41 protein-coding genes and 1 pseudogene (1 of these 42 running past the window's edge) are annotated in these 57,671 nt (G+C 75.2%); 25 read left to right on the top strand and 17 right to left on the bottom strand.

Features of this window, described 5'->3' with window-relative positions; genetic code table 11:
* Positions 1-41: 41 nt before the first annotated feature.
* The 7 genes from IE106_RS05480 to IE106_RS05450 all read left to right on the top strand — a co-directional run bounded on the left by IE106_RS05480 (position 42) and on the right by IE106_RS05450 (position 11,205).
* Positions 42-1,736, top strand: a complete 1,695-nt coding sequence (locus IE106_RS05480) for an extracellular solute-binding protein (protein WP_189530386.1) — start codon at positions 42-44, stop codon at positions 1,734-1,736.
* 25 nt (positions 1,737-1,761) lie between these two features.
* Positions 1,762-2,853 carry an ABC transporter permease gene (locus tag IE106_RS05475; protein WP_373295905.1) on the top strand — a complete coding sequence of 364 codons (1,092 nt, stop codon included), beginning with the start codon at positions 1,762-1,764 and terminating at the stop codon, positions 2,851-2,853.
* Complete coding sequence (locus IE106_RS05470) at positions 2,853-3,767, top strand: carbohydrate ABC transporter permease (RefSeq protein WP_189530384.1); 915 nt, start codon at positions 2,853-2,855, stop codon at positions 3,765-3,767. The genes IE106_RS05475 and IE106_RS05470 overlap by 1 nt, the downstream gene beginning before the upstream one ends.
* A 128-nt stretch (positions 3,768-3,895) precedes the next feature.
* Positions 3,896-6,121, top strand: a complete 2,226-nt coding sequence (locus IE106_RS05465) for a sialidase family protein (protein WP_189530382.1) — start codon at positions 3,896-3,898, stop codon at positions 6,119-6,121.
* Positions 6,121-8,097 carry a beta-galactosidase gene (locus tag IE106_RS05460; RefSeq protein WP_189530381.1) on the top strand — a complete coding sequence of 659 codons (1,977 nt, stop codon included), beginning with the start codon at positions 6,121-6,123 and terminating at the stop codon, positions 8,095-8,097. The genes IE106_RS05465 and IE106_RS05460 overlap by 1 nt, the downstream gene beginning before the upstream one ends.
* A 143-nt stretch (positions 8,098-8,240) precedes the next feature.
* Positions 8,241-10,448, top strand: a complete 2,208-nt coding sequence (locus IE106_RS05455; RefSeq protein ID WP_229840139.1) for a glycosyl hydrolase family 95 catalytic domain-containing protein — start codon at positions 8,241-8,243, stop codon at positions 10,446-10,448.
* A 28-nt stretch (positions 10,449-10,476) separates the two neighbouring features.
* On the top strand, positions 10,477-11,205 hold the full coding sequence (locus tag IE106_RS05450) for a glycoside hydrolase family 12 protein (RefSeq protein ID WP_189530377.1): 729 nt from the start codon (positions 10,477-10,479) through the stop codon (positions 11,203-11,205).
* A 288-nt stretch (positions 11,206-11,493) separates the two neighbouring features.
* Here the strand turns inward: IE106_RS05450 and IE106_RS05445 are convergent, their stop codons facing one another.
* On the bottom strand, positions 11,494-12,054 hold the full coding sequence (locus tag IE106_RS05445) for an SMI1/KNR4 family protein (protein WP_229840064.1): 561 nt from the start codon (positions 12,052-12,054) through the stop codon (positions 11,494-11,496).
* A 284-nt stretch (positions 12,055-12,338) separates the two neighbouring features.
* Here IE106_RS05445 and IE106_RS05440 point away from each other — a divergent pair, with 284 nt between their 5' ends.
* Positions 12,339-13,103: a tyrosine-protein phosphatase gene (locus tag IE106_RS05440; RefSeq protein WP_189530375.1), complete on the top strand. Its 765-nt coding sequence runs from the start codon at positions 12,339-12,341 to the stop codon at positions 13,101-13,103.
* Here the strand turns inward: IE106_RS05440 and IE106_RS05435 are convergent.
* Together IE106_RS05435 and IE106_RS05430 are read right to left on the bottom strand one after the other, a co-directional pair.
* A complete protein-coding gene (locus tag IE106_RS05435) occupies positions 13,090-14,121 on the bottom strand; it encodes a LacI family DNA-binding transcriptional regulator (RefSeq protein ID WP_189530373.1) in 1,032 nt (343 codons plus the stop codon). The genes IE106_RS05440 and IE106_RS05435 overlap by 14 nt on opposite strands.
* Before the next feature lie 239 nt (positions 14,122-14,360).
* Positions 14,361-16,907 carry an alpha-L-arabinofuranosidase family protein gene (locus IE106_RS05430; protein WP_189530371.1) on the bottom strand — a complete coding sequence of 849 codons (2,547 nt, stop codon included), beginning with the start codon at positions 16,905-16,907 and terminating at the stop codon, positions 14,361-14,363.
* 456 nt (positions 16,908-17,363) lie between these two features.
* Between IE106_RS05430 and IE106_RS05425 the strand changes: the two genes are divergently transcribed.
* Positions 17,364-19,436 carry a SpoIIE family protein phosphatase gene (locus IE106_RS05425; RefSeq protein ID WP_229840062.1) on the top strand — a complete coding sequence of 691 codons (2,073 nt, stop codon included), beginning with the start codon at positions 17,364-17,366 and terminating at the stop codon, positions 19,434-19,436.
* Between the two features lie 422 nt (positions 19,437-19,858).
* Here the strand turns inward: IE106_RS05425 and IE106_RS05420 are convergent, their stop codons facing one another.
* Positions 19,859-20,908 carry a TrmB family transcriptional regulator sugar-binding domain-containing protein gene (locus tag IE106_RS05420; protein WP_189530367.1) on the bottom strand — a complete coding sequence of 350 codons (1,050 nt, stop codon included), beginning with the start codon at positions 20,906-20,908 and terminating at the stop codon, positions 19,859-19,861.
* A gap of 188 nt (positions 20,909-21,096) precedes the next feature.
* Between IE106_RS05420 and IE106_RS05415 the strand changes: the two genes are divergently transcribed.
* Entirely contained in the window at positions 21,097-21,921 is an 825-nt protein-coding gene (locus IE106_RS05415) for an MmyB family transcriptional regulator (RefSeq protein ID WP_189530366.1), read from the top strand.
* A 160-nt stretch (positions 21,922-22,081) separates the two neighbouring features.
* Entirely contained in the window at positions 22,082-23,065 is a 984-nt protein-coding gene (locus IE106_RS05410) for a glutathione S-transferase family protein (protein ID WP_189530364.1), read from the top strand.
* A 109-nt stretch (positions 23,066-23,174) separates the two neighbouring features.
* Here IE106_RS05410 and IE106_RS05405 read toward each other — a convergent pair whose 3' ends face one another.
* Positions 23,175-24,566, bottom strand: coding sequence for an NADP-dependent succinic semialdehyde dehydrogenase (locus IE106_RS05405; protein WP_189530362.1), 1,392 nt, complete (start codon positions 24,564-24,566; stop codon positions 23,175-23,177).
* An 83-nt stretch (positions 24,567-24,649) separates the two neighbouring features.
* On the opposite strand from IE106_RS05405, the gene IE106_RS05400 reads away from it, so the two are divergent.
* Positions 24,650-25,690 carry a YihY/virulence factor BrkB family protein gene (locus tag IE106_RS05400; RefSeq protein ID WP_189530359.1) on the top strand — a complete coding sequence of 347 codons (1,041 nt, stop codon included), beginning with the start codon at positions 24,650-24,652 and terminating at the stop codon, positions 25,688-25,690.
* A gap of 34 nt (positions 25,691-25,724) precedes the next feature.
* Here the strand turns inward: IE106_RS05400 and IE106_RS05395 are convergent, their stop codons facing one another.
* Positions 25,725-26,612, bottom strand: a complete 888-nt coding sequence (locus IE106_RS05395; RefSeq protein WP_189530357.1) for an SDR family oxidoreductase — start codon at positions 26,610-26,612, stop codon at positions 25,725-25,727.
* A gap of 108 nt (positions 26,613-26,720) precedes the next feature.
* Here IE106_RS05395 and IE106_RS05390 point away from each other — a divergent pair, with 108 nt between their 5' ends.
* Genes IE106_RS05390 through IE106_RS05380 form a run of 3 tightly spaced genes read left to right on the top strand, consistent with a single transcriptional unit; the run spans position 26,721 to position 31,283 of the window.
* Entirely contained in the window at positions 26,721-29,279 is a 2,559-nt protein-coding gene (locus IE106_RS05390; RefSeq protein ID WP_189530356.1) for an FHA domain-containing protein, read from the top strand.
* 7 nt (positions 29,280-29,286) lie between these two features.
* Complete coding sequence (locus tag IE106_RS30145; protein WP_229840059.1) at positions 29,287-30,246, top strand: SH3 domain-containing protein; 960 nt, start codon at positions 29,287-29,289, stop codon at positions 30,244-30,246.
* Positions 30,243-31,283, top strand: coding sequence for a serine/threonine-protein kinase (locus tag IE106_RS05380; protein ID WP_189530354.1), 1,041 nt, complete (start codon positions 30,243-30,245; stop codon positions 31,281-31,283). Before IE106_RS30145 ends, IE106_RS05380 begins: the two co-directional genes overlap by 4 nt.
* A 94-nt stretch (positions 31,284-31,377) precedes the next feature.
* On the opposite strand, the gene nadE is transcribed toward IE106_RS05380, so the two are convergent.
* From nadE to IE106_RS05360, 4 genes are all read right to left on the bottom strand, one after another.
* A complete protein-coding gene (gene nadE, locus IE106_RS05375; protein ID WP_308427857.1) occupies positions 31,378-32,208 on the bottom strand; it encodes an NAD(+) synthase in 831 nt (276 codons plus the stop codon).
* Positions 32,209-32,324: 116 nt separating this feature from the next.
* The gene (locus IE106_RS05370; RefSeq protein WP_189530352.1) at positions 32,325-32,834 is read right to left on the bottom strand and encodes a hypothetical protein; all 510 of its coding nucleotides are present in this window, start codon (positions 32,832-32,834) and stop codon (positions 32,325-32,327) included.
* A complete protein-coding gene (locus tag IE106_RS05365) occupies positions 32,831-33,910 on the bottom strand; it encodes a DNA polymerase III subunit beta family protein (RefSeq protein ID WP_189531155.1) in 1,080 nt (359 codons plus the stop codon). Before IE106_RS05365 ends, IE106_RS05370 begins: the two co-directional genes overlap by 4 nt.
* A 239-nt stretch (positions 33,911-34,149) precedes the next feature.
* A complete protein-coding gene (locus IE106_RS05360; RefSeq protein ID WP_229840057.1) occupies positions 34,150-35,460 on the bottom strand; it encodes a streptophobe family protein in 1,311 nt (436 codons plus the stop codon).
* A 93-nt stretch (positions 35,461-35,553) separates the two neighbouring features.
* On the opposite strand from IE106_RS05360, the gene IE106_RS05355 reads away from it, so the two are divergent.
* From IE106_RS05355 to IE106_RS05350, 3 genes and pseudogenes are all read left to right on the top strand, one after another.
* Entirely contained in the window at positions 35,554-36,837 is a 1,284-nt protein-coding gene (locus IE106_RS05355; protein WP_189530350.1) for a DUF6777 domain-containing protein, read from the top strand.
* A gap of 139 nt (positions 36,838-36,976) precedes the next feature.
* Positions 36,977-37,195: pseudogene (locus tag IE106_RS30915) on the top strand (rhamnogalacturonan lyase family protein); the annotation flags it as partial.
* A 37-nt stretch (positions 37,196-37,232) separates the two neighbouring features.
* Complete coding sequence (locus IE106_RS05350; protein ID WP_189530348.1) at positions 37,233-37,730, top strand: rhamnogalacturonan lyase family protein; 498 nt, start codon at positions 37,233-37,235, stop codon at positions 37,728-37,730.
* Here the strand turns inward: IE106_RS05350 and IE106_RS05345 are convergent.
* From IE106_RS05345 to IE106_RS05325, 5 genes are all read right to left on the bottom strand, one after another.
* The gene (locus IE106_RS05345) at positions 37,666-41,490 is read right to left on the bottom strand and encodes a hypothetical protein (RefSeq protein ID WP_189530346.1); all 3,825 of its coding nucleotides are present in this window, start codon (positions 41,488-41,490) and stop codon (positions 37,666-37,668) included. The two genes, IE106_RS05350 and IE106_RS05345, sit on opposite strands and share 65 nt — an antisense overlap.
* 179 nt (positions 41,491-41,669) lie before the next feature.
* The gene (locus IE106_RS05340; RefSeq protein WP_189530344.1) at positions 41,670-42,701 is read right to left on the bottom strand and encodes a LacI family DNA-binding transcriptional regulator; all 1,032 of its coding nucleotides are present in this window, start codon (positions 42,699-42,701) and stop codon (positions 41,670-41,672) included.
* Entirely contained in the window at positions 42,698-43,624 is a 927-nt protein-coding gene (locus IE106_RS05335; protein ID WP_189530342.1) for a carbohydrate ABC transporter permease, read from the bottom strand. Before IE106_RS05335 ends, IE106_RS05340 begins: the two co-directional genes overlap by 4 nt.
* The gene (locus IE106_RS05330) at positions 43,621-44,580 is read right to left on the bottom strand and encodes a carbohydrate ABC transporter permease (RefSeq protein ID WP_189530340.1); all 960 of its coding nucleotides are present in this window, start codon (positions 44,578-44,580) and stop codon (positions 43,621-43,623) included. Before IE106_RS05330 ends, IE106_RS05335 begins: the two co-directional genes overlap by 4 nt.
* The gene (locus tag IE106_RS05325) at positions 44,577-45,902 is read right to left on the bottom strand and encodes an ABC transporter substrate-binding protein (protein ID WP_189530337.1); all 1,326 of its coding nucleotides are present in this window, start codon (positions 45,900-45,902) and stop codon (positions 44,577-44,579) included. The genes IE106_RS05330 and IE106_RS05325 overlap by 4 nt, the downstream gene beginning before the upstream one ends.
* Before the next feature lie 184 nt (positions 45,903-46,086).
* Here IE106_RS05325 and IE106_RS05320 point away from each other — a divergent pair, with 184 nt between their 5' ends.
* From IE106_RS05320 to IE106_RS05310, 3 genes are all read left to right on the top strand, one after another.
* A complete protein-coding gene (locus tag IE106_RS05320) occupies positions 46,087-48,117 on the top strand; it encodes a beta-galactosidase (protein WP_189530336.1) in 2,031 nt (676 codons plus the stop codon).
* A gap of 112 nt (positions 48,118-48,229) precedes the next feature.
* On the top strand, positions 48,230-49,792 hold the full coding sequence (locus IE106_RS05315; RefSeq protein WP_189530333.1) for a glycoside hydrolase family 53 protein: 1,563 nt from the start codon (positions 48,230-48,232) through the stop codon (positions 49,790-49,792).
* Between the two features lie 68 nt (positions 49,793-49,860).
* Positions 49,861-50,076, top strand: a complete 216-nt coding sequence (locus IE106_RS05310) for a hypothetical protein (protein ID WP_189531236.1) — start codon at positions 49,861-49,863, stop codon at positions 50,074-50,076.
* Between the two features lie 160 nt (positions 50,077-50,236).
* Here IE106_RS05310 and IE106_RS05305 read toward each other — a convergent pair whose 3' ends face one another.
* Together IE106_RS05305 and IE106_RS05300 are read right to left on the bottom strand one after the other, a co-directional pair.
* A complete protein-coding gene (locus IE106_RS05305; RefSeq protein ID WP_189530331.1) occupies positions 50,237-53,119 on the bottom strand; it encodes a helix-turn-helix transcriptional regulator in 2,883 nt (960 codons plus the stop codon).
* 206 nt (positions 53,120-53,325) lie between these two features.
* On the bottom strand, positions 53,326-55,125 hold the full coding sequence (locus tag IE106_RS05300; protein WP_189531152.1) for a S8 family peptidase: 1,800 nt from the start codon (positions 55,123-55,125) through the stop codon (positions 53,326-53,328).
* A 939-nt stretch (positions 55,126-56,064) separates the two neighbouring features.
* Between IE106_RS05300 and IE106_RS05295 the strand changes: the two genes are divergently transcribed.
* The 4 genes in view from IE106_RS05295 to IE106_RS05280 are tightly spaced (at most 49 nt apart) and all read left to right on the top strand, a layout consistent with a single transcriptional unit that may run on beyond the window.
* Positions 56,065-56,559, top strand: coding sequence for a DUF2617 family protein (locus IE106_RS05295; RefSeq protein WP_189530329.1), 495 nt, complete (start codon positions 56,065-56,067; stop codon positions 56,557-56,559).
* The gene (locus tag IE106_RS05290) at positions 56,556-56,963 is read left to right on the top strand and encodes a DUF4247 domain-containing protein (RefSeq protein ID WP_189530326.1); all 408 of its coding nucleotides are present in this window, start codon (positions 56,556-56,558) and stop codon (positions 56,961-56,963) included. The genes IE106_RS05295 and IE106_RS05290 overlap by 4 nt, the downstream gene beginning before the upstream one ends.
* A gap of 49 nt (positions 56,964-57,012) precedes the next feature.
* The gene (locus IE106_RS05285; protein ID WP_189530324.1) at positions 57,013-57,450 is read left to right on the top strand and encodes a DUF350 domain-containing protein; all 438 of its coding nucleotides are present in this window, start codon (positions 57,013-57,015) and stop codon (positions 57,448-57,450) included.
* A 10-nt stretch (positions 57,451-57,460) separates the two neighbouring features.
* Positions 57,461-57,671: the start of a polyamine aminopropyltransferase gene (locus IE106_RS05280; RefSeq protein WP_189530322.1), read on the top strand. It continues 1,397 nt past the right edge of the window; 211 of the gene's 1,608 nt are visible here — the first part of the coding sequence; it begins with the start codon at positions 57,461-57,463; the stop codon falls past the right edge of the window.

Below are 57,671 nucleotides of genomic sequence, written 5' to 3'. Positions count from 1 at the left end.
ACGCCGCCGGGTGTCCTGGCGCGCCACGAAGGGTTGACGCAATGACGCCGAACTCCCCCTCCCCCCGCTCCTCCGGCCCCAGCCGGAGGAGCTTCCTGTCCTCGACGGCGGTCGTCGCCGCCGCGGTGGCGGGCGGGGCGCCCCTGCTCGCCGCCTGCGGCGGGGACGGGCAGAGCGAGCGGAAGGACGGCGCCACCTCGGGCAAGGACGCCGCCAGGATCCTCCCGACGTACGTGCCGCAGGACATCGTCAAGCCCGACATCCCGGCGAAGAACGGGTCCTCCGCCGGGTTCACCACCGCCATCGCGACGGCGCGGCTGAAGGCCTCCGTGCCCCGGAAGCTCGGCAAGGGCGGCACCGTCAAGGTCATGGCGCCGCTGTGGGGTTCACCGCCGAAGAGCGACAACCCCTGGTACCGGGCGATGGACGAGGCCATCGGCGTGCGGACGCAGTGGCAGAACCAGGACGGCAACACCTACGACGAGAAGCTCGGCGCCGTACTGGCCTCCAGCGAGATACCGGACGTCGTGGTCGTGCCGGGCTGGAACCTCACCGGCAAGATCCCCAGCGCGGTCAACGCCAAGTTCGCCGACCTCGGCCCGTACCTCTCGGGCGACAAGGTCAAGGAGTACCCGAACCTGGCGGCCGTCCCCACCGACGCCTGGCAGCGGTCCATCTTCGGCGGCGCGCTGCGCGGCGTCCCGATGCCCGCCTCCTACGTCATCAACATCGTGCCGTACTACCGGCGGGACGTCTTCGAGCAGCGCGGCTACCAGGTGCCCAGGAGCGCCGACGAGTTCCTGGGCTGGGCGAAGGAGGCCACCAGCGCCAAGGCGAAGGTGTGGGCCTGCGACGACATGAAGTGGACCGCGTTCAACGCCTTCGGGGTCTTCCCCGGAAGCGACAAGGCGCTGTGGTGGGACATGGTCGACGGCAAGCTCGTCAACCGGGTCGAGACCGAGGAGTACCTCGAGGCCCTGGAGTGGGTCCGGAAGCTGTACGCGGCGAACGTCGTGCACCCCGACGCCAAGGCGCAGAACCAGGGCGACTCCGGCAACCGGTTCACGGCCGGCCAGGTCCTCGTCTACAACAACGACCTGTCTCACTGGTACGTGAAGAGCATCGAACAGGCCACGCAGAACCCCGACTTCGCGATGGCCGGCATGGACGTCTTCGGCCACGACGGGTCGGCGCCGAGGCTCTACGCCCAGCAGCCGGCGAACATCTTCGCCTTCGTCAGCAAGCAGGCGTCCGAGGCGGTCGTCCGGGACTTCCTGGCCGTCGCCAACTTCTGCGCGGCGCCGTACGGCACGAAGGAGCGCCTGCTCACCGACTACGGCGTCGAGGGCACCCACCACACGGTGCAGAAGGGCATGCCGGTCAAGAACGACACCGGCCACCTCCAGGTGACGGGCGCGTTCGACCTGCTCGGCGACCCGGCCTCCTACCTCGCGCACCCCGACCGCCCCGACATCGTCAAGGCGCAGGTCGAGTGGCAGCAGCGGATGGGCGCCTTCACGAAGAAGACCGCCTTCTACGGGCTGACGGTCACCGAGCCCAACCGCTGGACCAACCTCGCGGACGACTTCGAGCAGTTGGAGGACGACGTCGTGCGCGGCCGCAAGAAGGTGAGCGACGTCCAGCAGGCCGTGTCGGAGTGGCGGAGCAAGGGCGGCGACCAGTTGCGCGACTGGTACCGCAAGCTCCTGGACGACGCGGGCTCCGCCGCGAACTGACACGCCGACGCGCGAGGAGAGAACCGTGTCGCAGCACAGCACGGTCCCGGGCGCCCAGCCCACCCGGGACGGCGCCGCACCGGCAGGGGCGCCGTCCCGCGGCCCCGGGAGCGGCCCCGCCGGGACGGCGGGAGCCGGGGCCCCGCCGGGGAGGCGCCGCGCCGCCGGGAAGGCGGCCGGCAAGGAGGGGAGGGTGAGCCTGCGGACCAGGTTCCGGCGGGACCGGACGCTCGTCCTGATGACGCTCCCGGCCCTGCTGCTGGTCCTGGTCTTCACCTACGTCCCCGTGCTGGGCAACGTGGTCGCCTTCCAGGACTACGACCCGTACCTCAGCGAGAACGGCTTCGTCGCCATGCTGGAGAGCCCGTGGATCGGGCTCGAGAACTTCGAGCGGATCTTCTCCGACTCGGCGTTCTGGCGGGCGGTGGAGAACACCCTGGTGCTGTTCCTCCTCCAGCTGGTGCTGTTCTTCCCGGTGCCGATCGTGCTGGCGCTGCTGATCAACAGCATCGTCCGGCCGCGGGTGCGGGCGGTCGCCCAGGCGATCATGTACCTGCCGCACTTCTTCTCCTGGGTCCTGGTCATCACCGTCTTCCAGCAGATCTTCGGCGGCGCCGGCATCATCGCGCAGACGCTGCGCGAGCACGGCGTCGAGGGCTTCGACCTGATGACCGACCCGGGGATCTTCAAGTTCCTGGTGACCTCCGAGGGCATCTGGAAGGACGCCGGCTGGGGCATCATCGTGTTCCTCGCCGCGCTGTCCGCGGTCAGCCAGGACCTGTACGAGGCGGCCGCGATGGACGGCGCCGGGCGGTGGCGGCGGATGTGGCACGTGACGCTGCCCGCGCTGCGCCCGGTGATCGCCCTGCTGCTGGTGCTGCGCGTCGGCGACGCGCTGACGGTGGGCTTCGAGCAGCTGCTGCTGCAACGGGACGCGGTCGGCCCGGACGCGGCGGAGGTGCTGGACACGTACGTGTGGTGGAACGGCATCCGCAACCAGGACTTCGGCTACGCCGCCGCCGCGGGCCTCGTCAAGGGTGTCGTCGGGCTGGGACTGGTCCTCGCGGCGAACAAGGTCGCCCATCTCATGGGCGAGCAGGGGGTGTACAAGAAGTGATGCCGTCACTGCGCAGGGGATGGGCGGCCCCGCCCCGCCCCGTGTGGGAGGAGGAGCCCCGCAGGGCGGGGCTCGCCGCCAAGGGGATCGTGCTCGCCGGGGCGTGCCTGGCGATCCTGTTCCCGCTGTGGATCGTGATCGTCACCAGCCTGTCGTCCCGTCAGGCGATCACCGAGGCCGGCGGCCTCGTCGTCATCCCGAAGGACATCACCTTCGTCGCGTACCAGGAGCTGTTGGGCGGCGGCCAGGTGCAGCGGGCCGCGCTGGTCAGCGTGGGCGTGACCGTGGTCGGCACGCTGTTCAGCATGGCCGTGTCGGTGCTGTGCGCCTACGGGCTGTCGCGGTCCGGGTCGACGGGGCACCGCTGGATCCTGATGACGCTGCTGGCGACGATGTTCTTCGGCGCCGGGCTGATCCCGACGTACCTGCTGGTGCAGGCGCTGGGCCTGACCGACACGTACCTGGCGCTGATCCTGCCGAGCGCGGTGAGCGTCTTCAACATCCTGGTGCTGCGGGCGTTCTTCATGAACATCTCGCAGGAGCTGATCGACAGCGCGCGCATCGACGGCGCCGGCGACTTCCGGATCCTGTGGCAGATCGTCATGCCGCTGTCCCGCGCGGTGATCGCGGTGATCGCGCTGTTCTACGCCGTCGGGTACTGGAGCGCGTGGTTCAACGCCTCCATCTACCTCACCGACCAGGACATGATGCCGCTGCAGAACGTCATGATCCAGATCGTGCAGAAGCAGGAGCCCCCGACCGGTCTGGCCCAGATGATCAGGACCAACCAGCTGTCGCCGCTCTCCGTGCAGATGGCCGTCATGGTGATGGCGCTGGTCCCGGTCGCGATCGCCTCGCCGTTCGTCCAGAAGCACTTCAAGAAGGGGATGCTGACCGGCGCGGTGAAGGGCTGAGCCGCGCCCGCCCCGCCGCCCCTCCCCCCGTACCGACGCCCGCCGGGACGTGACCACCCCCCGTCCCGGCAGGCGTCACCCCGCCCGGGTCCCCCCCATCCGTCGACCTCCAGAGATCGAGGCCTGTCATGTGTCCCTCCCCGCTGAGCCGGCGGTCCGTCCTCGGCGGCGGCGCCACCGCGGCGCTCGCCGCCGTCTCCGCCGTCTCCGCCGCCGCCCACGCCGCCCCGGCCCCGGCCGCGGCCCCGAACGCCGCCCCCGCGGCGGGCACGACGGCCGGCGCGGCGCCCTACCGCTGGCGGACGGCCGTCATCGGCGGCACCGGCTTCGTCACGGGCGTGCTGTTCCACCCGAGGGCGCGGGGCCTGGCCTACGCCCGTACGGACATCGGCGGCGCCTACCGGTGGGACGACCGCACGGCCCGCTGGACGCCGCTCACCGACCACCTGGGCTGGGACGACTGGAACCTGCTGGGCGTCGAGGCGATGGCCGTCGACCCCGCCCACCCGGACCGGCTGTACCTGGCGCTCGGCACGTACACCCAGCCGTGGTCCGGCAACGGCGCGGTGCTGCGCTCCGACGACCGGGGCGCCACCTGGGCCCGCACCGACCTGGACGTGAAGCTGGGCGCCAACGAGGACGGCCGGGGCACCGGCGAGCGCCTGCTGGTCGACCCCCGCGACCCCGCCACCCTGTGGCTGGGCACCCGCCACGACGGCCTGCTGGTCTCCCGCGACCGGGGCGCCACCTGGGCCGCGGCGCCCTTCCCCGCGACGCCCTCCGGGACGGGCCAGGGCGTGACGCTGCTGGTCGCCGCGGGGCGGACGGTGTACGCGGGCTGGGGCGACGGCGACGGCGCCCTGTACCGCACGACGGCCGGCGGCGGCTGGGAGGCGGTGCCGGGCCGGCCGGGCGGCGCCTCGGCGAAGGTGCCGATCCGCGCCGCGTACGACGCCGGGACCCGCGCCCTGTACGTCACCTACGCGGACGCCCCGGGCCCCAACGGCCAGTCCGACGGCTCCGTGCACCGGCTCGACACGGTCACCGGCGCGTGGACCGACGTCACCCCGGTCCGGCCGGGCCCCGGCGACACCTTCGGGTACGGCGGCGCGGCGACCGACCCGCGCCGCCCCGGCACGGTCGTCGTGTCCACCAACAACCGCTGGGGCCCGGTCGACACGCTGTTCCGGTCGACGGACGGCGGCGCGACCTGGACGTCCCTGAAGGACTCCGCCGTCCTCGACGTGTCCGAGACGCCGTACCTGAGGTGGGGCGGGGAGGAGCCCAAGTTCGGCTGGTGGATCCAGGCGCTGGCGCTCGACCCGTTCGACTCGCGGCACCTCGTGTTCGGCACGGGCGCGACGCTGTACGCCACGCGGGACCTGCGCCGCTGGGCGCCGCAGATCCGCGGCCTGGAGGAGAGCTCCGTCCGCCAGCTCGTGTCGCCCCCCGCCGGGCGGGCGCACCTCCTGAGCGGGCTCGGCGACATCGGGGTGATGTACCACGAGCGGCTCACGGCCTCCCCGTCGCGGGGCATGGCCGCGAACCCGGTGTTCGGGACGGCGACCGGCCTGTCGCTGGCGCCGCTGCGGCCGGAGTACGTGGTGCGCGCCGGCTGGGGCGACCACGGCAACGGCGCGTACTCGACGGACGGCGGCCGGACGTGGACGCCGTTCGCCGCCCAGCCCGCCGTCGCCGGGGAGGCCCCCGGCCCCCTCGTCACCGGCGCCGACGGCGGCGTGCTGCTGTGGTCGTTCGTCCACTGGGACGGCACCCGCCACGCCGCCCACCGCTCCACCGACGGCGGCGCCCACTGGACGGAGGTCGCCACCTTCCCCGAGGGCGCCGCCCCGGTCGCCGACCCGGTCGACCCGAAGCGCTTCTACGCGTACGACACCACCGCCGGCACCGTGTACACCAGCACCGACGGCGGCGCCACCTTCACCGCCGGCGCGACCGGACTGCCCTCGGGGGACGTCCAGTTCAGGATCGCCGCGGCCCCGGGCCGCAGCGGCGACCTGTGGCTCTCCGCCAAGGGCGAGGGCCTGTTCAGGTCCACGGACGGGGGGCGCGCCTTCACCCGGGTGACGAGCTGCCGGGCGTCGTACGCGCTCGGCTTCGGCAAGGCGGCGCCCGGCGGGGACGGTTACCCGGCGGTCTTCCAGACCGGGTCCGTGGAGGACCTCACCGGCGTGTACCGGTCGGACGACGCCGGGCGCAGCTGGGTGCGGATCAACGACGACGCCCACCAGTGGGGCTGGACGGGTGAGGTGATCACCGGCGACCCGCGGATCCACGGCCGGGTCTACCTCGGCACGAACGGCCGCGGCGTCCAGTACGGGGACCCGGTCTGATGCCCGCCCTCGACGACGTCACCCGGGGCCGGATCCTCTTCGGCGGCGACTACAACCCGGAGCAGTGGCCCGAGGAGACCTGGGCCGAGGACATGCGGCTGATGAAGGACGCCGGCGTCAACTCGGTGACGGTCGGGGTGTTCTCCTGGGCGCGCATCGAACCGCGCCCCGGCGTGCGCGACTTCGGCTGGCTGGACCGGCTGGCGGACCTGGCCCACGCGCACGGCATCGGCGTGGTGCTGGCCACGCCGACCGCGGCGCCACCGCCGTGGATGGGCGCCCGGCACCCCGAGACGCTGCCCCGCGACGAGAGCGGGCAGACCGTGTGGTGGGGCTCCCGCCAGCAGTTCTGCCCCAGCTCGCCCACCTACCGGGCCTACGCGGCGGCGATCACGGAGGACCTCGCCGCCCGCTACGCCGGGCACCCGGCGCTGACGATGTGGCACATCAACAACGAGTACTGCACGCACTGCTGGTGCGACGAGACGGCCCGGCACTTCCGCCGCTGGCTGGCCGCCCGGTACGGCACGGTCGAGGCGCTCAACGAGGCGTGGGGCACGGCGTTCTGGTCGCAGCGGTACGACACGTGGGACGAGGTCATCCCGCCGCGCCGCGCCCAGTACCTCCGCAACCCGGCGCACCTGCTGGACTTCCGGCGGTTCACCTCGGACGCGCTGCTGGAGTGCTACACGGCGGAGCGGGACATCGTCGCCCGGCACACCCCGCACGTCCCGGTCACGACGAACTTCATGCCGCTGTGGTCGGGGCAGGACGCCTGGGCGTGGGCCGCGCGGGAGGACGTCGTCTCCGTCGACGTCTACCCGGACCCGAAGGACCCGCTCGGCGGCCAGTACAACGCCCTGGTCGGGGACATGACCCGGTCGCAGGCGGGCGGCGGGCCGTGGATGGTGATGGAGCAGGCCGCCGGCACGGTGAACTGGCGGGACGTCAACCACCCCAAGCCGGAGGGGCTGAACCGGCTGCTGTCCCTGCAGGCCGTGGCGCACGGCGCGGACGGCGTCTGCTACTTCCAGTGGCGGCAGTCCCGGCAGGGCGCGGAGAAGTTCCACTCCGGGATGGTGCCCCACGCCGGCGAGCACGGCCGCACCTTCCGGGAGGTCAAGCGGATCGGCGCCGAACTCGCCGTGCTCGGCCCCCGGGTGGCGGGCACGCGGGTGGCGGCGGAGGTGGCGGTGCTGCACGACTGGCACACCTGGTGGGCCACGCAGCAGGAGGGGCGGCTCTCCCGGGAGGTCGAGTACCCGGAGCTGCTCAGGGCGTGGCACCGGGCGCTGTGGGAGGAGGGCCTGACCGCGGCGTTCGCCCACCCGGAGCACGACCTGGGCGGCTACCGGATGGTGGTGGTGCCGCAGCTGTACCTGCTGTCGGACGCGGCGGTGGACAACCTCGTGGCGTACGTGGCGGGCGGCGGCACGCTGGTGTCCGGGTTCCTGACCGGGGTCGCCGACGAGGACGACCGGATCCGGCCGGGCGGCATGGACGAGCGGCTGCGCGCCCTGTTCGGGATCGGCGTCCTCCACGAGTGGTGGCCGCTGGACCGGGGCGAGACGGTCGCGTGCGACGGCTTCGCGGGCACGCTGTGGTCGGAGGAGCTGGAGGTGGCGGACGCCGAGGTCGTGTCCGCGTACCGGGGCGGGGAGCTGGCGGGCCTGCCGGCGGTGCTGCGCCGGGGCCGCGCCTGGTACGTGTCGACCCTGCCGGAGCCGGCCGGGCTGCGGGGGCTGCTGGGGCGGGCCGCCGCCGGCGCGGGCGTGCGGCCGGTGCTGGAGGGGCTGCCGGCCGGCGTGGAGGCGGTGCGCCGCGGTGGGCTGCTGTTCGTCCTGAACCACGGGCGCGCGCCGGTCGGGGTGGCCGTGCCGGGGGCGTACCGGGACGTGCTGTCGGGGGCGGCGGTGGCCGGGTCGCTGGCGCTGGAGCGGTACGGGGTGGCGGTGCTGCGGGAGGAGGCGCCGTGACGGCCGACGTGACCCCCGCCGGCCTGCCCGCCGGTCCGCCGGCCGCCGTGTCCGCGGGTCCGGCCGCCGTGCCCGCCGACCCGGCCGCCGGTCCGTCGGCCGGTCCGTCGGCCGGTCCGTCGGCCGGTCCGTCGGCCGGTCCGGTGCACGGGACGTGGGAGCCTGAGCCGGCGGCGCGGTGGGAGGACGCGTTCCTGAGCGGCAACGGCCGCCACGGCACTCTCGTGTTCGGTGACCCGGACGATGACCGGGTCATCGTCACCCATCACACGCTGGTCCGCCCCGTGCCGGCCGCGGACACGCTGCCGCCCCGGCTGGCGGAGGAGCTCCCCGGGCTGCAGGACCGGCTGCTGGCCGGGGACACGACGGCGGCCGAGGGGTTCACCGACGGGCGGGCGCTGCGCTGGGTGGGCGCGTTCCACCCGGCGTTCGCGGTGCGCCTCCGCCGGGACGGCGCATCACGGCCCGACGGGGCCGCGCCGGGGTACCGGCGGGAGGTGGACTTCGCGACCGGGGTGGTCCGGGCGGTGTGCGCGGGCCACGGGAGCCGGGTGTTCGTCTCGCGCGCCGACGACGTGGTCGTCCAGTACGTCACGGGCGGCCCGGTCGACGCGGGGATCGCCCTGGACCCGCGGCTGCCCGGCGCGCCGGCCGCGCTGGCCGTGGGCCGGGGCACCGTCCTGACGCCCCCGGGGGCACTGCTCACGCTGCGGGCGCGCCACCCGGACGGCGACGCGGCCTTCACGGGGGTGACGCTCGTCGTCGCGGCGGGCGGCACGGCCGAGGTGACGGGTGACGGGGTGCGGCTGACGGGCGCCCGCGAGGTGCTGCTGCTGACGCGGGTGCGCCGGCACACCGGAGAGCTGGACGTCCGGGCGGAGGCGGCCGGGCTGCGCGGCCTGCTCGACGGGGAGGACGCGCCCGCGCGGGTGTACGCGCGGCTGCTCGCCCGGCACGAGGCCCGGCACCGGGACGCCTACGAACGGGTGGCCCTGGACCTCGGCGCGGACCCGGCCGAGCGGGCGCTGCCGGGCAGCGCGCTGCTGGCCCGGCCGGACAGCGCGGCGCTGGTGGAGCGGCTGTTCGCGGCCGGCCGGTACCACCTGCTGTCGGCGAGCGGGATGCTGCCGCCGCGGCTGGTGGGGCTGTGGACCGGGGACTGGGACACCGCCTGGTCGGGGGCGTTCACCACCAACGCCAACCTGAACCTGCAGACCGCCTCGGCCGCGGCCGCCGCGCTGCCGGAGGTCGCGGAGGCCCACGCGGCGCTCGTGTACGGGCAGCTGCCGGACTGGCGGGACAACGCGCGGGCCGTCTTCGGGGCGCGCGGCGTGGTCGCGCCGTCCCACACGGACGGCGTGTCGGGGCACACGTACCACTTCCAGCGCGCCTACCCGCTGCACCTGTGGACGGCGGGCGCGGACTGGCTGCTGCTGCCGCTGGTGGAGCACGCCGAGACGACCGGGCGGACCGATCCGCGGCTGGTGCCGGCGCTCGCCGAGGTCGCCCGGTTCTACGAGGACTTCCTGACCCGGACGGGCCCCGACGGGCGGATCGTGATCGTCCCGTCGTACTCGCCGGAGAACCGGCCCGTGGGCGCGAGCTGGGGCACCCTCAACGCGACGATGGACATCGCGGCCGCCCGCCACGCGCTGACCACGGCGGCGACACACCTCCCCGGGGACGCGGAGCGGCTGCTGGCGCTGGCCGCCCGGCTGCCCGCGTACCGGGTCAACGACGACGGGGCGCTCGCCGAGTGGGCGTGGCCGGGCCTGGAGGACACCTACGACCACCGCCACCTGAGCCACCTGTACCCGGTGTGGCCGCTGGGCGAGATCAACCCGTACGACACCCCCGACCTGGCGCGGGCCGCGCACCGGGCGCTGGAGCTGCGGGGCGCGGAGAACGACTCGGCCCACGGCCACCTGCACCACGCGCTGGTCGCGGCGCGGCTGCGGGACGGGGAACGCGCGGCGGGCGCGCTGCGGCGGGTGCTGGAGGGGGACTTCTTCCACGCGTCGCTGATGAGCGCCCACTACCCGGGGCGCGACGTGTACAACGCGGACGCCGCGCACACCCTGCCGGCGCTGCTGATCGAGCTGCTGGTGCAGTCGGCGCCGGGCCGCCTCGTACTGCTGCCGGCGCTCCCGGCGGGGTGGACGCGCGGCGCGCTGCGCGGCGTGCGGACCCGGTTCGGGGCGCGCGTCGACCTGGAGTGGCGCGACGGGCGCTGCACCGCCACGGTCCGGCCGTCGAGGACGGCGCGGATCGACCTCAGGACCCCCGCCGGCGGCGAGCCGCTGGAACTGACCGCCGGCGAGGACCTGGTGCTCACCCTGGGCACCGGGTGATCCCCCCACACACCCCTGGAAGGGACCCATGGCACGACGTATCCTCGGCAGGCTCCGCACGGCGTTCCTCGCGCCCGTGCTCGCGTTCGGCGCGACCCTCGGCCTGGCCGCCGCCCCCGCGCAGGCCGCCGTCTGGCACAACTGCGACCAGTGGGGCAACACCTCGCTGAACGGCTACACCCTCTACAACAACATCTGGGGCCAGGGCGCGGGCGCCCAGTGCACCTGGGCGAACTCCGGGACGAACTGGGGCGTGTGGGCCGACCACCCGAACACGGGCGGCATCAAGTCGTACCCGAACGCGAAGAAGGTGGTCAACAAGACGATCACCGGCATGTCCTCGCTGAACAGCAGCTACCGGGTGAAGGTGCCGGCGGCCGGCGCCTACAACACGGCGTACGACATCTGGGACACGGACTACGACTACGAGGTCATGCTCTGGATGAACCACAACGGCCCGGTCGGCCCGCTGGGCACCGCGCAGGGCGGCGCCACCCTCGGCGGCCACAGCTGGAACGTGTACAAGGGCAGGGTCACCAACCCGGACGGGTCGTACCACGAGGTGTTCTCGTTCGTGCGCACCTCGGACTCGACGTCCGGCACGGTGAACGTCCTGCCGATCCTTGAGTGGATCAAGGACACCAAGGGCTGGTGGGGCAACGAGACCATCGGTGACGTGCAGTTCGGCTTCGAGATCACCTCGTCGGCGGGCGGCCTGGAGTTCGTCACGGAGAACCTGACGGTCTCGGCGGGCTAGGGAGCGCCCTCGAAGGGGCGTCGCCCGGCAGTCGGCACTTCGAGGACACGATCCGGGACCCGCCTCGGGCGTCGGCCTCGTTCACCGGTGCCCGCACCCCGTGGGACGCGGGAATCCGACGAACGGGCCGGGGTCCCGGCTCGATCCGCCGCTGTCGCGGGGCGTCAAGCCGGGCCGTCGCCACGAGGGGTGGCGGAGCCGCCGTCCGGCGCGCGGCGTCTTCGGCGGGCCCGGGGCCCGGTCAGCGAGCACGATGGTGACGGCTGTGGCACCTGTGGCGCTTGTGCCTCACGACCAGACGAGTCGCCCTTCGACGACCTCGCAGACCGGGTGCTCCCCCTCGGCGATCCTCGTCAGCGTCCGCGCCACGGAGTCGAAGTAGTGGGCCAGTGACGCGTACTCGCCCGTGATCGTGGTCCCGCCCACGGACCACCTGCCGACGCGCCCGTCCCTCACGTCGACGAACTTCCCCGCCCAGCCGTCCTGGTCCGACAGGAACGGGATCCACTCATTGCGCCAGAACGGGTCGTCCGGCCGGTCCGGAGGGTCGAATCCACCGGGTACGAAGCGGTTCGCGTAGAGCCCCTCCATCGCCCGGACGCCCAGGAAGAAGCTTCCCTCGTCCGGGAACCCGGCGAATCCGCGACAGGCCACGTCGTCGTCCGCGTCCTCCTCGGGAAGGTCCAGGTTGTTCTGCAGCAGCCACGCCCGCAGGTCCCGGGGGAGGGAGAGACCCATCCGTTCCTCGGCGGCCGCGAGCATCTCTTCCGTGGCGGGCCCGGGCAGGTCCGCGTGATCGGCCGGGGCGTACCTCCGAAGAAGACCCATCACGCGGGACCAGCTCTCCACCACGTTCTCCCCCCTCTGCCCTGCGGGCGGCCGCCCCGTACGACCGCGCCACGCGGAGGTTACCGTTCGGAGCGCCGGTACCGGATGCCGGAGCCCCGAAGCGCGCGGGCGTCGCGGGCGTCGTCCTACGGCAATCGACGCCGACCGCCGCGAGGACTCCCCCGACGGCGCGGCACCCGCCCCGCGGGGGCCGGACTCCACGGGACGGCCGGGTCGGCCCGCCGGACGGAGCCCGGTCACCGCCGCCCCGGCGGCCGGAGGCCGGGAATGCCATGATCGGGCGCATGGAGAGACACGTGGCGTTCCAACGGCTGCATAACTTCCGCGACTTGGGCGGGTACGCGACCGGTGACGGGTCCACGGTGCGGTGGGGGCGGCTGTACCGCTCCGACTCGCTGGGCAAGCTGGGCAGGCCGGGCGGCGGGGACGACTGGGACCGGTTCCTCGCCCTGGGCGTGCGGACGGTCGTCGACCTGCGCTACCCGTGGGAGATCGAGAGGCGGGGCCGCGTGCCGGAGCACCCCTCGTTCGCGTACCACAACCTGAGCGTCGAGCACCGGCCGTACGACCAGGCGAGCCTCGCCCCCGACGTGGAGGTCGGGCCGTACCTGGCCGAGCGGTACCTGGAGGTGGCGGAGGACGGGGTCGAGGAGCTGCGCCGGGCGCTGGAGCTGGTCGCCGACGACGACAGCGGCCCGCTGGTCTTCCACTGCGCCTCCGGCAAGGACCGCACGGGGCTGCTGGCCGCGCTGGTGCTGGGGCTGCTCGGGGTGGACGAGGACACCGTCGTGGCGGACTTCGCGCTGACGGAGCTGGCCACGGAGCGGCTGGTGGCCGACTGGCTGGCGAACGACCCGGGCCGCGCGCTGGTCTGGCCGCACTTCGGGCGGGCGCCCGGCGAGGTGATGCGCCTCTTCCTGGACGGGATCGGGGACCGGTACGGGTCGCTGACCGGCTACGCGACCGAGCGGCTCGGCGTGGACGACGCCCTGGTGGGCGCCCTGAGGCACGCCCTCCTGGAGCCCGCCCCGGCCGTCAGCGGGGGCTGACGGGGGGCACCGGGACCGGGCGGGGGCCGGTGCTCTCGCGGACGGTGAGCTCCGGCGCCAGCAGGACCACGCCGTCCGCGGCGCGCCCCTCCAGCTTGGCGACGACCTGCTCGACGGCGTGGCGGCCCATCTTCTGCGCGGGCACCGCGACGGAGGTGAGGGGTACGGAGGCGTGCGCGGCGAGCTGGTCGGGGCAGATGGCCATCACCGACACGTCCTCCGGCACGGCGCGGCCCTGCTGGCGCAGGAGGGCGAGCAGCGGGTCGGTGGCGGCCTCGTTCTGGACGACGAACGCGGTGGTGCCGGGCCGCTCGTCGTAGACGCGGGCGAGGGTGGCGGCGACCGCGGCGTAGCTGCCCTCGCAGGGCCGGTGCAGGAGGCGGAGGCCGAGTTCGCCGCTGCGTTCGCGCAGGCCGTTCAGGGTGCGCTCGGCGAAGCCGGTGTGGCGTTCGTAGACGGCGGCGGCCTCCCCGATGACGGCGATCTCGCGGTGGCCGAGACCGGCGAGGTGCTCGGCGCAGAGCGCGCCGGCGGCCTCGAAGTCGAGGTCGACGCAGCTGAGGCCGGCCGGGTCGGCGGGCAGGCCGATGAGGACGCCGGGGCGGGACGCCTCGCGCAGCAGGGGCAGCCGGTCGTCCTCCAGCTCGACGTCCATGAGGATCATGGCGTCGGCGAGGGCGCTGCCCTCGATGCGGCGGACGGCCGCCGGTCCCTCCTCGCCGGTGAGGAGGAGGACGTCGTAGCCGTGGCCGCGGGCGGTGGTGGCGACCGCGATGGCGATCTCCATCATCACCGGCAGGTACATGTCGGTTCGCAGCGGGATCATCAGCGCGATGATGTTCGACCGGCTGCTGGCCAGCGCGCGGGCGCCCGCGTTGGGGTGGTAGCCGAGCTGGGCGATGCTCCGCTCGACGCGGGCGCGGGTGGAGGCGGAGATGGACCGCTTGCCGCTCAGGACGTAGCTCACCGTGCTGGCGGAGACTCCGGCATGCTGAGCGACATCGGCAAGGGTGACCATCGGCTCTCCCGGACGGTAGGACACATGAAGTGAAGCGCTTCGATTCGCTCCGCTCCGAGATTAGAGGGCCCTCTGACAGCTGTCCAGAGAAACTGTCGAAGCGCTTCGACAGAGTACCGGGACGGTAGGCCGGGACGGCGGAACGGCCGCCACCGGAAGAGCCGGGGAGGGCGGCGTGCGCCCTCCCCGGCCCAGCGTAGTGAAGATTCCGGCCCGGCGAGGGGGCCGTGCGCGGGTGTCTATCGGGTGGCGATGCGCAGGAACGTCACGGAGTGCGCCGGGAAGGTGTGGGTGAAGGTGCGCGCCACCCCGGTCAGGGTGGACTCCACGGGCCTGACCGGTCGGTCCTCCGCGGTGTTCACGGCGTCCGGGGCGCCCTGGAGCGTGGTCACCCGGGCGGTCCGCGAGGCCGGCTCGGCGCCGAGGTCGATCCGGGTGCGGGCGGGCGCCTCCTGGGCGTTGACGACCTTGACGATCAGCTCGCCGGTGGCGGCGTCGCGCGTGACGACCTGGCGGAACGGCTCGGCGCGGCTGTCGTCGGTGAAGCCGCCCCACCTGACCCCGTCGAGGTAGAGGGTGACCTGGCGGCCGCGGACCTGGACGTGGAGGTCGTAGGTGCGGCCGGTCTCGACGGTCGTGGCGTTCTCCACCAGGGTCTGCTTTCCGCCGTCGACGGTCTTCTCCACGGCGGACCGGGTGTTGTTCCAGCCGCCGAGGTTCCACCAGTAGTGGTTGCCGGTGTCGCGGACCCCGAAGGCGACGAGGAAGCCCTCGCTGCCGGCCTGCTTGGTGGCCTTGACCCTCAGGTCGTAGTCGCGCCAGGCCGGGTCGCCCGCGGTGACGAGGGTGTCCTGGGCGGCCTGGTCGGACTGGACGAACGCCCCGTCCCGGACGCTCCACGTGCCGCGCCCCGCGGCGCGGGTCCACCGCCCGTCACCGGCCGAGAAGTCGTCGCCGAGCAGGACGGTGCCGTCCTCGGCGGTGACTCGCACGTCGTCGTACGCGGCGGCGGTCGCCCAGGTGGACAGGCCGACCGCGCCGGTGATCGGGGCGGACAGCTGCGGGGTGCCGGACGCCCGGCTGGGCACGACCCGGTCGCCGGTGTTGTTCATGAACAGCTTCTGGACCTCGTAACTGGTCGACCCCCAGGAGCGGGTGGAGTCGAACCAGATCATGTCGGGCCGCCACTGGTTCTCGTGCGTGTCGGCGAGGAGCGGGGCGTACGAGGCGAGCTTGACCACGTCGGCGTTGCGCTCCAGGCCGGTCATGAACGCGGCCTCGGACAGGGCGTTGGCGAAGCGGTTGTCGCGGGAGGCGTACTCGCCGAGGAAGACCTTCGGCCCCCGGCGGTCGTAGGAGTCGTAGCGCTCGTTGTTCTCCAGGAACCACTGGGGGCTGTTGTAGTAGTGCTCGTCGACCAGGGCGACGCCCGCCTGGCGGTTGAGCTCCCAGAGCCGGTCGAAGGTGGCGCCGGTGTCGTCGGGGCCGGAGTTGCCGACGACCGTGACGCCCGGGTGCTCGGCCTCGATGGCGGCGCGGAACTGCCGGAAGCGCTCGAAGTACGCGTCGGGGAGGTTCTCCTCGTTGCCGACGGCGAGGTGGGTGAGGCCGAACGGCTTCGGGTGGCCCATCTCGGCGCGCTTGCGCCCCCACGTCGAGGTCACGGGCCCGTTGGCGAACTCGATCAGGTCGAGCGTGTCCTGGATGTGGCGGCGCAGCAGGGCCGGGTCGTCGGTGGCCTGGTTCTGGCCGCAGCCGGTGACGAGGGCGGGGACGACGGGCAGCGGCATGGCGCCGATGTCCTCGGCGAACTGGAAGTACTCGTAGTAGCCGAGGCCGTAGCTCTGGTGGTAGCCCCAGAAGTTGGCGTTGACGGCGCGCTGCTCGACCGGGCCGATGGTGTCCTTCCACTGGTAGGAGCGCTCCCGCTCCCAGGTGGGCGCCTCGTACGCCTGGTGGGAGCCGGTGTTGACGAGGCAGCCGCCGGGGAAGCGGAGGAAGCCGGGTTCGAGCGCGGCGATCTTCTCGGCGAGGTCCTTGCGCAGGCCGTTCCTCCGGCCCTTGTACGTGTCGCGGGGGAAGAGGGAGACCATGTCGAGGCGGAGCACGCCGCCGCCCTCGGCGGTGACGGCGAGGCGCGCGCCGGAGGTGGTCGCGCCGGCGGTGAGCGTGCCGCTGTACCTGGTCCAGCGGTCGCCGCGGACGGTGGCGGTGAGCGGGGCGGACAGGGGGGCGCCGTCCGCGTCCCGGAGGCGGGCGGTGAGCCGAGTGCCGCGGCGCTGGTCGGTGCGGGCCCAGACGGAGAAGTCGTACCGGGCGCCGGCGCGCACGGCGACACCGGAGCCGTGACCGGAGTTGACGACGCCGTAGCCGGAGCCGGGGGCCCCGTGGCCGGAGAGGTCGAGGCGCAGGTAGGTGCGGTTGCGCTCGTTGAGGCGGTCGGCGTCGTCGACGGTGCGGACGGTGCCGGTGGCGCCGCCGTGCGCGGTCGTCCGCCAGCCGGTGAGGGGGGTGTAGGCGGCGTTGTCGACGGGCGAGAACTCGAAGGACCGGTTCCGCACCAGCTCGGCGTAGAGGCCGCCGTCGGCGGCGTTGTTGATGTCCTCGAAGAAGACGCCGTACATGGTGGGGTCGATCGCGGGGCCCTCGCGCTCCGGGTGGACGGCGAGGGTGTAGTCGGCGGGTTCGGCCACGGGGGTGTCGTCGGCCCGGGTGGGGGCGGCGAGCACCGTCCCCACGAGCGCGGCCGCCAGCGCGAGGACGAGCCTCGGCCGTATGGGTGCCATGTGGATGCTCCTGGGATCTCTGTTGTTCGATATATCGGACATTGACCAGGACTTCGAACAGGAAGATAGGCAGGGCGGGTTGACGCGTCAACGGTTACGACAGGGTCACCGGGGACGGGTGCGGCCGGAGGAGGCGGCTGCGGTGGCGCCGCGGGCGGCGACGGTCGCGGTGCCGCAGGTGGTGGGCGCGGCGGCGGTGAGGGCATCGGGAGCGGGGCGGCTGCGGCCCGCGGGCCTCGGCCCGACCCGGCCCGGTCCTGCCGCCGGGAGCCGCCTCCGGTCCGCTTCCGGCCGCGCCGCCCCGGCAGGGGCGCCGGGCGGACGGACGGCGCCGGGCGGACGGGGACACCGGGCGGTACCGGGCGGACGGGCGACGCCCGGCGGACGGGGTCATGGGGCGGGCCGACGGCCCCGACGCCTTGGCGTTCCCGGTCGGCGGGCTCGACAATGAGGGGGATGACGGACAACCGGGAGCCCGGCGCGGAGCGGGCGCACGGCGGCGAGATCGGGCCGACCGAGCGGCTCGCCATGAACCGCACCGGCAGCTTCGACTGGGACCTCGACTCCGGCGCGATCGACGTCGACGTGGCCGGGCTGCTGGTGTTCGGGCAGGACCCCGCCACCTTCGACACGAGGCCCGCGACGCTCGTGGAGCGGCTCGACCAGGCGGAGCGGGAGCGGCTGGAGGGGGTGATCAAGGAGGCGCTGACCAGCGGCCGGTCCTCGTACGCGGCGCACTTCCGGCTGGAGCGGGACGACGGCTCCGAGCAGTGGACGCACGTGCAGGCGCGCATCCTGCGGGACCGCGACGGCCGGGCGCACCGGATCGTCGGGATCGTCCGCGACGCGACCTCCGAGGTGACACACTCGGAGTTCGTCATGGAGCTGGAGCGGCGCCGGCAGCGCCAGACGGACATGGTGGAGCGGTCGACGCGGGCCATGTCGCGGGCGGTGACCGTGGACGACGTGACGGCGGCGCTGACCGGGCCGGGCGGCCTCTCCCGGCTCGGGGCCGACGGGCTGGCGCTGGGCCTGGTGGAGAACGGCTCGCTGAACATCATCGCGCTGAGCGGCGAGTCCCTGGAGATGCTGGACGACCTGCGGGTGCGGCGGCTGGAGAGCGGTCTCCCGCTGCACGAGACGGTGCTGAGCGGGCGGCCGCTGTTCACCAGCTCGTTCCAGGAGCTGATCAAGGGCTACCCGCTGCTCGCCCCGTTCGCGGGCCGGCTGCCCTTCCAGGCGGCGGCGTACCTGCCGCTGGTCGCGCAGGCCCGCACGCTGGGCGGCATGGTGCTGTTCTACCGGCGCCGCACCGTGTTCAGCGCGGACGAGCGGAACCTGTCCCTGGGCCTCGCGGCGATCGTCGCGCAGTCCCTCCAGCGGGCGATCCTCTTCGACGAGGAGCGGGAGCTGGCCACGGGCCTCCAGGCGACGATGCTGCCGCGCCGCATCCCGAGGATCGAGGGCGGCGAGATCGCCGTGCGCTACCACTCGGCGTGGAGCGGCCGGCAGGTCGGCGGCGACTGGTACGACGTGATCCCGCTGCCGAAGGGCCGCGTCGGGATCGTCGTCGGCGACGTGCAGGGCCACGACACGCACGCCGCCGCGATCATGGGGCAGCTGCGCATCGCCCTGCGCGCGTACGCGGGCGAGGGCCACGCGCCGTCGACGGTGCTGGCCCGGGCGTCGCGGTTCCTGGCCGAGCTGGACACGGAGCGGTTCGCGACGTGCACGTACGCCCAGGTCGACCTGGGCACGGGCACCGCGCGGGCGGTGCGGGCGGGGCACCTGGGGCCGCTGATCCGGCACACGGACGGGCGGGTGGGGATGCCGAAGCTCCAGGGCGGGCTGCCGCTGGGCATCGCGTCGGTGTTCGAGGACGAGGAGTACCCGGAGACGCGGCTGGACCTGGTGCCCGGCGAGACGCTGGTGATGTGCACGGACGGCCTCGTGGAGGAGCCGGGCACGGACATCGGGCAGGGCGTGGACGCGCTGGCCGAGGCGATCGGCGCGGGCCCGCCCGGCGCGGAGGCGCTCGCCGACCACCTGTCGCAGCGGTTCTGGGAGCGGTGGGGCGCGGGGGACGACGTGGCGCTGCTGGTGCTGCGGCGCAGCCCGGACCCGGGCACCACCCGGGCGCCGCGCATCCACCAGTACATCCACCAGGCGGACCCGGAGGGCCTGTCGGAGGCGCGGGCCGTGGTGCGGCGGGCGCTGCGCGACTGGGGGATGCGGGAGCACGCGGACGACGCCGAACTGCTCACCGGGGAGCTGCTGGGCAACGTGCTGCTGCACACGGAGGGCGGGGCGGTGCTGACGCTGGAGGTGCTGCCGGAGCCGGTGCGGCGGGTGCGGCTCACGGTGCAGGACCGGTCGAGCGCGTGGCCCCGGCGCCGCACCCCGGGCGAGGCGGCGACGTCGGGGCGGGGGCTGCTGCTCCTGGACGCCCTGTCGGTGCGGTGGGGGGTCGAGCCGCGCGGCGAGGGGAAGGCCGTGTGGTGCGAGATCGGCCCGGCGGGGCGGCCCTGACGGCGCGGGCGGACACCGGGCGACGGGCCGCGGACCGCGGGCCGCGGACCGCGGGCCGCGGGCCGCGGCAGGAGGCTCGCGGCCGGTGCGGACGCCCGCGCGCCGGACCGGCGGGTCCCGGCCGCGCGGGCGGGAGGGGTCGTCAGACGAGGGGCGGGGACGGGAGGTGCCCTATCACGGGGGACGTACCGAGGGATCGGCTTTGGGTCCGGAAGGCCCTGGCAGTGACCTTGCGGTATCCGCGCGATGCCCGGCAGGACACGCTGCCCGTGCCCTGCGCTGCCCGGTTCTGGCATGAGGCGCGGATAACGACCCCCGTAATAGCGGCTTCGCGGAGTGTCGGCGCTCCTTGAAGGGCCGGATGACCTCCCGACCTCCTTCAGGATGCAACAGTCCCGCAACGTTTTTCCCCTGATGCTTTTTCAGTGGAAAACCGGAGCGGGCGGCTCGGGCCGGGGGCCTTCGCCCGGGTGGTCGGCGGTCCGCTGCCGCTCCGGGGAGAGGGCCCACTGGTAGGCGAGGGCGGCGAGGGTGGACACGCCCCAGTGGGCGCGGAGCCGGGCGAGCTCCTTGGTGAGGGTGCGCAGCCCGATGTTGAGGCGGCGGGCGGTGATGCGCTGGTCGACACCGGCGGCCGTGTCGATGAGGATCTCGCGCTGACGGTCCGTCAGTCGGCTTCCGTCGCCCGCGGGTACGGCGCGGCGCGGGTCGCCGTACCAGGCGTCGGCGCGGCGCCAGGCGTCCTCGAACCCCTCGGCGACGAACGCGACGAAGGCCCGGTCCATGACGTGCCACGCGGTCTGCTCGGGGTCGCCGCCGACGACGTGGTCGGAGATGAACGCCTGGCGGCGGTCGACGACGACGCACCGCTGGAACGGGGCGAGGAGCGTGCGGAACCGGGTGCCCCGGGCGGACATGACGGCCGCCCACTCGCGGGCCGCGGTGTCGTCGCGCACGCCGTCGCCGAAGAGGGTGCGCAGCCGTACGCCCCGGGCGAGGGCGCGGGAGTCCCGGTCGGTGGTCTCGCCGAGGAGCTCCTCGCAGCCCGGCCCCGCGGGCAGCGCGGTGAGGACCTCGGTCTCGGCGCGGTCGACGGCCTCCCCGATGCGGGCGGTCACCTGTTCGCGGCCGGCGAGGAACTCGCTGCCGGAGCCGGAGCGCCACTTGGCACGTTCGAAGTGGAGTCCGAGCTCGTCGCTGAGGTCGGGTATGGCGGCGATCCGGGCGGCGCGGGCGGCCAGGTCGCGCAGTTCGTCGTCGAGCCGGCGGCGGCCCGCCTCCTGCGGGTCGAGGGCGATCGGCAGGGAGGGCCGCTCGGGGTCGGCGATGACCAGGCGCCAGCCGACGAGTTCGCCGAGCGCGCCGGTGTCCTCCGGCCCGACGGGCTCACCCCGGGTGATCCGGGCGTACAGCTCCCTCGCCGCCCCCGACAGCGGGGCCGCCGGCTGCGCCGAGCCGTCCCTTTCGGTCATCTCCGCCCCTGTTCGCGACTGCGTGTGTGCGCCGTGCGCAAGTACGCACCACGCGGGCACTTGATCGCCGGCGCACGCTGGGCCAGCGTACCGGTGTGGCCGCTCTCTGCCCGCGCCACCGTTTCACCGCGACGGCCACCGGCGGGCCGACCACCCGCGGCGGCCGTCCCTCTGGGGGAGGGACACTCATGGACAAGGTCGCCCTGCGCCACCTGCTGAGGGAGCGCCGTGCCCTGATCGCACCGGAGAGCCACGGGCTGTCCCGCCCGACCCGGCAGGGCAGGCGCGCACCGGGCCTCTCGCAGGCGCAGATCGACCAGTTGCTGCACCGGGCGCCCGACACGTACGGCCGGCTGGAGTCGGGCCGCTACCCGAACCCGCCGGTCGACCTGCTGGAGGACGTGGCGCGGCTGCTGGGCATGAACGAACAGGAGTGGGTGGCGCTGTGGCGGTACGCGCTGGGCCAGGACCCGCCGCACCCGCTGCACGCGCGGGCCGGGGAGGTGGTGCCGGGGGCGTGGCGGCTGGCGCTGGACGGGATCTCCCACATGGCCTACGTCAGCGACCGCTCGTGGAACCTGCTGGCGCACAACGAGCCGTTCGCCGCGCTGTTCCCGGGCCGCAGGGTGCCGTCCAACGTGATGCGGTGGATGGCGGTGGAGCCGGAGGCCCGGTCGGTGCTGCGGCACTGGGAGACGGCGTGGGCGCCGCTGGTGCTGCCGCAGCTGCGGGCGGCCATCGCGGCGGACCCGGAGGACCCGACGCTGTGCGGCATCGAGAAGGAGGTGCTGGACGACCCGGTGGCGGCCCGCGTCTACGAGTCGGCGAGCGCGTACGTCCACCCCGACGGGGGCGACCGCCCGGTGCACCACGCGGAGCACGGGCCCGGCTGGATCAGCCTGTGCGCGGCGCAGCCGATGGCCGCTCCCCGGGCCCGGCTGCTGATCCTGCCGTTCCACCCGGGCGAACGGCGCCCGGCGGGGCGGCCGCGGCCCCTGCGGGCGTACGGGTAGGCGGGCCCCCGCGGGACGGCGGCCACCCGGCGGGCGGCGGCGGCCGGGCGGGCGCGGCGCCCCCGCGGACCGCGGCAGCGGAGCGGACCGCATCGGCCCGGCGGATCGCGACGGCCCCACGGCCCGCATCGGCCCGGCGGGGGCGGGTACCCGGGGGCGCATGAGTGACGAGGGACGGTTCCAGCGTGCGCCCGGCCGGTTCACCGACCGGATCACCGAGGACGGCCGGGACGGCTGGCCGGTGGAGGCCGGGCGGTACCGGCTGGTGGTGAGCAGGGCCTGTCCGTGGGCGAGCCGCTCCCTGGTGGTGCGGCGGCTGCTCGGGCTGGAGGAGGCGCTGTCGCTGGCCGTGGCGGACCCCGTGCAGGACGAGCGGAGCTGGCGGTTCACCCTGGACCCGGACGGCCGCGACCCGGTGCTGGGCATCCGGTTCCTGTCCGAGGCGTACGAGGCCCGCGAACCGGGGCAGCCGGGCGGGGTGAGCGTGCCGGCGGTCGTCGACGTGCCGAGCGGCCGGCTCGTCACCAACGACTACCAGCGCATCACCCTGGACCTGGAGACCGAGTGGACGCGGCTGCACCGGCCCGGCGCCCCCGACCTGTACCCGGAGCACCTGCGCGACGAGATCGACGAGCGGATGGACGGCATCTTCCGGGACGTCAACAACGGCGTCTACGCGGCCGGCTTCGCCACCGCGCAGGGGGCGTACGACGAGGCGTACGGGCGGCTGTTCGCCCGGCTCGACCAGCTGTCGGAGCACCTGGCGGGGCGGCGCTACCTGGTGGGCGACACGATCACCGAGGCCGACGTGCGGCTGTTCACCACCCTGGTGCGGTTCGACGCCGTGTACCACGGCCACTTCAAGTGCAACCGCAACAAGCTCACCGAGGACCGGGTGCTGTGGGCGTACGCGCGGGACCTCTTCCAGACACCCGGGTTCGGCGACACGGTGGACTTCGACCACATCAAGCGCCACTACTACGTCGTGCACGGGCACATCAACCCGACCCGGATCGTGCCGCGCGGCCCGGACCTGCGCGGCTGGCGGTCGCCGCACCACCGCGAGGAGCTGGGCGGGCGCCCCTTCGGGGACGGGACGCCGCCCGGACCGCCGCCCGGGGACGAGGTCGTCGTCCCCCTCTGACGGGGTCCCCTCCGCCGGGCCGCTCCTCCGCTTCGGCGGGCCCCTCCCGAGGCTCCGGCGAGGTCCCCCGACAGGCCCTTCCCACGCTCCGACGGTCCCCGCGGGGGCCTCAGGCGGCCCGCCAGACCGTGGTGGCGTTGCAGAACTCCTTGATCCCGTGACCCGACAGCTCCCGCCCGTACCCGGACCGCTTGACGCCGCCGAAGGGCAGCGCCGGGTGCGAGGCGGTCATCCCGTTGACGTACACGCCGCCCGCCTCCAGGTCCCGCACGCAGCGCTCCACCTCCGCGTCGTCGCGTGTCCAGACGTTGGAGCTCAGCCCGAACGGCGAGTCGTTGGCGATGTCCAGCGCCTCGTCCAGGTTGCCCGCCCGGTAGACGGAGGCGACCGGGCCGAACGTCTCCTCGTGGTGGACGCGCATGGCGGGCGTCACCCCGGTGAGGACGGTCGGCTCGTAGTACCAGCCCCGGTCGAGGCCCTCGGGCCGGCGGCCGCCGCAGCGGACCCCGGCGCCGTGCCCCACCGCGTCGTCGACGAGTTCCTCCAGGTCGGCGCGGCCCCGTTCGGAGGCGAGCGGCCCCACGTCGGTGGCCTCGTCCATCGGGTCGCCCACCCGCAGCGCGGCCATCCCGGCGGTGAACCGGTCCACGAACTCGTCGTGGACGTCCGCGTGGACGATGAAGCGCTTGGCGGCGATGCAGGACTGGCCGTTGTTCTGGGTGCGGGCGGTCACCGCGGTCGCGGCGGCCCGCTCCAGGTCGGCGGAGGGCAGCACGAGGTAGGGGTCGCTGCCGCCCAGTTCGAGGACGGTCTTCTTCACCTCGTCGCCCGCGACCGCGGCGACGGACCGGCCGGCGGCCTCGCTGCCGGTGAGGGTGGCGGCGGCGACGCGCGGGTCGCGCAGGACGCCCTCGACGGCGTCCGAGCCGGTCAGGAGGGTCTGGAAGACGCCGTCCGGATAGCCCGCCCGGCGGAACAGGTCCTCCAGGTAGAGGGCGGTCTGCGGGACGTTCGAGGCGTGCTTGAGCAGGCCGGTGTTGCCGGCCATGAGCGCGGGCGCCGCGAACCGCACGACCTGCCACAGCGGGAAGTTCCACGGCATGACCGCCAGGACGGGGCCGAGCGGCCGGTAGTGGACGCGGGCGGTGGCGGCGCCGGAGTCCCGCACGTCGGCGTCGGAGGGACCGTCGTCGGCGAGCAGCGCCTCGGCGTTCCCGGCGTACCAGCGCATGGCCTTGACGCACTTGGCGGCCTCGGCGCGGGCCGCGGTCAGGGGCTTGCCCATCTCGGTGGTGACGGTCCGGGCGATCTCCGGCAGGTCCTCTTCCAGCAGGTCGGCGGCGCGCAGCAGCAGCGCGGTCCGCTCGGGGAAGCCGGTCGTGCGGTAGCGGCGGAACGCCCGGTGGGCGGCGGCCACGCGTTCCTCGACCTCGTCCGGGCCGAACGGCCGGAACGTCCTGAGCGTCTCGCCGGTCGCGGGGTTCACCGTCGCGATGGGCATGGGCGGTTCCTCCTCGTGGAGTGGTGGGGCGGCACCGGCCGCGGGCCGGGTTGGGATGCCCCTACCGGGTAACCCGTGGGGGCATGGCGAATCACGACGAGGGGCCGACGGACCTGCCCGCCCGGTCCTGGTGGGCCGTGGTGCGGCGCACGGCCGGGGAGGCCCTCGACGACGAGCTCCCGGACCGGGCGGCCGCACTCACCTACTACGGGGTCCTGTCCGTCTTCCCGGCCCTCCTGGTCATGGTGGCGCTGCTCGGCGTGGTCGGCGAGTCGGCGACCCGCTCCCTGCTGGACAGCCTCGGGCAGCTCGCCCCCGGTCCCGTGCGGGACCTGCTGAGCGACGCGGTGCGCCAGTTGCAGGGGGCCGGCGCGACGAGCGGCCTGATGGCGGTGGTGGGCCTGGTCGCCGCCGTCTGGTCGGCGTCCGGCTACGTCGCGGCGTTCATCCGGGCGGCGAACGCCGTGTACGACCTGCCGGAGGGCCGCCCGGTGTGGAAGGTGACGCCGCTGCGGATCGGGCTCACGCTGCTGATGATGGTGCTGCTGGCGGTCAGCTCGGTGATCGTGGTGTTCACGGGGCCGCTCGCGCGGCGCGCCGGGGAGGCGATCGGCGCCGGGGACGCGGCCGTGACGGCCTGGGGCATCGCCAAGTGGCCGGTGCTGGTGCTCCTGGTGACGCTGATGGTGACGCTGCTGTACTGGCGGGCGCCCAACGTGCGCGGGCCGGGCTTCCGCTGGCTGAGCCCGGGCAGCACGGTGGCGGTGGTGCTGTGGCTGCTGACCTCGGGCGGGTTCGCGCTGTACGTGGCGAACTTCGACTCCTACAACAAGACGTACGGGACGCTGGCCGGTGTCGTGGTCTTCCTGGTGTGGCTGTGGCTGTCCAACCTGGCGGTGCTGCTGGGCCTGGAGCTGAACGCGGAACTGGCCCGCCAGCGGGCGATCCGGGCGGGCCTGCCCCCGTCGGAGGAGCCGTACGTGGAGCCGCGGGACACCAGGAGGTGGCCGGCCGCGCTCCGGGGCCGCGTCTCCCGGCGCACCCACCGGCTCCCCCGCGGGACGGACGACGGAGCGTGGCGCGGTGACGGGACCGGGCGCGGTGACGGCGGCCCCGGACGGTGACGGAGGCCGCCGCCGGGGCGGCGGCGCGCCGTCGTCAGGGCAGCGGCGTGCCGCCCGTGGCGTTCATGATCTCGCCGGTGATGTAGCTCGCGGCGGGCGAGGCGAGGAAGACGTACGCGGGGGCCATCTCCGCCGGCTGGGCGGGCCGTCCGAGCGGCGACTGCTTGCCGAACTCGGCCGTCTCCGGCATGGTCGCCGGGATCAGCGGCGTCCACACCGGCCCGGGGGCCACGGCGTTGACGCGGATGCCGCGCGGGGCGAGGTCCTGGGCGAGTGCGTGGGTGAAGGTGACGATGGCGCCCTTGGTCATGGCGTAGTCGAGCAGCGGCGGGCTGGGCTTGTACGCCTGCACGGAGGTGCTGTTGATGATGCAGCCGCCCTCCGGGACGTGCGGCAGGGCGGCCTTGGTGATCCAGAACATGCCGTACAGGTTGGTCCTCATCACCCGGTCGAACTGCTCGGTGGTGATGCCCTCGATGCCCTCGGTCCTGGCCATCTGGTACGCGGCGTTGTTCACGAGCACGTCGATGCGGCCGAACTCGGTCACGGCCCGCTCCACGAGGGCCCGGCACGCCTCCTCGTCGCGGATGTCGCACGGCACGGCGACGGCCTTGCGGCCGGCGTCCTCGACGAGGCGCGCGGTCTCGCGGGCGTCGTCGGCCTCCTCGGGGAGGTGGGCGAACAGCACGTCGGCGCCCTCGCGCGCGTAGGCCAGGCAGACCGCGCGGCCGATCCCGGAGTCACCGCCGGTGACGACGGCGACGCGGTCCCGCAGCAGGCCGCTGCCCCGGTAGGACTCCTCGCCGTGGTCGGGGCGGGGTCGCATGGCGTCGGTCCGGCCGGGGTGCGGCTGCTCCTGCTCGGGGAAGTCCGGCCGCGGGTGGGCGGTCGTGGGGTTCTCGGGGGCGTGGTCGGACGTCATGGGTCCTCCTGTCGGACGGTCGGTCGGTTCGTCTTCACGTTCCCCTGCGCCCCGGGGACACACACCCCCTATCAGGCAGATTCCGGTACGAAAAGATAAAATTCCCTCATGGGAGAGCGGCCCGTCGTGCCTACCGCACCCGAGCTGGTCGTCGATGTCGACGGGCACGCCACGGTGCTGCGTCCGCGCCACGTCTACCGCGTCGGGCGCGACCCCGCGAGCGACATCCCGGTCGCCGACGCCCGGGTCTCGTGGCACCACGCGGTGTTCCGCGAGGAGGACGGCCGGTGGACGGTCCGGGACGAGGGCAGTACGAACGGCACCTACGCGGACGGCCTGCGCGTCGCCGCGCGGGACGTGCACGCCGGCACGGTGCTGCGCTTCGGCCATCCGGAGGACGGCCCGGTCGCGGTCCTGTCGGACGCCGCCCCCGCCGCCCCTCCCCCGCCGCCCGCCGGCGCCCGGCCGGGCGGGGAGCCCTCCGACGGGGCGGGCGGCGCCGGGCCGGTCGCGGACGCCGCCGGGCCCCCACCTCCCACGGACCGGCTCTTCCCCGGTCCCCCGCCCGGCCCGGCGCCCGGCCCCGGGCCCGCGGACGGGCGGCCGTCCGGGCCCGGGGCCCTCCCGGGCCACGGCGACGCGCCGGTGCCCGAGGTGCGGCCGTCGTCCGTGTCCCTGCCCGGCGCGAGCGGCACCTTCCGGCACCCCACCTCCGTACGCCCCCTGCCGACCCGGACCGTCCGCATCGGCCGCGCCACGGACAACGACGTGGTCGTCGACGACCTCGTGGTGTCCCGGCACCACGCCGAACTGCGGTCCCAGCCCGACGGCACGTACCTGATACACGACCTCGGCAGCCACAACGGCACGTTCCTCAACGGCCGCCCGGTCGACGAGGCCCGCGTGACCCCCGAGGACATCATCGGCATCGGCCACCGCGCGTACTGCGTCGTCGCGGGGCGCCTCGTCGAGTACACCGACACCGGCGAGGTCTCCCTCGACGTGCAGGAGCTCGCCGTCACGGTGGACGGCGGCCGCAGGACCCTCCTCGACGGGGTGACGTTCCCCGTCGGCGAGAAGACGCTCCTCGGCGTCGTCGGCCCCAGCGGCGCCGGCAAGTCGACCCTGCTGAACGCCCTGACGGGGCTGCGGCCCGCCGACCACGGCACCGTCCTGTACGACGGGCGCGACCTGTACCGGCAGTACGCGGAGCTGCGCCAGCGCATCGGGCTGGTGCCGCAGGACGACATCCTGCACCTCCAGCTGACGGTGCGCCGCGCCCTCGGGTACGCCGCCGAGCTGCGCTTCCCCGAGGACACCGGGAAGGCGGAACGCCGGGCGCGCGTCGACGAGGTGATGCGGGAACTGGGCCTGGAGCAGCGCGCCGACCAGCCCGTGCACAGCCTGTCGGGCGGGCAGCGCAAACGCGTCAGCGTCGCCCTGGAGCTGCTGACGAAGCCGTCGCTGCTGTTCCTCGACGAGCCGACGTCCGGCCTGGACCCGGGGATGGACCGGTCGGTGATGCACATGCTGCGCGGGCTCGCGGACGACGGGCGCACCGTCATCGTCGTCACCCACAGCGTGCTCAGCCTCGACGTGTGCGACCGGCTCCTGGTCCTCGCCCCGGGCGGCCGGATCGCCTACTACGGGCCGCCCGGCGAGGCGCTCGGCTACTTCGGCTGCACGCAGTGGCCGGAGGCGTTCGAGGCGTTCGAGACCGACCGGGAGCGCGACTGGGCGGGCCGGTTCCGCGACTCGGAGTACCACGAGCGGTACGTCGAAGCCGCGATGCGGCGCCCCGCCCAGGGCGGACCGGGCACGGTGGCGGAGGCGCCGCCCCCGCCGCCGAAGGCGCAGAGGTGGGGCTCCCAGCTGCGCACCCTCGTACGGCGGTACGCGGCGGCGCTGAGCGCCGACCGGACCTTCCTGGCGATCATGGTGGCGCTGCCGTTCGTGATGGGCGCGATGGCGCGGGCCCTGTCGGAGGGGAGGCTGGGCCCGGAGTCGACGCTGAACGTGCTGCTGATCCTCTGCGTGGGCGGTGTGCTGACGGGCGCGGCCAACGCGGTGCGGGAGCTGGTGAAGGAGCGGACCATCTACCGGAGGGAACGGGCCGTCGGCCTGTCCCGGTCGGCGTACCTGATGTCGAAGGTGGCCGTCCTGGGCGCGGTCACGGTCGTGCAGGCGGTCGTGCTCACCCTGGTCGCGCTGGTCGGGGTGCCGATGGACGTGCCGGAGGGGCGGGGCGTGCTGCTGCCTCCGCTCGTGGAGGTGGCGCTGGCGGTGGCGGCGCTGTCGTTCACGGCGATGATGCTGGGCCTCTTCGTGTCCGCGCTGGTGCGCAAGGAGGAGGTCACCATGCCGCTGCTGGTGCTCCTCGCGATCGTGCAGGTGGTGTTCTGCGGGGCGCTGCTGTCCGTGCGGGGGACGCCGGTGCTGGAGCAGTTCGCGTGGCTGGTGCCGTCCCGGTGGGCATTCGCCGCGATGGCCGCGACCGTGGACCTCGGCGCCACGGTCCCGGGCGAGCGGTCCTCGGACCCGCTGTTCGCGCACGACCCGCCGACGTGGCTGCTCGACATGGGCGCCCTGCTGGCGCTCGCCGTCGTCCTCGGCTTCGTGGTGGCGCGGCTGCTGCGCCGTCACGAGCCGGTGATCATGCGAAAGTAGGCGCTCCATGGCCTTCGCCGCCCCGGCCGACGACCCGGTCCTCGACGACTTCCGGCCCACCCACGTCGTACCGCGCCACGGCATGCCCGCGTGGGAGGCACCGGGCACGTCCAGGCCGACGGTGCCGCTGGACCCCTTCCTGCCGGTGCAGCTGCTGGAGCGGATGGGCGACTGGGCACGGGTCCTGTGCTCGAACGGCTGGTCGGCCTGGGTGGACGGGCGGCTGCTGGTGTCGGTGCCGGAGGACCCGCCGGCCGCGGCGCGGGACATGGCGCGGGCCGCCGACCCCCGGCCGCTGCTGGCCCGCGCGGAGGCGTCGCTGGGCCGGTACCGGCGGGCCGCGGAGGACCTGGCGGCGGGCCGGACGGACGGCGAGGGGTTCCGGCGCGGCACGGGCGGGCTGCGGCTGGGCGTCGTCGTCGAGGGCGAGGCGATGTGGCTGTACGACGCGGAGCACGAGCGCTGGCTCTACTGCGACGGCACCCGCCTGGCCGAGTACGCCACGTCGTCGACCCCGTCGGCGAACCCGCCGCCCGTGCGCACCCCGGAACGGGAGGCCCCGTTCCCGGAGGGCGGCGGCGGACGCGAACCGACCCGGGTGGTGGGGGCGGCGCAGGACGCGGCGCCCGCCGGACGCGGCGCGGGGTCCGAGCCGTCCCGCGGGAGCGGCGGCCACGAGCCGGCCCCTCCGGCCGGCACCGGCCGGCAGCCCGGCCCGGCACCGGACGCCTCCGGCGGGGGCCACGGGTCCGCCACCGGGCACGAGCCCACCCGCGTCGTCGCCACCGGTCCCGGCCCGGGGGCGACCCGGGTCGTGCCGGCGGAGGAGGACGACGGCGGGACCGAGGACGGTCCGCGCCCGGCCGGCTCCCGGGAGCGGCCGGCCGCCGCGGAGCCCACCCGGCCGGTCGACGTGCCGGGGACCGGCCGCGGCGGCACGGCGGACGACCGGGCGGGTGACGGGTGACGGGCTCGGGTGCCGACCTGCCCTCCGGGCGGCCGTCGGGCCTGGTGGGGCGGGACGTCGCGCACTACCGGATCGACGCCGAGGTGGGCCGCGGCGGCATGGCGGTCGTGTACCGGGCGACGGACCTGCGGCTCGGCCGCACCGTGGCGCTGAAGCTCCTGGCGCCGGAGCTGGCCCGCAACGACACGTTCCGCAAGCGGTTCGCGCACGAGTCGCGGGTCGCCGCCGCGATCGACCACCCGAACATCGTGCCGGTCTTCGAGGCGGGGGAGACCGAGGGGCTCCTGTACATCGCCATGCGGTACGTGCCCGGGCAGGACCTGCGGGCGCTGCTGGACCGCACCGGTCCGCTGCCCGTCGCCACGGCGGTGCGCATCGCCGTGCAGGTCGCGTCGGCGCTGGACGCGGCGCACGCCCACGACCTGGTGCACCGGGACGTGAAGCCGGGCAACGTCCTCGTCGCCGAGGGCACGGACAGCGACCGGCCCGAGCACGTCTACCTGACGGACTTCGGGCTGACGAAGAAGTCGCTGTCCCTGACCGGCTTCACGAGCGTCGGCCAGTTCGTGGGGACCCTCGACTACGTGGCACCGGAGCAGATCTCGGGGCGGCCCGTGGACGGCCGGTGCGACGTGTACAGCCTGGGGTGCGTCGTGTACGAGACGCTGACCGGCGCGCCGCCGTTCCGCCGGGACGACGACATGGCCCTGCTGTGGGCCCACCAGTACGACCCGCCGCCGCCGTTGAGCGACGCGCGGCCGGGGCTGCCGCCCGGGATGGACGGGGTGCTGGCGAAGGCGCTGGCGAAGGCCCCGGAGTACCGGTTCGACTCGTGCATGGAGTTCGTGACGGAACTGCGGCGGGCGGCGACGGCGGAGGACCACGGAGGCGACGGCGTGCGGGGGGAGGCGCGGGGGGACGGTCCGGGGGACGTCCGGGGGGACGTGCCTCCCCCGCCCACCGGGCCGCCGCCCCCGCCGCCCGCTCCCCCGCTGTGGGCGCTGCCCGTCTTCCGGGGCGGCGGCCCTCCGCCGTGACGCCGCCGCGACCGGGCGCGGGCCCCGCCGGGGACCGCCCGGGCCGTGACCGTACCGCCGGCGCGGGGCCGGACGTCCGTCCCGTCCCGCTCCCTCAGGGGGCGATGGGCAGCCGGCGCTTGTGGTCGGTGAGGCGGTAGCGGTCGACGATCGTCCTGAAGGCCCGCTCGTCCACCGGCTTGCCCTCCAGGAAGTCGTCGATGTCGTCGTAGGTGACTCCGAGCGCGTCCTCGTCGGCCTTGCCCGGGTCGAGGGACTCCAGGTCGGCCGTCGGGGTCTTCCACACCAGCTCGGCGGGCGCGCCCAGCGCGGCCGCGACGGCGCGCACCCGGCGCTTGGTCAGGCCGGTCAGCGGGACCAGGTCGGCGGCGCCGTCGCCGAACTTGGTGAAGAAGCCGGAGACCGCCTCGGCGGCGTGGTCGGTGCCGACGACCAGGCCGCCGTGCGCGCCGGCCACCGCGTACTGGGCGATCATGCGCTGCCGGGCCTTGATGTTGCCGTGCACGAAGTCCTGGTGGCCGGCGTCGCGGAAGCTCACCCCGGCGGCCAGCGCGGCCTCCAGCGCGGCGTCGCTCGCGGGCTTGACGTCCACGGTCAGCACGTGGTCGGCCCGGATGAAGGAGAGGGCGAGCTGGGCGTCGCGCTCGTCGGCCTGGACCCCGTAGGGCAGCCGCATCGCGTGGAACCGCGCCTCGTGCCCGGCGGCCCTGGCCCGCTCGACGGCGAGCTGGCACAGCCGGCCGGCGGTGGTGGAGTCGACGCCGCCGCTGATGCCGAGCACGAGGGAGCGCAGACCGGTGGAGGTCAGGTGCCCGGTGAGGAAGGCCACCCGGCGCTCGATCTCCTGCTCGGCGTCGAAGGTCTCGGCGACCTGCAGTTCCCGGGCGATCTCCTGCTGCAGGGCGATGGACGCCGGCTCGCTCACGTCTGCTCCTTGTTCCGGCTCGCGGTGTGGTGTCGCCCCACCCTACCCAGTGGCCGCCCGGCGGATCGGGGCGGCCGACGCCCCGGGGCGGCCGCCCCGGGGCGCCCCGCCGCGCGTCATGCGGGGGAGCCGGGCGCGGAGGCCCGCCGTGCGGTGTCCCGTACGGCGATGGCCCCGGCGACCTCTTCGACGGCGGCGCGCAGGAGGTCGCCGTAGGAGTCCCGGGGCAGGTCGGGGAGGCGCTCCCGGGCGGCGTCGATGTGCTCGGCGGCGGCTTCGAAGGACCCGAGCCGGCGGTAGTCGTCGGCGAGGTTGAGGTGGAGGGACGGGTGGAAGCCCGCGACGCGGAGGCCGGGGTGGTGCCCCCGGACGCGCTGCTCGGTCACGGCGTCGGCGGCGTCCAGGGCCCGGACGTCCCAGGCCAGGGCCTGGGCGGGGTCCTCGTGGAGGTCCGCCAGGTGGTGGGCGAGGGTGCAGCGGTGCAGCGCGTCACCGGTGACGCCGAGCGCGGACCAGAGGTCCAGGAGCTCGCGGCGGGCGGAGGCGGCGTCACCGGTCCGGCCCTCCGCGACGGCCCGGCCGATGGCTTCCATGACCGGGTCGGGGCGGGTGGGGGTGGTGGTCATCGGGGTGTTCCTCGTCCTCGTGCTCGGGCGGGGTGGTCGGGGGAGACGGGCATGGCCAGGGTGGTGAGGTCGCCGCGGTCGGCGGAGCGGATCGTGACGGGCCGGTCGGGTCCGCGCAGGTCGAGCATCACCTCGGGGCCGACGGCGGTGCTGACGGCGGGGTAGAGCGTGGTCAGCGCGAACCGGATCCGCAGGTCCCGCCCCGTCACGGTGGCCGGCAGCACGACGCCGGGGGGTTCGCCGTCCGGCGGCAGGAGGTGCGCGGCGCCGCCGGCCGCCCACAGCGCGATCCGCTCGCCAGGGTGTTCCTCCAGTGCGCGCAGGAGCCGGTTCTTCGGGACCGTCACGCGGGTGGTGGCCTCGCCCAGCGACGCGAGCACCGGCCGGTGGTCGGGGAACTCCCCGGGCAGCGACCGGCAGTACCGGTCCTCCCGGTCCGCCACGCGGAGCCACAGCCCGTGCGGTGCCGCTTCGAGCCGCACCAGCGCGCTGCGGCGGACCTCGGCGGCCGCGGCCCGCAGCTCGTCGCCGTCGATCGTCGCGGACCACGTCGCCGCCGGCGGCTCGGCGGGCACCAGGGTCCGGGTGGAGAGCCGGTACCGGTCGGTCGCGGTCAGCGTGACCGCGTCGTGGGTCGCCTCCACGCGCAGACCGCCGAGGACCGGCGCCTCCGGTTCGCGCACGGTCGCGGTCAGGACCTGCTCGACCGCGTCGGCCAGCACGGGCCCCTTCAGCACGGTGATCGGCAGGCTCGGCGCGCCGGTGAGCGAGGACGTGACGACGGCGGCCCTCCGCCGCGCCGCCCCCGCGTCCCCGACGACCTTCGCGACGTGCTCGTCGATCAGCCGGGACGCCTCGTCGGGCCCGGCGTCGAGGACCGCCCCGACGGTGGTGAGGGGCATGGCGATCTCCCGGAGCCGGCGCAGCGCGGTCGCCCGCGCCACCTGGTCGGGGCTGTAGTAGCGGTAGCCCGAGACCGGGTCGACCTCGGCGGGACGCAGCAGCCCGGAGTCGGCGTAGAACCGCAACGCGCTCGAGGTCAGACCACTGCGTCGGGCGAAGACCCCGATCGGCATCAACTCGAAATCCGGCACGCGGTCATCATCGGCCTTCGACCAGCTCGAAGGTCAACGGCGGCGGGTGGCGCCCGCGGCCTCGCGGCCCGCGTCCGGGGCCCGCCCACCGGACGGGGCGGGGACGGATCGGGAGCCCCGGGCCGAGGCGGCGCCGTGGTGGCGGCGGCTGCGGCTGCGGCGAGGAGGGCGCAGCCGGCGCCCGTCGTACCGGGGCCCGCTCCGAGCTCCTCCGGACCGCTTCAGCCGTCCGCCCGCTCCCCGACCTCGCCCCGGCGGCGCACCCGGCGCGCGAGGAGGCCGCCGAGGAACCCGGCGACGGCACCCCACAGGAGGGCGAGGCCGACGGCCGCCCACAGGTGGGGACGGAGGCTGACCCGCCCGCCGAGGGCGTCGACCTCGAAGATGCCCAGCAGCGACAGGCCGAGGCGCGCGTCGAGGCGGGTCAGGGGCACCACGACGAGCAGGGTGAGGGCGAACGCCACGCCCAGGTGGAGGGCCTGCTGCCACGGACGGGTGCGCGCCGGCGAGCGGACCGCCGTCACGAAGGCGGCGGCCAGCAGCAGCGCCGCCGCGACGGGGATCAGCCACCAGGCGCGGTCGTCGTGGGCGGCGAGGGAGCGCACGTCGAGGGTGGCGTCGTCGGGTCCGCGCAGGACCCGGTCGAGGACGCGCGGCATGGGCAGCCCGAAGGGGCCGTCGACCCGGCCCTCCCAGGAGGCGCCGATGCCGAGGCCCAGGGCGAGCCAGGCCAGGTTGGGAAGGCCCAGGAGGAGCACGGCGAACGTGTCCGCCGCATGGCCGCGGGTGGCGGCCACGACGAGGCCGACGACCAGGCCGAGGACGACGTACGCGAGCAGCAGGAGCAGCATGGCGGACGCGGCCGGGCGTACGGGTTCCTGGTAGCGCACCAGCCGGACCGGGAGCGGGGCCCGGCGGGAGACCAGCAGGGCCAGGACGAGGACGCCGAGCATCCACAGCAGGCCGTACAGGAGCGTGCTGCCGAGGTCGGCGCGGAAGCCGAGGCTGGGCGGGGCGTCCAGGAGGTCCCCGAGCAGCTCCCCGAGCAGGTCGGCGGGCGAGTCGGCGGGCAGCAGGTCGGTGAAGGTGTGGCGGGCCAGGGCCGCGAGCCCGGCGAGCCCGGCGAGCCAGAGGGCGGCCGTGCCGGCGACGCGTCCGAGGAGCTCGCCCGCCGGGACGACGGCACGGTGGCGCAGCGGCCGCAGGAAACCGGCGGCGAGCGTGAGGGCTCCGGCCAGGGACACGGACAGCGGCATGGCGGTCAGGTCGGCGTCCGTACGGGCGAGGTCGCCCGCGCCGCCCGCCAGCTCGACGTCGCCGCCCGCCGCCATCACGACGACGGCGGCGACGACCCGGGGGAACGCCCCGCCGGGCAGGTCGGTCGCGCCCGCCGCCCACAGCCCGAGGGCCGCGGTCACCGCCATCGCGGCGAGGGCGGCGAGCACCGCGGCGAGGGCCTCCAGCCCGGCCCGCACGGCATGGCGGGCCCCCTTCGGCGCGGTGCCGCGTTGTGCGGCGTCGTGGCTGCTCACGGTGCCACGCTAGGCGCGATCCGGGTCTCCCGGCTTGCGGACGACACCCGGATGGGGCACACAATGGGCGCGGAACGGAAGAAAGGTACGAATGTGACTTCCGACCCCGCGTCCGACCGCCCCACCGGCCCCCCGTCGGGCCCGCTCTCGCACCCCACACCGGGTCGTACCGACCCCGGCCGGCCCCCCGCGCCCCCGCCTCCCCCGGGCGGTGACGGAGGCGGCGGCGGGGGCGGGGGCGGCGGTGCGCACCCCGCGGGCGGCGGGGGCGGGCGCCCCTGGTGGAGGTCCGTCCCCCTGCTCGCCTCCCTGGTGGGCCTCCTCGTCGCCGCGGTGGCGCTGGCCATGGTGCTGTCGCGCCCCGGCGAGGCGGAGGCGGTGCACGCGGAGAGCGTCTCGTACCGTCCCCCGAACAGCTTCACGCCCAGCACGGTCACACCGGACAACCGCCCCGTGGAGCGGCTGCCCACGCAGCAGCGCCACGAGTACGCCGGGTCGGCGCCCGAGTTGTACGGGGGCAGCGGCAACCGCGCCGTGTGCGACGTCGGGAAGCAGATCGCCTACCTGGAGGCGGACCGGGCCAAGGCGAAGGCGTTCGCCTCGGTGCTGCACACGACCCCGGAGGACCTGCCCGCGTACCTGCGCGGCCTGACGTCGGTGCAGCTGCGCCTCGACACGCTGGTGACGAACCACGGTTACGAGGACGGCAGGGCGCTCCCGTACCAGGCGGTGCTCCAGACCGGTACGGCCGTGCTCGTCGACGAGTACGGCGTACCCCGGGTGCGCTGTGCCTGCGGCAACCCGCTGGACCGGCCCCGGGTGGAGCGGCCGGAGAAGGTGGTCGGGCAGACCTGGGCGGGGTTCCAGGCGGAGGAGATCGTGGTCGTGGTGCCCGCGCCGACGCCCGTGCCCACGTTCACCGTCGTCGACGTGGAGACCGGCAAGCGCGTCGAACGCCCGCTTCCCAAGCTGACCTCCCCCTCGGCGACGCCCACGGCCCCCACGACGTCGACCACCACGAAACCGCCCACCTCACCGACCACCACGAAACCGCCCGTGTCGCCGGACAGGACCACCACCGACACCCCGACGGACACGCCGACCGACACGCCCACCGACACCCCGACGGACACGCCGACCGACACCCCGACCGACACGCCGACGAACCGGAACACGGACACCCCGACGGACGGCGGGACGCCCCCGGGGTACACCCCCGACCAGACGATCCCGGACACGCCACCGCCGAACGGCTCCCCCACGGACCCTGACACGGGCACCGACACGAACACGGACACGGACACCCCGACCGGCGGCACCGAGAGCACCCCGGAGACGGACCAGGGGGCCGGTTCCCTGGTCCGCGTCACCTCCTAGGAGCCGGCCTTCCCGGGCCCGCTCCCGGAAGCCCGCCGCCGAGGGCTCGTTCCCGGCAGCTCACCCCCGGGAGCCGGGGTCCGTCCCCGCGGGGACGGACCCCGTCCGCGCGGTCCTCCGGGAGGTCGCTGATCCGCTCGTGCAACGGCTGCTCTCGGCGACCGCCTACCTGGACGGCGCACGGCCCGGCACGGTCTTCAGCCGGGGCGTGCACGAGCGGATCGCCCGCGCCGCGTACGGGTACGAGATGCACGACGCCCGCACCGGTCGGGTCCTGTGGGGGCGGCACACCGGCACGGACGTGGGCCGCGGCCTCTGCGCCGACCTGACCCGCGACCGCGCGGGCGCCGAGTGCCGGTCCAGCGGCGGCGGACGGCTCGCGGACCAGTGGCGCCGTGCCCTCGTTCGCCGGCGCCGCCTCGTACGACTCCGCGACCTGGTGGGACGGCGACGCCCACCGCGAACTGCTCGACCACCGCTGGTCCGGGACGGCCGGCAGCGGTTACGGGCAGGTGCTCGAGTACACCGGCTCCACCGAACCGACCCGCATCCGGTACGACACGGCCGCCCGCTCCGACGATGGGGCCAAGGGCAACCCGGCCCTGCCCGCCGACGTCCTCGGGGACTGGCGGGAGGAGATGTTCTGGCGCGACGCCGACTCGACGACGCTGCGCCTGTACACCACCCCGCACCCGACGGACTTCCGCCTGCCGACGCTGATGCACCACCCGGTCCACCGGCTGGGCGTCGCCCGGCAGGACACCGGCCGCAACCAGCCGCCGCAGGTCGGGTACCACCCGGGCACCAGGCAGGGCCCGCGTCCCGGGCTCACCGGACGGACAGCAGCGACGGCAGGGGGGCGACCGGGTCCCAGTCCGCGTCCCGTTCGGTGAGCCGGCCGGTGACGCGGCGCCACGCCCCGGGGTCGCCGCCGAGCCGGTCGCGCACCAGCCGCGCCGTCTCGGCCACGGCGGCGCGCACCTCCCCGGGGGCGTCGCGGCGGCGGCGCGCCCGGTTGAGGTAGGCCAGCACGACCGCGGCCGGCGCGGCTTCGTGGACCAGGTCCCGTCCGGTGAGCTGCCCCGTCTCCAGCAGGTGGTCGAGCACGGCGTCCACGGGCTCGCGGTGGTGGACGCCGAGGCCGTGCCGGACGCGCGCCACGGTCAGCTCCCGCCCCCGCGGGACGGCGTCGCGGGACGGGGCGTGCAGGTGGGCGGCGTTGCGGAGCCGGAAGTCGCGGGGCGCCTCGGGGTGCCGGACGAGCTGCTCCCAGTGGGGGATCGGCTCGTCGCGGTGCGCGGCGTCCAGGGCGTCCCAGTCCCAGTCCCGGGGGCACGGCGTGCCGTCGAGGATCTCACGGGTCCGCCAGGCGCCCCCGGCCCGGCGCAGCCGCGCCACCAGGCGGTCCGCCGACAACTCGCGCTCCAGGCGGGCCGCGAGGGGGGCCTGCGGGTCGTCCGACGCGAGGGCCTTGCGGCACAGGCGCGTCGCGGTCGCGCCGAGGGCGCCGCTCTGCTCCAGCGCGGCCAGCCGCGCGCGCCCGCCGTGGCGCAGCAGGTTCAGGCAGCCGACCAGTTGCTGTGCGAGGCCGAGGTGCCTGCCGGAGCGTTCGAAGACGTACGCGATGAGGTCCGGTTCGGCGGACTCCAGCCACACCGTGCCGCCCGGTGGCACGGCGAGCGGGTCGGCGCGCAGGTCGGCCGCGAGCCGCGCGGCCGCCGGACCGGGCCGGGCGGCGATGCGGCGCAGCGGCTCCGGGCCGGTGGTGGCGTGCAGGACGGCCAGGTCGACGTCGGGGTCGGCCAGGTCGAGCAGGCGGTGGACCGCGCCGTCGTCCAGCCAACGGCACTGCGCGGAGAGGATCCGCAGCGCCGCCGGGTCGCGCAGGTGGAGCAGGTGCGCGAAGGGGGCGGCCGGGGTGGGCCGGTGGCGCAGCAGGTACGCGGCGAGCAGCCACGGTCCGTCGGGGCCGAGGCGCGGCAGGACGGCGGCGACGGCCTCCGGGCGGGCCTCGCACAGCAGGGCGCCGAGGGGCCAGGCCCACAGGTGGTCGCCGCGGGCGAGCCGCCGCAGCGCGGCCCGCGCGGTGGCGGGCGCCCCGTCGTCGTCGGGGAGCGGATTTCGCGGTGCGCCGCCGGGGCGGGGGGCGGCACGGCGCGACCGGTCGAGCAGCTCGGGCCAGGCGGCGTCGGTGCCCTCGTCCGGGGTGGCGTCCGGGGTGGCGGCCCGGGCGGCCGCGGCGAGCCGCAGCCACGCGTCGGCGTCCGTCCCGAGCTCCCGGTCGAGGAACGCGGCGAGGGCTCGGCGCCAGGCGGTGGTGAAGGCGAGGTCGTGCCAGCCGTACGGCAGGCGCAGCAGCCGGGCCGCGGGCAGGTGGTGCAACAGGTCGTCGCCGTCCAGGACGCCGTACAGGAAGGCGCGTTCGGCGACGCGGGCGGCCGCCTCCGCCCCCTCGGCCTCCGCCAGCCAGGTCAGCGCCTCGGCACGCGTCGGCGTCTCGCACGGGTGGACGAGGTCGTCCAGCCCCTGGGCCGCGCAGGCCCGCCACAGCCACCGCGGGTGCCGCCAGCCCGGCGCGTCCCCCTCGCCGTGCGCGGCCAGGTAGCGCAGCGCCCCGCGGTCGTCCGGCAGCGGGGCCGCCCCGCCGGGCGCGAGCGAGAACAGCAGGTCCAGCGCGCCGAGCGCGGAACGCGACCTCGCCCCCACGGGCTTCGCCGGCGGCGCGGGCGCCGGAGCCGGCGAGGGCGAAGGCGAGGACGGGGGCGGGGGCGCGTCGGCCGACGGCTCCCGGCGCGGCCCCGAGGCGGCCGGGACGGCACCCTCCGCGGCCGGGGCGCCGCCGCCGGAACCACCCTCCCCGACCGGGGCACCGCCGCCGGAACCGGCCGCCGCGGCCGCCCCCGCCTCGGCCGTCGCGGGGCCGCCGCCTGCCGTCCCGGTGCTGCCGCCTGCCGTCCCAGCACAGCCGACCGCCGTCGCGGGGCCGCCGCCTGCCGTTCCGGTACTGTCGCCGGCCTCGCGGAAGGCGTCCGCCAGGGTGCCGGGGTGCGTCGGCAGGAGCCGGAAGAGGGCCTCCCAGGCGTCGGGCCGGTTCCCGACGGTGTCGTGGAGCAGGTCGGTGAAGGTACTGCGGGCCGTCTCCGGCCACAGGCCCCGCGCGGCCAGGGCGTGCAGGGCCCGCACCGCGTGGGCGGCGGGCCGGGCGGTCGTCGGCAGGTCGGCGGGGTCGAGGAGCCCGGCGCGCACCACCCCCACCGCCCACTCGCCCGCCGCCTCGTCCAGCCGCTCGCCGGCCAGCCGCCGCGCCGGCGGCGTGAGGTTCCCGGCGATGCGGCCGCCCGCCCGCCACGGGGCGTTGAGGAGCGTCAGCCGGAACTCGGCGCGCTCGGCGTCCGAGGCGTCCTCGTGGCGGGCCAGTTCCCCGGCCGCCTTCGGCATGAACGGGGTGCGCCGGTTGGCGGCGGCGAGGGCGCGCACGTCGTGCGCGTACGGCTCGTCGAACAGGTCCCGCAGGGTGCTGGTGCCGCGGCTGGTGCCCAGCAGCCGCGGCAGCGCCGCCGGGTCGTCGTACGGCTCGCCCCGGGCGCGCAGCCGGGCCGCGCCGTCCGGCGCGTCGAGGGCGGCGGCGACCTCCGCCCGCACCTCCGCGTGGACGTGCCGCGCGACGGACGGGTCGGCCAGCATCGTCCGTACGGCCCCGGCGCCCCGGCACTCCCACACGCGCAGCAGGGCGTACCGCTGCGCCACCCCGCGCACGCCCCACGCCAGGGCGCGCGCGGCGAGCACGGGGTCGCCGCTGCCCAGCAGGGGCGCCGTCCGGCTGCGCGACCCGTCCGCGGCGGGCGACAGCAGTTCGGCGCGCAGCGTCTCGTCGAGCGGCACGCGGTGCAGCGCGTGCGCGATGGTCCGGCGGAGGGACGGGGTGCAGCGCGCGTTGCGGTACACGGCGGCGTTGACCGCGGGGTCGTCGGCGGCCACGAGGGCCTTCAGGACGCGGGCGTCGATCCGCGCGTGCCGGGCGAGGGCGGCCCGCGAACGGCTGTCGCCGTGTGCCGCGACGGCGGCGGTGAGCGCGGGGCCGGGCGGGGTGCCGCGCCCCAGCAGCGCCTCCACCGTCCGGTCCGGCAGGGCGGTCAGCGCGTCGGCGGCGTGCTCCGGCGCCGTGTGCTCCAGCAGCAGCGCGAGGGTGTCCCCGACGGACCTCGGCGGCGGGAGCGTGTCCCCGCCGCCCGGTGCGGGCCGGGTGGCGAGCAGCTCCGGCAGGGTGCCCCGGGCGGTGGCGAGCGCGTCGTGGAGACCGCGCCACCGCTCCGGCGCGCCCCCGAGGTGACGCTCCGTCAACTCGCGGAGGAGGGCGGCGGTGGCGCCTCCCGGGTCCGGTGCGTGCCCCTCCAGGTACCCGGCCGCCGCGCGGGCGGGGCGGCCGCGGCGGACCAGCTCGGCGGCGAGGGCGTCGTCCATCTCACCCGCGGCGCGCGCCGCGTCGACGAGCTTCGCGAGGCCCCCCGCCCGCGGCGAGGCGAGGGCGGCGCGCAGGGCGGCGGCGGCCTCCCCGGGCGCGGGCGGGCGGGTCGGCGCTCCCGCCGGCTCCTCCCCCGGCGCGCTCCGGCCCACCAGGTCCACCAGCGCACGGCGTACCTCCGCGGCGTCCATGCCCCTCCCCCACCCGTTCGCGTCGTCCAGGCACCGAGGGCCATCCCAGCACACGCCACCGACAACGCGGTGCGGGCCGGTCCCGGCGGGCGGCCACCCGCCCGGCGGCGGCACGGCACGGCACGGCGCGGGGCGGGCGGGCGGACGGACCGCCGCCGGGCGGGTGGGGCGGCGCGGGGTCAGGTGGACGCGCGGCGGACCAGTTCGGTGGGGAGTATCACCGCCGCCGGGTCCTCCCCGCCGATCTGCGCGAGGAGGACGCGGACCATCTCGGCGCTGATGCGGTCCCAGGGCTGGCGGATCGTGGTGAGCGCCGGGTCGGTGGAGGTCGCGGCGGGCGAGTCGTCGAAGCCGCCGACCGCGACGTCCTGCGGGACGCGCCGCCCGGCCCGGTGGAGGGCGGTCAGCGCGCCCTGGGCCATCAGGTCCGACGCGACGAACAGGGCGTCCAGGTCGGGGACCCGGTCGAGGAGTCCGGCCGCGCCGGCCTCGCCGCCGGCGCGGCTGTAGTCGCCGGTGGCGACGAGCCGCTCGTCGTAGGGGACGCCCGCCTCGGCGAGGACCTCGCGGTAGCCGGCGAGCCGCTCGACACCGCCCGGGGTGTCGAGCGGGCCGGTGATCGTGCCGATGCGGCGGCGGCCCAGGGACAGCAGGTGGCGGACCATGTCGCGGGCGCCGTCGCGGTCGTCGGCGGCGACGTAGCTGACCTTGGAGGTGTGGCCGATGGGCTTGCCGCACGCCACCAGCGGCACCCCGGCGTCGCGCAGCCGTTCGGCGAGGGGGTCGCCGGAGTGGCTGGAGACCAGCAGTACCCCGTCGACGTGGCCGGCGGTGATGTAGCGGGTGATGCGCCGCCGTTCGGCCTCCGTCCCGGCGATCATCAGCAGGAGGGGGATGTCGTGCGCGGCGAGCGCCTGGGTGCAGCCGCGCAGGAGGACGTTGAAGTTGGGGTCCTCGAAGAACCTCTCCTGCGGCTCGGTGAGGAGGAAGCCCACCGAGTCGGAGCGTCCGGTGATCAGGGAGCGGGCGTGCCGGTTGACGACGTACCCGGTCCTGCGGATGGCCGCGTTGACGGCCTCCTGCGCGGCGGGGCTGACGTAGTGGCCGCCGTTGAGGACCCGCGAGACGGTGCCGCGCGACACCCCGGCCTCGCGGGCCACGTCGTGGATCGTCGGCGGCTTGCGCCGGCCCGCCGTGTGCTGCATGGTCACGACTTTACGGCTCCCGACAGCAGGTCCAGGCTCCAGAACCGCTGGATGAACAGGAACAGCGCGATCAGCGGGAGCAGCGCCAGCAGGGCGCCCGTGATGACCAGGGTGTACAGGGCGGGGGTGTTGGAGCCCTGGGCGAGGAGCGTGTACAGGCCGAGCGTCATCGGGAACTTCTCGTCGTCGCCGAGCATGATGTACGGCAGGAGGAAGTTGTTCCAGACGGCGACGAACTGGAAGAGGAAGATCGTCACCAGTCCGGGGACCATCATCGGCACGCCGATGCGGGTGAAGACCCTCCACTCCCCCGCGCCGTCCATGCGGGCCGCCTCGACGACGTCGGCGGGGACGGCCGCGGCGGCGTAGATCCGGGCGAGGTACACGCCGTACGGGGAGAGCAGCAGCGGCAGCAGGACCGACAGGTAGCTGTCGGTGAGGTCGGCCTTCGCGAGGAGCAGGTACTGCGGGACGGCGAGGATCACCGGCGGCATGAGGACGCCGGCGAGGAGCACCTTGAAGACGGCTTCGCGGCCGGGGAAGCGGTAGAGGGCGAGCGCGTAGCCGGAGACGGCGGAGACGGCCGTCGACAGCAGGGCGCCGAAGCCCGCGTAGAAGGCGGAGTTGCCCATCCAGCGCCAGTAGATGCCGTCGCGGTACGCGTGGAGGTCGGCGATGTTGCGGGTGAACCCGGTGCCGGGCAGGAAGGTGAACGTGGAGAACAGTTCGCGGCCCGACTTGGTCGCGGCGACCACGACCCAGGCGACCGGCAGGAGGCAGTAGGCGGCGCCCAGCAGCAGGGCGGCGGTGGGCAGCAGCGCGATCCGGCGGCGCAGCGGCGGGCGCCCGGCGGTGGGCGGCGGGGCCTGGGCGGCGCCGGGGGTGGTGCCGGCGGCGGGCGCGGACGTGCGGGCGGTGACGCTGGTCATCGGGGGTCCCCCTGCTGGTCGCGGGAGCCGGCGGCGCGCAGGAAGCCGAAGGACAGGACGAGCGTGACCACGGCGATGATCACGGCGGTGGCGGCGGCGGCGTGGAGGTCGCCGTTGCCGAAGGCGTCCTGGTAGACCTTCATCAGCGGGCTCCAGGTGGTGGAGACGGAGTTGGTGAGCGGCTTGAGGGTGGTCGGTTCGGCGAAGACCTGGAGCGTCGCGATGATCGAGAAGAAGAAGGTCAGGACCAGCGACGGCGCCACCATCGGGATCTTGACGCGGAGCGCGATCTGGAGCTGCGAGCAGCCGTCGAGCCGGGCCGCCTCGTACACCTCGGCGGGGATGGACCGCAGGGAGGTGTAGATGACGATCATGTTGAAGCCGGTGCCGCCCCAGACGGCGATGTTCGACAGGGAGAGGAACAGCGGTCCGCCGTCGAGCAGGTCGGGCTGCGGCAGGCCGAGCGCGTCGAGGAGGTAGAAGAAGGGGCTGACGTCGGGCAGGTAGAGGAAGCCCCACAGCAGGGCGGCGATGACGCCGGGCACCGCGTACGGGAGGAAGATCGCCAGCCGGGTGACGGAGGCGAGGCGGACCCGTTCGGCGTCGAGCATCAGCGCGAACAGCAGGGCCAGGCCGAGCATGGTGGGGACGACGATGGCGCCGTACCCGAGGACGCGCAGGGCGCCGTCGAGGAGTTCGGGGTCGGTGAGCGCGTCGGTGTAGTTGGCGGGACCGGCCCACACCTCGCTGCGGGCGCCCTTGCCGAGGCCGAGGCCCTTGACCTCGACCTTGTGGAGGCTGAGCCAGATCGCGTAGCCGATGGGCAGGGCGAAGAAGAGCGCGAAGAGGACGGCGGCGGGGGCGAGGAAGGCGTACGGAGCGCCACGGCCGCGCCGTGCGCCCGTGCGGCGGACGGCGGCGGCCGTGGTGTTCGCCCGGGGGGCGGTGGCGGTCACTCGGCGACTCCGAATCCCTGCTTCTTCAGGTCGGCGACGGTGGAGTCGTGCACGGTGCGCAGCGCGGCGCCGAAGTCCGACCTGTCCTTGGCGGCGCGGGCGAAGGCGTCGCGGAAGGTGGTGTAGGCGACGTTGACGTTGGGGCCCCAGGCGGACGGGGCGGTCGTCTTGGCGATCGCGGCGGCCTCCTCGTAGAACGTCGGCTGGTTGGAGAAGAAGTCGGGGGCCTTCGCGAGGGCGCCGCCGCTCTGCGCGGCCGTGGCGGCCGGGTAGATGCCGCTCTCCTTCACCAGGGCGGCGAGGGCGGCCGGGTCGGTGTTGAGCCAGGTGACGAACTCGGCGGCGGCCCCCTTGTGCTTGCTGTCGTTGGTGACGGCGGTGGAGGAGCCGCCCCAGCTGCCGGTGGCCCGGGCGCCGCCCGGCCACTGCGGGAGCGGGGCCATGGCCCACTTGCCCTTGGTGTCGGGGGCGGCGGTGGTCAGGGTGCCGGCGGCCCAGACGGCGCTGACCCAGCCGATCTGCTCGCCGGTGTTGAGGGCCTTGTTCCAGGCGGGGGTGTACATCGGCTGGTTGTCGATGGCGCCCTCCTTGACGAGGCCGCCCCAGAAGGCGGCGACCTTGCGGGTGGCGGCGTCGTCGATGCCGACCTTCCACTGGTCGCCCTCGGTGGTCCACCAGCGGGCGCCGGCCTGCTGGGCGAGGCCGGCGAAGAGGCCGGCGTCGTTGGCGGAGAAGGTGGTGAGGGCCTTGCCGGGGGCCTTCTTCTTCAGGGCGCGGGCGGTCTCGGCGAACTCGTCCCAGGTGGTGGGGACGGTCAGGCCGTACTGCCGGAAGAGGTCCTGCCGGTAGTAGAACATCATCGGCCCGGAGTCCTGCGGGACCGCGTAGACGGCGTCCGTGCCGAGGGTCGCCTGCTGCCAGACGCCGGGGGCGAACTTCGCCTCGACGCCCTCGACCTCCTTGGATATGTCGGCCAGGACGTCGTTGCTGACCAGGGTGGGCAGCGCCTGGTACTCGGCCTGGACCAGGTCGGGGGCCTGGCCGGCCTTCGCCGCGGTGAGGATCTTGGTGACGAGGTCGTCGCCGGAGGCCTGCTTCTTCACGGTGACGGTGATCCCGGCCTCCTTGCCGGGGCCCTTGTTCCAGAGGTCCGCGACCTTGTCCATACCGGGGGCCCAGGCCCAGTAGGTGAGGGCGGCGGGGCCCGCCTCCGCCGGGGCGGCGGACTCGTCGCCGGACGAGTCGCAGGCCGTGAGGGCGGTGGTGCCGAGGAGGCCGGCGACGGTGGTGGCCACGAGGCGGCGGCGCAGCGTGAACGGCATGGATGTTTCTCCCTGACCTGGGGCCTCCGACTGCCGCGGAGGCCTGCCATGCTTCTGTGAGCGTTCACAGTAGAGAAACATTCAGGACACTTGTCAATGGTTGTTGCTGTGCGGTTATGTTGGCTTAGCCCTAGTGCAAGGGTCTGTGAACGTTCCCAATCAAACAGCTTCAGGAGAGAACCCCATGCCGGACACACCCCGGGGCCTGACACGGCTCGCCTTCGGTGCGGACTACAACCCCGAGCAGTGGCCGGAAAACGTCTGGCGCGAGGACATGGCGCTGATGCGCGAGGCCGGCGTCACGATGGTCAGCGTCGGGATCTTCTCCTGGGCCCTGCTCGAACCCGAGCCGGGCGCCCACGACTTCGGCTGGCTGGACCGGCTCCTCGACCTGCTCCACGAGAACGGCGTCCGCGCCGACCTGGGCACGCCGACGGTCTGCCCGCCCGCCTGGTTCTACCGCGAGCACCCCGAGGCGCTGCCGGTCACCCGCGAGGGCGTCCGCCTCTCCTTCGGATCGCGCGGCGCGATCTGCCACAACTCCCCGGCCTACCGGGCCGCCGCCGCCGACATCACCGAGCGGCTCGCCCGCCGCTACGCCGACCACCCGGCGCTCGCCCTGTGGCACGTCCACAACGAGTACGGCGTACCCGTCTCGGCCTGCTACTGCGACACCTGCGCCGCCGCGTTCCGCGTCTGGCTGGGCGAGCGGTACGGCTCCGTCGACGCCGTCAACGAGGCGTGGGGCACCGCCTTCTGGGGCCAGCGCTACGGCGGCCTCGACCAGATCGACCCGCCGCGCCTCACCCCCACCGCGTGCAACCCGGCCCAGCAGCTGGACTACCGGCGGTTCGCCGACGCCGCGATGCGCGGGAACTTCGTGCGCGAGCGCGACATCCTGCACCGCCTCGCCCCCGGCGTCCCGGTGACCACCAACTTCATGACCGCCCTCAGCCAGTGCGACTCCGTCGACTACTGGGCCTGGGGCCGCGAGGTCGACCTGGTCACCAACGACCACTACCTGATCACCGACGGCCGCCGCACCCACGTCAACCTCGCCATGGCCGCCGACCTGACCCGCTCGGTGGCGGGCGGCCGGCCCTGGCTGCTGCTGGAGCACTCCACCAGCGGCGTGAACTGGCAGCCCCGCAACCCGGCCAAGGCGCCCGGCCAGATGGCCCGCAACTCCCTCGCCCACGTCGCCCGCGGCTCCGAGGGCGCCATGTTCTTCCAGTGGCGCCAGTCCCGGCGCGGCGCCGAGAAGTTCCACTCCGCGATGGTCCCGCACGCCGGCACCGACTCGCGGGTGTGGCGGGAGGTCGTCGAGCTCGGCGCGGACATCGGCGCGCTGGCGGACGTCCGGGGGACGCGCACCGAGGCGGACGTCGCCGTGGTGTGGGACTGGCAGTCCTGGTGGGCGCAGAACCTGGAGTGGCGCCCCAGCGAGGACCACGATCCGCGCGAGCGCGCCGACACCGCGTACGAGGCGCTGTACGACCGGCACCTGACCGTGGACTTCGCCGCGCCGGAGGCCGACCTGTCGGCGTACCCGCTGGTCGTCGTGCCCGCGCTGTACCTGGCCACCCGGGAGGCGGGCGACAACCTGCGCGCGTACGTGGAGAACGGCGGCACGCTCGTCGTGTCGTACTTCTCCGGGATCGTCGACGAGCACGACGCCGTCCACGACGGTCCCCACCCGGGCGCGCTGCGCGACGTGCTGGGGCTGACGGTCGAGGAGTTCTCGCCGCTGCTCCCCGGGCAGGCCGTCCGGCTCGCCCCCGCGCCCGGGGCGGCGGCCGCGGCGGAGCTCGGCGGGGACGTGTGGACCGAGTTCGTCGTGCCGCGCGGCGCCGAGGCGGTGTGGGAGTACGCCGACGGGCTCGTCGCCGGCCGGCCCGCCGTGACCCGCCACCGGCTGGGCCGGGGCACCGCCTGGTACGTGTCGACCCGCCTCGACGCGGCCGGCCTCGACGCGGTCCTGGACCTGGCGTGCGCGGACGCCGGGGTGGCGCGGCGCACCGGCCTCCCCCGCGACGTCGAGGTCGTCCGCCGCGCCGGCGACTCCGGCCGCTACGTCTTCGCGATCAACCACACGGCGGCGGACGCCGAGGTCCCCCTGGAGGGGGCCGGCACCGAGCTGCTCGGCGGCGGCCGGGTCGACGGACCGCTGGCCGTGCCCGCCGGAGCCGTCCGGATCGTACGGCTCGACGGCTGACGCGAAGGGCGGGCCCGCTCCCCCGGCGGCGCCCGCCCCCCGGACACCGGCCGGACGTGTCGAGGGGCGTCCGGCCGGTCCCCACCCCCACCCCTCCGTCGAAGGGACGACGATGTTCCAAGCGAGCCGCCTGACCCGCCGCGTGCGGGCCCTGTTCCTCCCGCTGGCCGCGGGCCTGGCCCTGACGGCCCTGCCCGCCCCGGCGGCGCACGCCGCGTCCACGCTCACCAACACCGGCTTCGAGTCCGGCACGACCGGCTGGTCCGCCTACTCGCCGACCGGCCAGGGCTCCGCCTCCTTCGTCGAGGCCGGCGGGCGCAGCGGCGCCTCCCGGCTGTCGCACTGGTCGTCGTCCGCCTACAAGGTGGAGACGTACCAGTACCTGACCGGACTGACGAACGGTTCGTACACGATGACCGCGTGGGTGCGGTCCAGCGGCGGGCAGAACGCCGCGTACCTCGCCCTGCGCAACTGCGGCTCCGCCGAGCAGCGCACCGACCTGCCGCCCACCCCGGACGGGAAGTGGATACGGCTCGTCACCTCCGTGCAGGTGACCTCCGGCCAGTGCACCGTCAGCGTCAACTCCGACGCGAAGGCCGGGAACTGGCTCAACGTCGACGACGTGTCCTTCACCCGGGGCGCGACGGGCCTGTCCGTGCGGGGCGTCGACGTGTCGTCCCTGAAGAAGAGCGAGGACCGCGGCGGCGTCTACCGCGACGCCTCCGGTGCCCCCGCCGACGCGCTGGGCGTGCTGCGCTCGGCGGGCGCCGACCACGGACGGCTCAAGGTGTGGGTGAACCCGGCCGACGGCTACAACGACAAGACCCGCGTCCTGCAGACGGCCCGCCGCATCAAGGCGCAGGGCATGCGGCTCCTGGTCGACTTCCACTACTCGGACACCTGGGCCGACCCGGGCGCCCAGGCGAAGCCCGCCGCCTGGTCCTCCCACACGTACGAGCAGCTGCGCTCCGACGTGTACGCCCACACGTACGACGTGCTGAACGCGCTCAAGGCGCAGGGCACCACGGCCGACATGGTGCAGATCGGCAACGAGATCAACACCGGCATGCTCTGGCCCGACGGGTCCACCGCCGACTGGTCGCGGCTGGCCGGGCTGCTGAACTCGGGCGCCTCGGCCGCGAAGGCGGTGTCCTCCTCGACGCGGGTCGCGCTGCACCTGGCGCACGGCGGCGACAACGCCCTGTACCGGCAGTGGTTCGACAACGCCACCGCGCGCGGGGTGACCTTCGACGTCATCGCCCTGTCGTTCTACGGCTACTGGCACGGCCCGCTCTCCTCGCTGCAGGCCAACCTCGACGACGTCGCGGCCCGCTACGGCAAGCCGGTGCTCGTCGTGGAGACCGCGTACGCCTTCCGGCTGGACAGCGAGGACGGCCACGAGAACATCATCGACACGACCGCCGAGCTGGTCCCCGGCTACCCGGCGAGCCCGGCCGGCCAGGCGGCCTGGCTGCGCGACGTGATGAACGTCGTGGAGGCCGTCCCGAACCGGCGCGGCCTGGGCGTCGTCTACTGGGAGCCGACGTGGACGGCCGTCCAGGGCAACGGCTGGGACCCGGCCGACCCGTCCTCCGGCAACGGCTGGGAGAACCAGGCCCTCTTCGGCTACGACGACCGGCCGCTGCCCGCGATGGCCTGGCTCGGCCACCGCTGATCGGGGGCCGGCGGGAATTCCTCGGGGCCGGGCCGTGACCCGGGGGCGCCTCGGCAGTTGTTCCGGGCATGAAGAAGCGCAGCATGCTCGCCGTGGCGTCCCTCGCCGCCGGAGTCGTCACCTCCCTGCTCACCCCGTCCTCGCACGCCGTCGGCGGCGGCGGCCTGCCCGAACCGGGCACCCTGCTCGGCACGGACGACGTCACGTCGCTGGTCGACGGTGTCTCCGGGAAGGCCGCGCCGGGCGCCGCCCCCCGCGTGGGCGGCGAGACCGTACAGCACTGAACCCCCCACACGCACGACGCACCCGCCGCGCGGCGCTCCTGCCGCGCGGCGGTGCCGTGTCCGCCCGCCGCGCGCCACGCCCCGCGGAGACCGCCGCGTCCCACGGCCCACGGAGGCCGCCGCCGGGACCGGCCGCCGGGACCGCCGCCGGGACCGCCGGTCAGGCCGGGTCGTCGCCCGCCGCCGTGCCGGACCGGCCCGCAGGACCCGTGTTGATGACCGTGGCCAGCTGGGCGCGGGACCGCACGTCGAGCTTCTGGTAGATGCGCGTCAGCCGCGCCTCGACGGTCTTGACGCTCAGGTAGAGCCGGGCCGCCGCCTCCTGGTTGCTGGCCCCCTGCCCCACCATCCGCGCGAGGCGCACCTCCGCCTCGGTGAGCCTCGACAGGGCACCCGTCCCCGTCGGGGCCGCCTCGGCGCGGGTCGGGCCCTCGGCCACCAGGTCCAGCCAGGGCACCGCCCCGGCCCGTTCGAAGACGGCGGCCGCCGCGTTCAGCGCCTGCTGGGCCGCCGAGCGCCTGCGCCGCCGCCGCTCCACCCGCGCCAGGGCGATCAGGCACCGCCCCTGCTCCAGGACCAGGCCGTGCTCGGCGAACCGCTCGGCCGTCCCCGCCAGCAGCCCAGCCGCCTCCTCCGGCTTGCCCCCTGCCGCCAGGCACTGCGCGTAGGCGCGGTCGCAGCCGAGCAGCACCGTCGTACGGCCCAGGCGCGCGGCGACCGGGCCCACGTCGGCGAGCAGGGCCTCGGCCTCCTCCCGCGCGTCGTGGGCGAGGAGGGCCTCCGCAAGCTCCTCGTGCCAGCGCAGCGTCGACGGGTCGACGGTCCGCAGGGCGCGCTCGCCCTCCTGGACCCGGCGCAGCGTGTCCAGCGCGGCGGCCACGTCCCCGGTGACGAGCTGGACCCTGCCCAGGGCGTACAGGGCACGGGAGAGGAAGACGTGGTCGCCCTCCTCCTCCGACGCCTGGGCGCTGCGCCGGGCGTAGCTCATGGCGCGGGCGAAGGAGCCGCCGGCCGTCTCGGCGAGGGCCAGCGTGTACCAGGCGGGGCCGGGCGACAGGCCGGCCTCCAGGGTGAGGGCGAGGGAGCGGTGGGCGTGCTGGAGGGCGGCGGCGCACTGGCCGCGGCGGGCCTCGACGGCGGCGAGGGTGTGGAGCAGCTCGATGGTGTCCTCGACCGGACCGCGCCGCTCCACCAGCGGCAGCAGGGCGTTGATCTCGTCGCGGGCGTCGGTGAGCCGGTCGTCGAAGAGGGCGTGGCGGATCGTCAGGATCTGCGCGGCGTTGCGGACGCCGAGCGGCCGGTCGGCCCGCTCCAGGGCACGGGCCTCGGCGAGGGTCCTCTCCGCGTCGGGGCAGCCGAGGACGCGGTCCAGGCGGGCCTGCTGGGTGAGCGCCTGCGCGGCGGTGTGCCGATCGCCGACCGAGGTGGCGAGGGCGGCGGACTCGACCGCGGCGGCGCGCGAGCGGACCGGGTCGCCGTCGGCGAGGAGGTGCTTGACGGCGAGGCGCAGCTGGACGGCGGCCCGCAGCGCGGGGGCGCCCTCGGAGTCCTCCATGGCGTGCACGTACAGCTCGTCGAGGTCGGTGAGGCCCTGGCCCGCGGTGTCGAGGACGGCGAGGCGGGCCCGTACCCGGTCCTCGGGGTCGGCGTCGCGGGCGAGGAGGTCGGCGGCGGCGCGCAGGGCGAGGTCGGCGCGGGCGGCGCGGGCGGCCTCCTCGGCGGCGTCGGCGAGCCGGGCGATGCGGCGGCGGCCGAGGTGGACGGGCGTCGACTCGGCGGCGAGCAGGGCCAGTTCGGCGGCGAGCGCGCTGTTGCCGCGGCGGCGTACCGTCTCCACGGTGGCGGCGACCTCGGCGGCGAGGCGCTCGTCGGGGACGTCGGTGGCGAGCGCCCGGTGCCGTACGGCCTCGACGGGGTCGTCGACGACGCGGGCGAGCGCGGTGTGGGCCTCGCTCCGCTCGGTCCAGCAGGTGTCGTGGACGAGGGTCGTGGGGAGCAGCCCGGCGGTGAAGGTGACGGCGCCGTCCTCGGTGAGCGAGACGAGTCCGGCCCGTTCGGCGGCGGCGAGCTCGGCCTCGGCGGTGGGCCGGCCCGCGCGGCGCACGAGGGCGGCCGTGGGGCGCAGGGCGAGCGCGGCGAGGAGGAGCGCGGCGCGCACGGGCGGCGGCGCGGGGGCGAGCATCCGGCGGGCGAGGTCGCGGGCGCGGCCGGACAGGGGCAGCGCCTCGGCGTGGTGCACGGGGGTGCGGGAGTCGGCCAGGGAGCGGCCGACGGCCAGGGCGAGGCGGGGGTTGCCGCCGCTCGCCTGGTGGATGCGGCCGGCCATGCGGGAGGCGAGCCGGTGGTGGACGAGGAGTTCGGCGATCTCGTCGGCCTGGAGCGGCGGGACGAGCAGCACGTCGGCCTCGGAGGGCACCCAGAGGGCGGCGGGCGCGCCGTCGGCGGCCCCGTCCGGGTCGGTGGCGCCGGGCGGGGTGTTCCGCGGGCCGGGGCCCGCGTCGCCGTACGGGGCGTCGGGGCCGCACGGGGCGGGCGTCTCGACGGCGAGGACGCGCAGCTCGGGCGGGGCGAGGTGGAGGGCGAAGCGGAGCAGGTCCGCGCTGTGGGGGTCGACGTGGCGGGTGTCGTCGACGACGAGGAGGACGGGGCCCTTCTCGGCGAGGGTGCGCAGCATCCGGGCGAGGCCCAGGCGCAGCGCGATGGGGTCCCAGCCGGTGTCGGGCGCGGTGGCCTCGCGGCAGAGGACGGCGACGGCGGCGCGCTGCGGGCCGGGCAGCCCGTCGAGGGCGGACGGCGGCACGGAGGCGACGAGGGCGGCCGCCGCGGCGCCGGGCATGTCGCGGTCGGCGGGCTGCGGGGCGAGCCACAGGACCGTCTCCCCGCGGGCGGCGGCCTCGGCGGCGGCGGCCTGGGCGACCTCGGTCTTGCCGACGCCGGCCGGTCCGGTGAGCACGGCGCGGCCGCGGGCGTGGAGGGTCCGGTCGAGGCGGTCGAGGAGGTGGGCCCGGCCGACCGGCGTGGAGGGGTACGGCGTCGTCCTCATCTGCCACCACCCTCCGGCGCGGGGGTCCGGCCCGCACGTGACGGGCCCCCTGCCCGCGCCCTGTGAGGATACGAACCCGAGGCGGGGAGTCCAGGCATCCTGTCCGACATATGGACGGCTTCTTTTGGCCATGCGGCGGGGCGCGCCCCCGGCGAAGTGCCGGGAGCACGCCCCTGACCTGCGATGATGCTGTCCTCGCGGGGTTCTCAGAAGGTGAGGCCCCAGGAGTCGATGTAGCCGGTGTCACCCGAGGCGATGTCGCGGACCTGGAGCTTCCAGGTGCCGTTGGCGACCTCGGAGGAGGCGTTGACGGTGTAGGTGGCCAGAACGTTGTCCGCCGCGTCGCTGCTGCTGGAGTTCTTCAGCCGGTAGAGGCTGCCGTCCGGGGCGACCAGGTCGACGACCAGGTCGCCGCGGTAGGTGTGCTTGATGTCCACGTCCACCTTGAGGGTGGCCGGGGCGTAGCCGGTGACGCCGGTGACGGCGACGGCGGAGGTGACGGTCGCGTTGTCCGCGATGGTCACGTTGTTGGCGTTGGTGAAGGTGCCGCCCGGGGCGGGGGTGGTGCCGCCGGTGACGGCGTTGACCGTCTTGGCGGCGTCGGCGATGCCGGTGCCGCAACCGCCGGTGCAGGTGCCGGGCAGCGGACGCGCGTTGGCCTTGATCGCGGACTCGATCTCGGCCGGGGTCAGCGTGGACTTGGCCGACTTCAGCAGCGCGGCGAGACCGGCGATGTGCGGGGCGGCCATCGAGGTGCCCTGGTACGGCTGGTAGTTCTCCAGCGACTGGGTCGTGGTGCCGGAGTTCAGCGTGGAGTGGATGCCGTTCTCGGGCGTGGAGACCGTGCCGTTGCGGGTCTCGCCACCGGGGGCGGCCACGTCGACGATGGTGCCGTAGTTCGAGTAGTACGAACGGCCGCCGGCGCGGTTGGTGGAGGCCACGTTGATGATGTTGCTGCAGTTGGCCGGGGTGAAGCCGGAGGCGTTGGTGTTGCTGTTGCCGGCCGCGACGACCACGGTGGAGCCGCGGGAGACGGCGCCGTTGATGGCGTTCTGGTAGACGGTCGGGCAGGTGCTGCTGGCGCCGCCGAGGCTCATGTTGATGACCTTGGCGGGGGTGGGGTTGACCGGCACGCCGGGGACGGTGCCGCCGGAGGCCCAGGTGATGGCGTCGGCGATGTCCGAGGAGGAGCCGCCGCACTTGCCGAGCACGCGGACGTGCTGGACCTTGGCGCCGTAGGCGATGCCCGCGACGCCCTTGGCGTTGTGGGTCACGGCGCCGATGGTGCCGGCGACGTGGGTGCCGTGCCAGGAGGAGTTGCCGGCGCGGGAGCCGGTGCCGCACTCGCCGTCGGTGGCGTTCCAGTCGCCCTCGTCCTTCGGGTCGCCGTCGCGGCCACCGCCGTCGCGGGCGTCCGTGGAGGAGGAGATGAAGTCGTAGCCGGAGATCGTGTTGGCCGCGAGGTCCGAGTGGGCCGCGTAGCCGGTGTCGATGACGGCGACGGTGACGCCGCTGCCGGTGGTCTTGTCCCAGGCGCCGGGCACGTTCATGCCGCCGGTGGGCTCGAAGAGGTCCCACTGCTTGGCGTAGTCCGTGTCGTTGGGGGTCACGGCCATCGGGTAGGCGCGGATGTCGGCGTCGACGGCGGCGACGGCCGGGTCGGCGCGGAAGGCGGCCATGACCTCGGCGATGTCCTGCTTGGTGGTCGCGGTGCCCAGGTCGACGAGCGCGGAGCCGCCGGCGAGGCGGCGCTCGAAGGCGAGCTTCTCGCCCGTCTTGGCGGCCTTCTCGGCGGTGTCGTTCTTGGCGGCGGTGTTGGAGGTGGCCTCCGCCGTGCTCGTCTTGTAGGTCACGATGACCTTCTCGACGGGCGCGGACGGCAGGGGGGCGGCCGGGTTCATGGCCTGCGAGGCCGGCACGGCCGGCTTCGGGGAGGGGGTGGCCTGCGGGGCGAGCGCCACCGCGGAGGTGGCCGTGACGCCGAGGATCGTGGCGCTCGCCGCCACGACGGATATCAGTCTCCGCCTGGAACCGTTCAAGTTGTTCCCTTTCAAGGGCGGCTCCGGCGACTCCCGGAGCTGCTGACGGTGCGGAGCGCGGACGGCGACGCGGGGCTGTGGCTGTTTGTGGGGTACCTCCACAGCCCTCGGGGCCGGGTGAGCCCCCGCGCCGCCGCCGGCGCGACGGCCTCGTCATCGAGGCCGTCCCCGGGGTCCTCCCTGGGGTCGCATGCATGGGGTTACATGCACCTGACAGTCATGAGTCAGAGGGGAGGAACCGCCGGTGCGGGAACAGTAGGGAAACGCCGCGTGACGTCGATACGGGGAAAACCCTTGTCCCGCCCGCGCGGCCCCTGGTCGGGGCGGGGGGTCCCCTCGCCGGGGCGGGGGGTCCCCTCGCCGGGGCGGCGCGGCGGCGCCGGGCGGGCGGGCGGTCGGGCCCCGGCCCGTCGTCCACGGGAGGAACGCCGTCCCGGACCACTTTAAGGTCCAGACCAGAGGCGCGGCTTCGGGGGGGCCCGGTGACCGGGCCGGCGGTCCGGTCGTCTCGGTCCCGCCCGTACGCCGCGCCGGGCCGGCGGCCGGAACCGGTCGGCCCGTCGTGGGGGGACGCCCACCGCGGGGACGGGACGGCGGGACGAGGCGGGACGGTGCGTCGGGGCCGGGGGTGGACCCGGGCCGGGACGGCGGCGGCATCCGGCACACCACGCGCGCGGGGACGCGTGTGCGGGGCACGCGTGCGGATACGTGGCCGACTTCGGTCTTGCCGGCGGCGCGCCGCGCCCGCGGGAGCGCGCCGGCACCGTACGAGCGACACGGCCTCACCCCCCGGCACGCGCCGCGCCCGCGGGGACGCGCCGCGCCCCCCTTCCCCGCTGCGGCGCGAACCGTGCCCTGTGCCATACTCGGCGGCGCTCACTTGCAGGTACGGCTCTCGGGGGATCATTGAACGGCATAACCCTGGACGCGCCGTACCTGGACACCGACGCCGACCAGTTGTCCTTCGCCCTGGGCCACCCCGTCCGCGACGCCCTGGCCGTGCGCGACCTGACGGTCGACGGGATCGACGTGCAGCTCCGGCTGCTCGGCGCCTCCCACCAGGTGTGCGCGGGGCCGGTCCGCGAGACCGTCGCCTGCCTGCCCGGCGTCCGGGGCGGCCTGCCGGACACCGCGACGCACGACTTCGACGGCTGGCACTACTCCTTCGGCGCCCGTGTCGACGCGCACCCCGCCTCCGAGTTCGGCGCCGAGGTGGCGCGGATACGCGACCTGGCGGACGCCCACCCGAGGGCCCTCTACGGCGTCTTCCCCGGCTCCGCCGACGCCGTCACCGCGCTGACCGTCGAGCGGGACGGCACAGGACTGACCTGGCGCACCTGGCACACGTACCCGAGAAGCCGCCGGATCGTGGCGACCCACACCCGGCTGGAGGCCCGATGAAGACCGCCCGACGCATCACCGCGCTGCTGCTCGCCGCGGTCGTCCTCGCCGGCTGCGCCGACGAGCCGGACGACGACGGCGGCAACCCGGTACCGTCCGCCTGGATCAGCAGGCAGTACACGACCAGCGGCGTCGACCACGTCGACGAACGGGACGCACCGTCGAAGGTCGCCGACGAGATCCACGGCCACTCCACGGCCGTGGACCGGCTCGACTCCGACGGCAGGGTCTTCCTGCGCTACCGCGACGACATCGTCGCCGTCAGCCCGTACCTGGCGGGCAGCCGCATCGAGGTCGCGGACTACCGTACGGGGTACCGGCGCTGGAAGTCCCACATCCGCACGACGTGGCCGGACCCGGACAGCGCGAGCTTCCGCGGCGGGGGCCCCGGCTCCGGCAAGTGACCGGGCGCCCCGCGCCCACCCCACCCACGACTCCCCGAAAGGCATCCCCGTGGCAGAGATCTTCGAGTCGGCCGGCGTCGCCGTCCTCTACGGCCTGGTCGGCTTCGTCGTGATGGTGGTCGGCTTCGTCGCGCTCGACCTGGTGACCCCCGGAAAGCTGTTCCACGTCGTGTGGACCGAGCGCAACCGGGGCGCCGCGGTGCTCCTCGCCGGCCAGATGGTCGCCGTCGGGCTGGTCATCGAGGCGTCCATCCGCGCCAGCGAGTCGGAGCTCGGCCTCGGCTACGGGCTGCTCAGCACCCTGCTGTACGGGCTCGCCGGCGTCGTCGTGATGACCCTGATCTCGCTGCTCATCGGCCTCCTCACGCCCGGCCGGCTCGGCGCCGCGGTGCTCGACGACAACGGCACCCGCGCCCACCCCGCCGCCTGGGTGCAGGCGGCGATGTACCTCGGCACGGCCTTCATGGTCGGTGCCGCGGTCTCCTGAGACCCCTGCCGTGAGCACCACCACCGCCCCGGCCACCGCCCCGCCCGCCACCACCCCGGCGCGCCCGCGTCCGCGCCACCCGCGGGGGACCCGGGTGCTGCTGCTCCTCGCGGTGTTCGTCTGCGCCGCCTGCGGCCTGGTCTACGAGCTGGCGCTGACCGCGCTGGGCAGCTACCTCATCGGCAACTCCGTGATGCAGACCTCCGTGGTCATCTCCGTCA

This window comes from Streptomyces roseolilacinus, from assembly GCF_014649335.1.
Lineage (GTDB): Bacteria > Actinomycetota > Actinomycetes > Streptomycetales > Streptomycetaceae > Streptomyces > Streptomyces roseolilacinus.
Note: the sequence above shows the minus strand (reverse complement) of the source record. Positions and strands in the feature narration are given on the sequence as shown.

What these genes read in the sequence shown, in the direction of transcription:
- IE106_RS05345 (WP_189530346.1), bottom strand. Translation starts at nt 41,490, where the DNA reads ATGGACGCCGCGGAGGTACGCCGTGCGCTGGTGGACCTGGTGGGCCGG.
- IE106_RS05310 (WP_189531236.1), top strand. Translation starts at nt 49,861, where the DNA reads ATGAAGAAGCGCAGCATGCTCGCCGTGGCGTCCCTCGCCGCCGGAGTC.
- IE106_RS05480 (WP_189530386.1), top strand. Translation starts at nt 42, where the DNA reads ATGACGCCGAACTCCCCCTCCCCCCGCTCCTCCGGCCCCAGCCGGAGG.
- IE106_RS05415 (WP_189530366.1), top strand. Translation starts at nt 21,097, where the DNA reads ATGGACAAGGTCGCCCTGCGCCACCTGCTGAGGGAGCGCCGTGCCCTG.
- IE106_RS05370 (WP_189530352.1), bottom strand. Translation starts at nt 32,834, where the DNA reads ATGACCACCACCCCCACCCGCCCCGACCCGGTCATGGAAGCCATCGGC.
- IE106_RS05420 (WP_189530367.1), bottom strand. Translation starts at nt 20,908, where the DNA reads ATGACCGAAAGGGACGGCTCGGCGCAGCCGGCGGCCCCGCTGTCGGGG.
- IE106_RS30145 (WP_229840059.1), top strand. Translation starts at nt 29,287, where the DNA reads ATGGCCTTCGCCGCCCCGGCCGACGACCCGGTCCTCGACGACTTCCGG.
- IE106_RS05315 (WP_189530333.1), top strand. Translation starts at nt 48,230, where the DNA reads ATGTTCCAAGCGAGCCGCCTGACCCGCCGCGTGCGGGCCCTGTTCCTC.
- IE106_RS05395 (WP_189530357.1), bottom strand. Translation starts at nt 26,612, where the DNA reads ATGACGTCCGACCACGCCCCCGAGAACCCCACGACCGCCCACCCGCGG.
- IE106_RS05335 (WP_189530342.1), bottom strand. Translation starts at nt 43,624, where the DNA reads ATGACCAGCGTCACCGCCCGCACGTCCGCGCCCGCCGCCGGCACCACC.
- IE106_RS05460 (WP_189530381.1), top strand. Translation starts at nt 6,121, where the DNA reads ATGCCCGCCCTCGACGACGTCACCCGGGGCCGGATCCTCTTCGGCGGC.
- IE106_RS05430 (WP_189530371.1), bottom strand. Translation starts at nt 16,907, where the DNA reads ATGGCACCCATACGGCCGAGGCTCGTCCTCGCGCTGGCGGCCGCGCTC.
- IE106_RS05320 (WP_189530336.1), top strand. Translation starts at nt 46,087, where the DNA reads ATGCCGGACACACCCCGGGGCCTGACACGGCTCGCCTTCGGTGCGGAC.
- IE106_RS05365 (WP_189531155.1), bottom strand. Translation starts at nt 33,910, where the DNA reads ATGCCGATCGGGGTCTTCGCCCGACGCAGTGGTCTGACCTCGAGCGCG.
- IE106_RS05290 (WP_189530326.1), top strand. Translation starts at nt 56,556, where the DNA reads ATGAAGACCGCCCGACGCATCACCGCGCTGCTGCTCGCCGCGGTCGTC.
- IE106_RS05405 (WP_189530362.1), bottom strand. Translation starts at nt 24,566, where the DNA reads ATGCCCATCGCGACGGTGAACCCCGCGACCGGCGAGACGCTCAGGACG.
- IE106_RS05390 (WP_189530356.1), top strand. Translation starts at nt 26,721, where the DNA reads ATGGGAGAGCGGCCCGTCGTGCCTACCGCACCCGAGCTGGTCGTCGAT.
- IE106_RS05425 (WP_229840062.1), top strand. Translation starts at nt 17,364, where the DNA reads ATGACGGACAACCGGGAGCCCGGCGCGGAGCGGGCGCACGGCGGCGAG.
- IE106_RS05325 (WP_189530337.1), bottom strand. Translation starts at nt 45,902, where the DNA reads ATGCCGTTCACGCTGCGCCGCCGCCTCGTGGCCACCACCGTCGCCGGC.
- IE106_RS05450 (WP_189530377.1), top strand. Translation starts at nt 10,477, where the DNA reads ATGGCACGACGTATCCTCGGCAGGCTCCGCACGGCGTTCCTCGCGCCC.
- IE106_RS05435 (WP_189530373.1), bottom strand. Translation starts at nt 14,121, where the DNA reads ATGGTCACCCTTGCCGATGTCGCTCAGCATGCCGGAGTCTCCGCCAGC.
- IE106_RS05470 (WP_189530384.1), top strand. Translation starts at nt 2,853, where the DNA reads ATGCCGTCACTGCGCAGGGGATGGGCGGCCCCGCCCCGCCCCGTGTGG.
- IE106_RS05305 (WP_189530331.1), bottom strand. Translation starts at nt 53,119, where the DNA reads ATGAGGACGACGCCGTACCCCTCCACGCCGGTCGGCCGGGCCCACCTC.
- IE106_RS05465 (WP_189530382.1), top strand. Translation starts at nt 3,896, where the DNA reads ATGTGTCCCTCCCCGCTGAGCCGGCGGTCCGTCCTCGGCGGCGGCGCC.
- IE106_RS05400 (WP_189530359.1), top strand. Translation starts at nt 24,650, where the DNA reads ATGGCGAATCACGACGAGGGGCCGACGGACCTGCCCGCCCGGTCCTGG.
- IE106_RS05440 (WP_189530375.1), top strand. Translation starts at nt 12,339, where the DNA reads ATGGAGAGACACGTGGCGTTCCAACGGCTGCATAACTTCCGCGACTTG.
- IE106_RS05410 (WP_189530364.1), top strand. Translation starts at nt 22,082, where the DNA reads ATGAGTGACGAGGGACGGTTCCAGCGTGCGCCCGGCCGGTTCACCGAC.